The following is a 56250-nucleotide window of genomic DNA, read 5'->3' as shown; positions in this document are numbered from 1 at the left end:
TACCCAGGTCGGCGGTGAGATTTCGCGCCTGCTGCACCGTCCAGTCCCGTTTGGGGCGGGCGGTGACCCCGGTGATGTGCAGTCGCCGGGTGGCGTGCTCGAGGAACACCAGTGCGTACAACCGCCTGCCGAGGGCGGTGTCGATGTGGAAGAAGTCTGCCGCGATGATGCCCTCGGCTTGCGTGGTCAGAAACTCGCGCCAGGCGGGGCCTGAGCGACGTGGCGCGGGATCGATGCCGGCCGCGTTGAGGATCTCCCAGACCGTCGAAGCAGCGATCCGATGCCCAAGTCGGGTCAGCTCCCCTTGGACCCGCCGGTGTCCCCAATTCGGATTCTCCCTGGCCAACCGCAGGACGAGCTTCTTGACCGCTACGGGGGTGGGTGGGCGTCCGGTGCGCCGGCGCGCGGTGTAGTCCCATTTCGCGGCGATGAACCTGCGGTGCCAGGCGAGCAGGGTGCCGGGGGCGACAGGGAAGAACTCGCGCCAGTGGCGTCGGGGTATCAGCCCGGACAGGGCGGCGAACCAAAACCGGTCGGCAGGCTCGTAGCGGACCGGTCCGGTCAACTGGCGGCGCAGGACCGCGTTCTCGTGCCGCAGCACCAGCAGTTCCACGTCCTTTACCGTCCCGCGACGGAGGAGTACCGACGGAACAGTGAGCAGTTTCCGGGTCACCTTGTACAGCAAGGACACGATCACGGAAGGCATCATCCCAGCGAACTGACTGCACCCCGCTCACCTGCGGCGATGACTTTTCGAGCGGCACACCGTCCTTCACGCGCGAGTGGCATGCGCTCGTGGATCAGGTTCTCGAGGGCCTTCGCCCCTGATCAGGGCCCGTTCCATCTCCTCGTCCAACTTCGCCTCGAATTATTACCTTGATGTAACTGATCAGTTGGCATACAGTTCTTGTAACTGACCAGTTGGCATATGGTTCTTTAGTGCTGCGACACCGCGTCGCGCGCCAAGTGATTCGAGGAGGAGTCGATGTCGATGACGATGGATGGCACGCAGCTTCCAGACCTGACCGGCGCGACGTGTCACGTCTTCGTCGATGGGGACTGGACGGAGCGGCTGGAGCCGATGGGCGCGGAGGAGGAATCGCTGCTCGATGTGACCTCGGAGGAGCCGACCGAGGCGAGCCGTCTGTGCTGCCAGATCATCCTCTCCGACGCTCTCGACGGCATCGTCGTCCACGTTCCCGAAACCCAGCGCTGAGTAAGGAGTCGGTCATGTCAGCACGCGCTCTCGACGAACGAGTGGTCGTGGTCGGGGGTGGTCAGGCGGGAGGCGAGCTCGTCGCTCGCCTCCGTGCCGGCGGTCACGCCGGTGAGATCGTACTCATCGGGACCGAGCCGCACCTGCCGTACACCCGTCCCCCTCTGTCGAAGACCTTCCTCCGAGGCGAGGCGCAGGTCGAGGAGCTGTTCCTGCGCTCGGCTCGGTTCTACGAGGAGCAGGACATCACCGTCTTGGCCGGCGCCACCGTACATAGCATCGATCTGCACGCCAAGACGCTCGAGTGCGATGAGGGCACATCCCTCGCCTGGGACAAGCTCGTTCTCGCGACAGGCGGACGCTCGCGCCGCCTTCCCGACGCCACGCTGAACGATGCCTCGAACGTCCACTATGTGCGGACGATCGACGATGCGGCTCGTCTGCGGGCCGGAACACGGCCGGGTACCCGGTTCGCTGTGGTCGGCGGGGGGGGTACGTCGGTCTGGAAGTCACCTCGGTGCTCCGACGGCTCGGAGCGGAGGTCACGGTCATCGAGGCCGCCGATCGACTTCTTGCCCGCGTGACCTCTCCGCCGGTGTCCGATTTCTTCCGGCAGCTGCACGAGGAGGAGGGCGTGGACGTCCGCCTTGCCTCACAGATCGAGAGTTACGAGTACGTGAATGGCGACGTCGCCGCGCTCCGACTTTCCGACGGATCGGTGATCGAGGTGGACCAAGTCCTCATCGGCATCGGGATGATTCCGAATGACGACCTCGCGCGAGCAGCTGGTCTCACGGTGGACAACGGTATCGTCGTCGACGAGTACTGCCGCGCCGGGTCGGACGTCTACGCCATCGGCGACGTCTCACGACACCCCGATCCCCAGAACGGTGGATTCCGGCGCCTCGAATCGATGCCCAACGCGGCTGCGCAAGCGCGCCACGCCGCGGACGACATCCTCGGCACGCCCGCCCCGTATGTCGACGTTCCGTGGTTCTGGAGCGATCAGTACGACGTCAAGCTCCAGTGCGCCGGTCTGAACACGGGCTACGACGAGATCGTGGTCCGCGGCGACATCACCGTCGGTCGCCAATTCACCGTCTTTTACCTGAAAGACGGCCGTGTCTGCGCCGTCGATTCCGTCGGACGTCCCGCCGAGTACGCGGCGGGCAAGGCGCTGATCGCCGGCGCAGCGCCCGCAGACCGGCAGACGTTGGCGGACCCGTCGATCCCGCTGCGCGCCAGTCGCCGCTCGCGCGAGACATCAGGCGGCGATCGCGAGCACTGCTCTCTTCTTGTCACACCCCAACTTTCCCGCTGAGGACATTCCATCGAAAAGGAGCGAGCTTATGAATCGATTTGCCGTTACGCACCTCACCGACCCCGACCAGACCGAGGCCACGCGAAGGATTGTCACCTCCTTCTTCACTGCGCAGATCGCCGGAGATCACGAGGCGGTGTCGAAGGTCGCGTCCCCGGACATGACCGTCTGGGTCCTCGGGGATTTCTGGTGGAGCGGTATGCACGACCTGGCGGACATGGCGGTCATTCGCGATTCGTGGGTGGGCGGCCTCAAAGACGGCGGTGCCGACTTCTCCGTAGAACTCCTGTCGGTGCTGGCGGACGGTAATCGCGCTTCGGTCGAGACCCGGATCACCGCGACGTGGGCGGATGGTCGTCCATACGAAAGCCTGTGCCACATCGCCCTGGATGTCGCGGACGGCAAGGTCGTCGGGTACCGAGAGTACTTCGACACTGCCTATGAGGTGACTTTCCGCCAGGCGGAGCGGCCGACCAACGCCTGACGAGCGGCGCTCAGACGTCACCGCCGATCGTACGCACATCGAGAGAACGGAGAAACATGAGCAAGACCTGGTTCATCACCGGCGCCGGACGGGGCTTTGGTCGAGAGTTCGCCACGAGCGCCCTGGAGCGGGGCGATCGCGTGGCCGCGACGGCTCGAGACGTATCGGCGCTGGGCGATCTCGTCGAGCGGTACGGCGACGCGCTCTTGCCGCTAGAGGTCGACGTGACCGACCGCGAGGGTGTCTTCGATGCGGTCGCTCGCTCCGTGCAGACCTTCGGCCGCCTCGACGTCGTCGTCAACAACGCCGGATACGGCCTGTTCGGCACGGTCGAAGAGATCAGCGTCCAGCAGCTGCGAGACCAGCTCGAGGTTAACCTGTTCGGCGTGCTGAATGTGACGCAGGCGGTTCTCCCCGTCCTGCGGGAGCAGGGCGCCGGGCACATCATCCAGATCTCCACTATCGGGGGCGTTGTCGCCTTCCCGACGTTGGGCGGATACCACGCGTCGAAGTGGGCGCTCGAGGGGCTCTCGGAATCTCTTGCGCAGGAGGTCGCCGGCTTCGGCATCAAGGTCACCCTCGTCGAGCCGAGCGGCTACTCCACCGACTGGGGCGGGAGCAGCGCGACCCATGCCGACCCCCAGCCGCAGTACGACGGTCTGCGCGCAGCGATGGCCGCGCAGCAGGCGGGTGGCAAGATCGCCGACCCCACGGGGGTGGGGCCGGCGATCCTAAAGATCGCGGATGCCGATCAGCCGCCGCTGCGGGTGTTCTTCGGCTCCGTTCCGACCGTCATCGCACCGCAGGTCTACGCGCAGCGGCTGCAGACGTGGGAAGAATGGAAGGACCTCTCGGTCGCGGCCGACGGCGACTGACCGCGGACGGGGGGGTGGGTACCTGCGGTGCTCACCCCGTCTGCCATTGCCCCGCAGTTCGAGGGTGACGAATGAAAGATAACGCGTGACACCGCCGCGTCGACTGGACCAGTCACGGAAACTCCAGAACGTCCTGTACGACCAGAACGTCCTGTACGAGAGCGGCGGGATCTGGGTCCTCTTGGCGAAGGTATGGGGTTCGAAAAACTCACTTGCAAGGTTTGCCTGCGATGCGCTCTTTCGTCAGCCGATGGAAGGAGGCGGCACCCCCCACCGTCCGCGCGATCATCAGTCGGCGCAACGAGGGCTCGGTGAGCCGGGCTCTCACCCCTGGGTGAGCCGTCACCGAGCGTGCTGCACCCGGCGATCGGCACCGTTCTGCGCAGCTGGCCCGCAGACGCAGCGTGGAGACCATCTCGGCCGCGCACCGCTCCCAGTCCATGTAGAGCTCGCGAGCGGCCTCGTTCAGGAACATGAACCGGGCCAGGTTGCGCTCCCGGTGCGGCAGCTTTTCGAAGTCCGTGATCAGTGCCCGGGCCAGCTGGTTCGACGCGAGTACGTCCCCCCGGAGGCCCAGGACGAACGCCGGTGACCGGCCCTCCAGCATCCGCAGCATGCTGTACACCCCGGGACGCACCCGCTGCGGCCGCGCGGGCCGCGCCCGGGCCGCTCGGTGCGGCCTGGGCCGGGCCAGCTCGAACAGGTACGCGCGCTCGACGGTGTCCAGCCGCAGCGCCCTTGCCACGGCGTCCAGGACGGACTCCGACACGTTGAGCTGCCGGCCTTGCTCCAGCCGGGTGTAGTAGTCCGTGCTCACCCCGGCCAGCCGTGCCAGCTCCTCCCGCCGAAGCCCCGGCACCCGGCGGGTGCGGCCTTCGTCGGTCGGAATCCCGGTCTCCTCCGGGCTCAGCCGTGCCCGGCGCGACCGCAGGAATTCTCTGAGCTCGGCGCTTTGGTCCATGACTCAAGTATGGGAGGGCCGTTTGGGCCGTTGGGGGCCAAAAGTAGGTCTGCCAGACCCACGCAGATCGCGCGGCGGGGGCGGTGCGGTCCGCCGGGGCCCACAGGGGGCCTACGGCTCGGTGAGCCGGCTCAGCCGTTCCTGGAACAGGTCGAGGCGGGCCTGCAGCAGTGCCGCCTCCGCCGCGAGTTACGGAAGCACCTGCTCGGGACGCACGACGAGTGGATCGCCTTCCCCGGCCGCTACCTACCCGAAGGCGGCATCCCGGCGGGTGGTCGCCAGGGCGGCCACTTCGCACTCGATGGCGGCCGCTTCGGCGGCGAGCTTGGCCTGCTGCTCGCGCAACTCGCCGAGGGCAGCCGCTGCGGCTGCTTCGCGGGCAGCGATCAGGTCAAGGACGGTGGTGGTGTTCACGCCCGTTCACCGCCAGGACGGTGTGGTGGTGCCGGTCAGCCGGCGCACGAGGTTCGCCGCCGAAGCCCACAGAGTGCGCGACACGCTGGATTCCGGGCGGCTTTCGTACTCGCGGGTCAGGCTGCGGTGCAGCATCAACGTGCCGTTGACCTGCTCGACCACCCGCCGCTTCGCGATCGGCACGAACCCGGGCTTGGTGTCGCTGCGCTTGACGATCTCGACGTCGACGCCGAGCACGGCGCCGTGGATGCCCAGGTCGTGCTTGAACCCGGCGTCCACCCATGCCCGGGTGACGGTCGGCGTGTGCTCGACGACCTTGTCCAACAGGCGCACCCCGATCGCGCTGTCGGTGACGCTCGCGGCGGTCACCACGACCGCGATGATCAGCCCCAGCGCGTCCACGGCGACACCGCGTTTGCGGCCGGGCACTTTCTTCCCGGCATCTTTGCCGGTGGTTGCGGCCGGGACGTGGTTGGCGGCGCGGATCGACTGGGTGTCCAGCACGACCGCGGACGGGTCTTCGCGGCGGCCGGCCTTCTCGCGGGCCTGGCAGCGCAGCAGATCATGCTTGGCGTGGTCGGTGCCGTCGTCCCGCCACAACGCGAAGTAGTAGTAGGTCGCGGACTTCGGTGGCAGGTCATGCGGTAGATACGCCCACTGACAACCGGTCCGGTTCTGATAGAAGATCGAGTTCAGGATCTCCCGCAACGAGTAGCGGCCTTGATGCCCCGACACCGACGGATGCTTCGCCTTCCAGGCCTCCAGGAACGGGCCCACGACCGCCCACTGCTCGTCGGTGAAGTCACTGGGATACGCCTTCCGCTCGCCCATGACCAGCTCAACCCGCGACCCCGCCAACAGGGCATCGGCGCGGCTCGAAGGTCACGACATCGAGCGATGACGAACTACAGAAAGCTCACAAACCGCCCTCTGAGCGTATCCACCGTGGCCCGCACGGCGAACGCTGCGCGGGCCCGTTCGTCCAGACGCTCTTGCGGGTGACGCGTCAGGCGTCGATCAACGGCGACGTGCTGCGGTGAGTGTCGCTTGCCGTGCCGACGCCGCACCCTCGCAACCACGGCGAAATCTGGCAGCCATCTCGTTGACTCAACTGACTAGTTGGCATACGCTCCCCTTAACCCGATGCGAGGACGCATCGAACGGTTCTAGGAGGAATCGTGGTTACGGGTGTGGAGACGAACCAAATCCCCGATCTGACCGACCCCCAGACGTTCGCCACAGGCGTGCCGCACGAAGCTTTCGCACGCCTGCGGGAAACGCCGGGATTCCATTGGCAGCCCACAGAAATAGCGACGGCGAACGGCGGTTTCTGGGCCGTCACCCGGTTCGCCGACATCGTGGAAATCGAGTCCAACCCGGCGCTGTTCGCTTCTCAGCCGGGAGGAGCCTGGCCGTCGACGAATCTGTCGCCCGACCCGGCCGAGAACCCGCTCTACAACAACCTCATGATGATGGATCCGCCGCGGCACAGCTCTGTGCGCCGGGTCGCCGCCGCGGCCTTCGGGCCCCGGATCGTCAAGAACTTCGACCCGTGGGTCCGCGAGATCGTGGTGGAAGTCCTCGAACGGATCGAGCGCCTTGACGAGTTCGACTACATCCTCGAGGTCGCCCAGATCATCCCCTCTTTCGTCATTGCCCGCGTGCAGGGTGTACCTGCCGAAGACCGGCAGTGGATCGTCGACCAGACGCTCGCGTCCTTCGAAGCCATGCAAACCGCCGACGTCAACGCGGTGGGGGAGGTCTTGCATAAGACGCACGTCTATTACCGCGAGAAACTCGTACCGGAGAAGCTGCGCAATCCCCAGTCGGACATGACGAGTGTGCTGATCCATGCGGCAGAACGCGGTGAGATCACCGAAGCTGAGGCTTACGACTTCCTCAATTTGCTCCAGGCGGCGGGCTTCGAGACGACGCACACGCTTATCGGTCAGTCCATGCGCATGATTCTCGAAAGCCCGGAGATCGCCGATAAGACGTTCCGCGGCATCGAGGAACTCGGCCCGGACAAGGTGATCGAGGAATTCCTGCGGTTCATTACGCCGGCGATGTTCATGTCGCGCACGGCGACGCAGGACACCGTGGTCGGTGACCAGCAGGTTCGCGAGAACGATCTGCTGAACCTCTATTTCACGGCGGCGAACCGTGATCCTGCCGTCTTCGCGAACCCGGACGAGTTCGATCCGTGGCGCACCGAGACCGCTTCGCTGGCGTTCGGTAGTGGCCCACACCGTTGCATCGGCAACGCGCTGGCCAAGCTCGAGCTGCGCATCCTCTTCGAGGAGATGGCGAAGCGGGACTTCCGTTTCCGGCTCAACGGTGCACCGCAGCGGGGCTGGTCCACGTTCATCAACCAGATCCGTTCGCTTCCTGTGGCAAGGGTTTCCTGATGGAGAACAAGACAGGGCTCGACGGCGAGGTTGCCGTCGTCACCGGCGGAGCATCCGGCCTCGGCCGAGGGATCGCCCTCGAGCTGGGCGCTCGCGGCGCGCGCGTGGTCGTCAGCGACATCGACGACGAAGGCGGCGAGCAGACCGTGGCCGCGATCACGGAAGCCGGCGGTGCGGCCGCCTACGCTCACGCGGACGTACGGAGCGGGGAAGAACTGCGGCAGGTGGTACGAGCCGCACAGTCGCAGTTCGGTCCGGTGACCACCGCCGTGGTCAGCATCATGGCCGGCAACGGCGGCGGGCGTATCTGGGAACACGACCTGGACGACGTCCGTGCGATGTTCGACGTCTTCGTGTTCGGGACGTTCTCGGCGGTGCACACGTTCGGACCGGCGTTGATCGACACCGCCCGGTCGGGGCGGGCCGCTCGCCTGCTGCTCGTCGGGTCGGAGCACTCGCTCGGCGTTCCCCCGCACGTCTTCGCGGCGAGCGCCTACACGACCGCGAAGTACGCGACGCTGGGCATCACCGACACGGCTCGCCGGGACTTCGAGGGGACGGGTGTCTCGGTCACCCTGCTGGCTCCCAGCTGGGTACGCACCGAAAAGGTCGTCGAGCTCGTCCGCTCCTCTCCGGAACTGGCCCGGGCCATCGAGCCGCACGCGCAGAACACCCGGGACGTGGCGCGGGCCGCGGTCGACGGTCTGCTCCGCGGCGACTACATCACCGCTACGAACCCGGTGATGCGGTCCTTCGTCATCGAGCACGCACGGGACGTGATGACGGCCGTCCAGATGCTGCCGGTGGCCGCTGAAGCCGGCCACGCCCACGACGGGACCGGCGACGCGTCGCGGTGCCCGGTCGTCGACCAGTTCTGAACTCGCGCAGAGACTTGCATGGATCGGAGTACCAGAGGTATGGCACGAGTGACTTATGTGCAGCCCGACGGCAGCAGCACCACGTGCGCAGCAGACGGCCGCAGCTTGATGAAGGTGGCGGTGGAGAACCTCGTGCCGGGGATCATCGGCGAGTGCGGGGGTGACCTTTCCTGCGCGACGTGTCACGTGTTCGTCGACGAAGCCTGGTTCGGGAAGCTCAAACCGCGTAGTGATGACGAGGAGTCCCTACTCGACGTCACGTCGGAGGAGCCCACCGAGACGAGTCGTCTGAGCTGTCAGATAACGCTGACCGACGACCTCGACGGCATCGTCGTCCACGTTCCCTCGACGCAACGCTAGGCCGCGGGGTGCAGAGATGATGGAGCCGACCAGAGACTCGCGTGTGCTAGTCGTCGGGGCGGGACAAGCGGCAGGCGAGCTCGCCGGTGCGCTACGGGCGGGCGGTCACGAGGGCCACGTGACCCTCGTGGGTTCTGAGCCGCACTTCCCCTATACCCGGCCGCCGCTGTCGAAGGCTTATCTGCGGGGTGAGGTGGCGAGTGCGGAGTTGTATCTGCGCCCTGCGGACTTCTACCGCGACCACGACATCACGGTGCACCGGGGCGTGGCGGTCGAGTGGGTCGATCTGCGCGGCCGGAGGGCCGGCTGCGACGACGGTTCCGTGCTCGACTGGGACCGGATCGTCTTCGCCACCGGCGGGCGCCCGCGCCGCGTCGCCGACCCCGGCCTCGAAAGCGCCGGCAACGTCCACTACGTCCGCACCATCGAGGACGTGGAACGTCTCCGGCGGACGACGATCGCCGGCTCCCGCTTCGCCGTCGTGGGGGGCGGGTACGTCGGGCTCGAAGTGGCCGCGGTGCTGCGCCGCCTGGACGCGCGGGTGACCGTCATCGAGGCCGCCGATCGGCTCCTCGCGCGGGTGACCTCGCCGGTGGTCTCCGAGTTCTTCCTCCGTGTCCACACCCAGGAGGGGGTGGACGTCCGGCTCTCGGCCCAAGTCGAGCTCTTTCAGATCGAGGACGGAAACGTCTCCGCGGTGGTGCTGGGCGACGGCTCTCGGATCCCGGTGGATCAGGTGCTGATCGGCATCGGGATGGTGCCCAACGACGAGGTCGCCGCGCGGGCCGGCCTGGACGTGGACAACGGCATCGTCGTCGACGAGTTCTGCCGGACCGGGACCGCCGGCGTCTACGCCATCGGCGATGTCGCCCGGCACCCCGATCCGCTGAACGGAGGGCTGCGCCGGCTCGAGTCGATGCCGAACGCCGCAGCCCAGGCCCGTCTCGTCGCCGAGGACATCCTCGGGCGGGGGCGGCCCTACAACGACCTTCCCTGGTTCTGGTCGGATCAGTACGACGTCAAGCTGCAGGCCGCCGGGTCGAGTGCGGGCTACGACACCGTAGCGGTTCGCGGTGACGCTATGTCGGGGCGCCGCTTCTCGGTCTTCTACCTCCGCGATGGCGTGGTGCGCGCGGTCGACGCCATCTGCAGCCCCGCGGACTTCGCGGCCGGAAAGGCGCTCATCGCTTCGAGCGCCATCGTCCCCCTCAGCGACCTCCAGGACCCGGCCGTCCCCTTGCGCAGGAGGCGATCCTTCACCTCCGAAGCGTCCTAATTCCCGCGACTGATCGGCCGCACAAGCAAGAGAGGAGACACCTTATGCCGGAGACCGACCAGTCGCCGCGCCCGGGTGTCAGCACGGAGCGAGACGGCGCGATCCTGATCGTGCGTCTCGACCGCGAAGACGTCCACAACTCCCTCGACCCCGACTCGATGGTTCTGCTGCGGCACACCCTCGAAGACTTCCGCGACGACGACTCGCTCGCCGTCGGAATCCTCACCGGAGCCGGCACACGGGCGTTCTGCGCCGGATCCGACCTGCGCCGCACGCCGCCGGACGGCAGCCCCTTCGCGAAGGCCCTGCTTGAGCCGTGGGAGCAGGGCGTGAGCAACGGCGGCTACGTCCGGGCCATCACCCTCAACGAGATCGGCGTCGGCAAACCGCTCATCGCCGCTATCAACGGTCACGCCGCGGGCGGGGGCCTGGAGATCGCATTGAACTGTGATCTGCGGATCGCCTCGACCAACGCCACGTTCTCCCTGCCCGAGGCCCGCTGGGCGAGCCTTCCCGCCGTCGGCGGCCTGTCACTCCTGCTGCGCGCCATCCCGCCGGCGGTGGCGATGAAGATGGTGCTGACCGGCGAACGGATCGGCGCCGCCGAGGCGCACCGCGTCGGTCTGGTCAGCGACGTGTACGAGCCGGAGCAACTGCTCGGCGCCGCGTGCGAGCTGGCCCATCGGATCGCGGCGAACGGTCCGCTCTCCGTCCGGGCTATGACCCAGCTCGCCCGGCGCAGCTATGAGCTCCCGCTCAGCCAGGCGATCGCGATGGAGCAGGCCATGTGGGGCCTGCTCCGCGACACCGGCGACCGGGCCGAAGGACGCCGGGCCTTCGGAGAACGACGTTCCCCTAAGTACGGAGGACAGTAAATGCGCAACGAAACGGCCCCGACAGGCGTCGCTACCAGAGTCGTCGCCGCCGAATACTTCACGCACGGCGACGACGGGGTGCACCTGCGCATCACCGAGTGTCGGAACTGCTCCAGCCGCTGGTTCCCGCCCGTCGCGATCTGCTCGCGGTGCGCCGGAACGAACCTGACCGACGTCAACAGCGGCACGACCGGTGTCGCCTACGCCTCCACGGTCGTCCGCGTCGGACCGCCCGGATTCCCCGCCCCCTACGTTCTCAGCTACGTCGACATCGACGGTGTACGGGTGCTCGCCCACACCGAGGGGGACTCCGCGCTGACGCCGGACACTCCCGTCGCGCTGACGCTGGGCGAGGTCGGCAACGAAGACGGAACGCCGCTCGTGTCGTACGTGGCTCGCGCGATCTCCGACGGCGTCGGAATCCAGACCGAAGGTGATCGGTAATGAACAACGTGTACATCGCCGGGGCGGCCGTGCACCCCTTCGGCAAGCACAAGACGCTGTCGGCCGCCAACCTCGGTGTCTCCGCCGCGGCGGCGTTGCTCGCCGACACCGGCGTCACGCCGGACGCGATTCAGGCCGGGTTCGTCGGCTCTGTGTACGGCGGCTCCCTCATCGCGCAGCGCATCTTGCAGCGGGTCGGGGTCTCCGGCCAGCCCGTGTTCACCGTCGAGAACGCCTGCGCCAGCGGCGGATCGGCGGCCAACCTGGCGTGGCAGGGCGTGGCGGCGGGCGTCTACGACTGCGTGCTGGTCGTCGGGGTGGAGAACCTGTCCGCGTTCGGCGGCGGGACCCTGCCGCTCACCACGGCCGACATCGAGATCGACCAGGGCGTCGTGATGCCGGCGACCTACGCGATGCGGGCGCAGCGCTACCTGCACGAGACCGGCGCGACGGTCGCCGACTTGACGAACGTGGCGGTAAAGAACCGCGGTAACGGCGCCTTGAACCCGCGTGCCCACCTCCGCAAGGCGGTCACCGCAGAAGAGGTGGAAGCCTCACGTCCGGTCGCCGATCCGCTCAACCTCTTCCACTGCTGTCCCAACAGCGACGGCGCGGCAGCGGTATTGCTGTGCAGCGAAGCCTTCGCGAAGCAGCTGGGACGGCCCACGGCCAGGATCCGCGCCAGCGTGGTGCGGTCGGGGCAGTTCCACACGTCGTACCGCGACATGACCTGGCCGGACATCACCGACCGCACCGCGTCGGCGGCGTACGAGATGTCGGGGATTGCGCCGGGCGACCTGGACCTGGTCGAGCTGCACGACGCGTTCGCGATCGCGGAGTTCCTGCACGCCGAGGCGCTCGGCCTCACCGAACGCGGCAAGGCGTACCGAGCGGTCGCAGACGGAGAGTTCGCCATCGGAGGCCGCGTCGCGGTGAGCCCGAGCGGCGGACTGCTCTCCCGGGGGCACCCGGTCGGCGCGACCGGGGTGACGCAGCTCGCCGAGGCCTACTGGCAGCTCATAGGAACCGCCGGCGACCTCCAGGTTCCGAACGCCCAAGTCGCGTTGACCCACACGACCGGCGGCGGAATCTTCGGCGTCGACAACGGCGCGTGCTCCATCCACATCCTGACCGCGGAGGACTGACATGCCAGTCGTCATGATCGGATCCGCCCCGACGAACCTGACCGACACCGTTCTCGCGCAGCTGCGGGACGCCGGATGGGACGTCGCGCCGGACGAGAGTGGCCCGCTCGACGCCGTCGTGGTCGATGCGGGACTCGCCGAAGGGACCGTCAACAACACTGCCGTCGCGGAGTTGCTCGCCGGTGCCCGGCGATGGCCGTTCCACAGTGGCGACGCCGGCGGCGGCGCGATCGTCGTCGTCGGTAGCCGGGACCAGCTCGGCAGCGGCAAGCGCGCCGAGGCCGCGGCGGTCGCCGGCGCGCTCGCCTCGGTGGTGCGGAGCCTCGCGCTGGAGCTGGCACCGGCGCAGGTGCGGGTGAACTTGGTCGCGCCTTTCGACCCGTCCGTCGAGGACGTGCGCAGCCTGCTGCCCACACCCGTCGCCGTCGAGGATGTCGCCGCCACCGTCGCGTTCCTCGCCGATCCACGGAGCAGCTACATCACTGGGCAGATTCTGTTCTGCTGCGGGGGCGCCAGCCTGCTGTCGAGCCTGAGCGTCTGAGGGGGCATCGTGAAGCTCAAGGGGAAGACCGCTGTCGTCACCGGCGCGGCGCAGGGCATCGGCCTGGCCATCGCGACCGAGCTGGCTGCGCAGGGCGCGGCCGTCACGATCGCCGATCGGTCCGCCGAGGGCGCCGAACGCGCTGCGGCGGAGCTCACCGCATCGGGGCTGACCGCCTCCGCCGCGGGCGCCGACATCACCTCGGCCGACGCGGCCGACGCGCTGGTGACGGTGAGCGAAGAACGCCACGGGCCGCTGGACATCCTGGTCAACAATGCGGGCATCAGCATCAACAGCGGGATCAGGAAGTTGAGCGACGAGGACTGGAATCGCACCCTCGCCGTCAACCTGACCGGTGTCATGAACTGTTCGCGCGCGGCCGCCCGCGTGATGGCCGACCGGCGGTCGGGCCGGATCGTCAACATCACGTCGCGGGCGTGGCTCGGATGGTTCGGGCAATCGGCGTACTCGGCGTCGAAGGGTGGCGTGGTCTCGCTCAGCCGATCCCTGGCCATCGAACTGGCCCGCTTCGGGATCACCGTGAACGCGGTCGCACCCGGCCTGATCGACACCCCACTCATCCGCAACGAGACGCCGGAAGTGCTGGCGAAACTGCTCGCGGCGCAGCCCACGGGGGTCATCGGACGCCCCGAGGACGTGGCTTGGGCGGTTTCGTACTTCGCCGGGCCGGCCAGTGCTTCGACAACGGGCCAGGTGCTCTATGTCTGTGGTGGCAAGAGTCTCTACACCCGGCCGGCGTGATCAGGACCTGACGTCCTCCACGACGCGGGAAGCGAGGAAGCGGATCGTGTCCACCAGTCCTTCGACGAACGTCGGATCCGACGCCTCCCGCCCTGTGACCATGCGGGTGATCTGGGGCAGCGTGTCCGGCGCCATCGTCATCAGGCTGAACAGCAGAGCCAGGATCCTCGCGTCGACGCTCTCGCGCAGGGTGCCGTCGGCCTGGGCGGATTCGAAGACGCGGACCATCTGCTGCCACGCCTTGGTGCGGACCTGCTCGAGGACGATTTCGGACTCGCCGATCACATGCTCGGCGCCCTCCCAGGCCAGCAGACGTCGCCACTGGCGCTCACCGGCCGCCATGGTCTCCGTGATCACCGTCACGGCGTCCACGAGGCCCAGGCCCTCGAGTTGCTCCCACTGGGGAACGGAGCTGCTCACCATCCGTTCCAGAACCGCGTCTCGGAGGCCGGCCTTGCTCTTGTAGTAGTAGTACAAGAGCTGCTTGTTGCACCCGGCAGCCGCGACGACACGATCTGTTCGCAGGCCTGCGAACCCGTGCTCGGCGAGCTCTTTGATCGCGGCCTGAAGGATGCGCTCGGACGTGGAGTCTGGGGCCTGAACAGCTGCGGACATGCCAGCACCCTACGTCGGCTCAGGCTTGTCGCTCAAACATATGTAACCTATACCCCCGCTCATCCAACCAGTTGGTTGACATTCGTACCGAATCGGATAGGAGCACCGCATGAGCAGGCAGAACGCGGGTGCCGACGGGCAGCCGGCACCCGTTTCCGGGGTGCAGACATGACGCCCGTCCGTCCCCTCACAGGCCTGGTGGTCGCAGAACTCGACTCGTCTCTCGCGCTGGCGTTCTGCGGGAAGTACCTCGCCGGACTCGGCGCGGACGTCACGGTCTACGGACCACGACTCACCGAGTACGACGAGGTGGTCCGCGACTACGTGGACGACGGCAAACACCTCTCGACAGAACCGCGGCCGGCCAGAACCCTGGGCGACTACGACGTGGTCCTGACGTCCGACGTTCCGAGCGGGCTGCCCGACCACGTCGTCACCGTCGTCGTGACCGACCAGGGCCGCACGGGGCCGCACCCCGCGTGGGCGGGCGGCGACTTCCTCGCTCAAGCGCGCTCCGGGCTGATGTCACTGGTGGGCGTCGCGGACCGAGCGCCGCTGGCCATCGGCGGCCACCAGATCGCGTACTCGGCCGGACTGGCGGCCTTCACCGGCACCATGGTCGCCCTGCACCAGCGCGACAAGGACGGTCGCGGCCAGGTGGTCGAGACCTCTCTGCTCGAGGTCGCCGCCTACATCGAGTGGAAGGGCCGGATGTATCACCAGGCGGGCAACGTGCTCACTCGAGGAGACCGCTCCGGTCCGATCGTCACCGAGTGCGGCGACGGCCCGTTCGGCTTCTACTACCGCCCGACCGACTGGCCGGCGATCCTTCACGTGTTCGGCTCCGAGCGTCTCGACGATCCACGGTTCGCCGACCACCGGCAGCGGGTGCGCCATACCCGGGAGCTCGCCGAGGTCATCAGCGAGCTCTCCGCCGGGCTCTCGCGCGACGAGTTGTACCACCGGCTCCAAGCGGTCGGCGTACCAGCCGGACCGATCTACACGCCGACCGACCTGTTGCGTTCCGAGCAGTACCGCGAGCGTGGCTTCCTCGTGCCCATGGACGCCGCAGGGCCCGAGAGCATCCAGCCGGCGCTGCCGGTCACCTTCAACGGCGCCCGGAGCGCCGCACCCCAGCGTGTCGTGACGACAGGAGGAGAACACCGATGAGCGAGGACCACGATCACCCCCTGCCGCTCGCCGGTCTCCGGGTCTTGGACCTCGGGATCATTACGGCTGGCGCGGCCTCGTCGCAGGTGCTGGCGGACTTCGGAGCCGAGGTCATCAAAGTCGAGTCGACGACCTACACCGACCCCTTCCGCAACTGGTCCCAAATAGCGGACGGCGGATCGCCCGACCTCAACGCCAGCCCCGCCTTCAACGCCGTCAACCGGGGCAAGCTCGGTGTCGCGATCGACCTGAAGACCGACGAGGGGCGCACGGCGTTTCTCCAGCTCGTCGCCGAAGCGGACCTGGTGGTGGAGAACTTCCGCCGCGGGGTGCTCGAGCGGCTGGGCGTCGGCTTCGAACAGTTGAAGGCCGCGAACCCGCGGATCGTCCTGCTCTCCCTGAGCAGCCAGGGATCGACCGGGCCCGAGCGGGAATTCATCTCGTTCGGCTCCACGCTGGAAGCCATCGGCGGCCTGATGTCGGTCACCGGGTACGGACCCGGCGACCCGATGTGGACGGGGAACAACGTTAACTACCCCGACCAGCTCGTTTCCATCATCGCGCCGGGCCTGGCACTGGCGGCCCTGCGACTGCGCGACCAGACGAACGAAGCCGTCCACGTCGATCATTCCCAGCGCGAAGCGGTGACCAGTCTCCTGGGCCACGAGATCGTCCGCGCCAGCCGCGGTGACCGCTCATCGGCCAGCGACTCCAACACCCACCCGCGGCACGCGCCGCACGGGGTGTACCGCACGGACGGCGGGGACGACTGGATCGCGCTCTCCGTCCGGTCGGACGACGAATGGGCCGGGCTCTGCGAGGTTCTCGGCCTCGATGCGGTGGCTCGGGACCCACGCTTCATGACCACCGACGCCAGGTGCGGCCACCGTGCGGAGCTGGACGAGATCGTCGGCGCGGCCTGTGCGTCGCGCGAGAAGAGCGGGCTGGCCCATCAGCTGCAGGCGGTGGGCGTGGCAGCGGCCCCCGTACAGCGTCCCGAGGAGGTGCTGGACGACCCGCAACTGGCCGCACTCGGCTTCCACCAAACGGTGCCCGGTGACGCGACGATCCAGCGCGGCTTCGTCGCCAGACTCTCCCGGACTCCGGGGCGCGTCCGCCGCCGCGCGCCTCGGCTGGGTGAGCACACCGATGCCGTGCTCGGCCGGCTACCCGTATTCGAGTCCGCCATCGAGAGCGTCCGTTCACCAGATCAGGTAGGTCAATGATGAGCCCCACCAGATTTCCCGAGTTCAACATCGAGCAGCAGTACGACATGCTGATCGGAGACAGCTGGACGCAGTCCGCCACGGGTGAGACCTTCCGCTGCTTCGATCCGTATGATGACGTCGAGTGGGGGCACGTGCCCCTCGCCGCCAGCGCGGACGTGGCCCGCGCGGTCGACGCGGCGCAGGCGGCGTTCCGCACGTGGAGCCAGACGCCCGCCCATGAGCGAGCGGCGATCCTTACCCGGTGGGCGCGCGCGATCACCGACAACGTCGAGTCGTTGGCGCGGACCCAGGTGCACGAGAACGGCAAGACGATCGCCGAGATGCGCGGGGCGAGCGGCGCGCTCGCGGCGACGGCGGAGTACTTCGCCCAACTCGCGCTCGGGCCGGTCGGGCAAGTGATCGAGCCGGCGATGCCGCACCACGAGGCCTGGACCCTGCGTCAGCCGATCGGTGTCGTCGCGGCGATCACCCCCTGGAACAACCCGCTCGGGCTCCTCGGGTGGAAGCTGTTCCCGGCCCTGGCCGCGGGCAACACGATGGTGATCAAGCCGTCAGAGGTGACGCCGGTCTCGACACTGTTGCTGGTCCGGCTCGGCCTGGAAGCCGGGCTTCCCGCCGGCGTCGTGAACGTGGTCACCGGATTCGGCGCCACGGGTCAGGCACTGATTGACAACCAGGGGATCGACAAGGTCGCCTTCACCGGTTCGACCGCTACCGGCGCGGCCATCGCACAGCGCGTCGCACCGCGTTTCCTGCGCACCACATTCGAGCTGGGGGGCAAGGGCGCGCAGATCGTCTTCGCCGACGCGAACCTGGACCTGGCCGTGGACTCGCTCGTCAAGGGCATCGTCGCGGGTGCCGGGCAGGCATGCAACGCCGGCTCCCGCCTCCTGGTACAGGACTCGATCTACGACGACGTCGTGGCGCTCCTTCGCCAGCGCGTCGCCGGCGTCCGGATCGGCGACCCGCTCAACACCGCGTTCGACATCGGTCCCCTCGCGTCGCGGCCGCAGTACGAGAAGGTGACGCGGTATCTCGACATCGCCGACGACGACGGGGCCGAGCTCCTCGTCGGTGGACGTCGCGGACAGGAGATCGACGGCGTCGGCACGGGGCGCTTCGTGGAGCCGACGCTGTACGCGACGCCGGAATCCGCCTCCCGGATCCGCCGTGAGGAGATCTTCGGCCCGGTCGGCGCGGTCATCCGGTTCAAGGACGCCGATGACGCCGTCGGCATCGCCAACGAGTCACGGTACGGGCTCGTCGCCGGGCTGTGGACGAATGATCTCACGCGGGCGCACCGAGTCTCGCGACGCCTGGAGTCGGGTGTCGTGTGGATCAACACCTGGCGCGCGTTCAGCAACAATGTGCCCTTCGGAGGGGTGAAGAGCAGCGGCATCGGACGTGAGATCGGGCCCGACGCTCTCATGGAGTACACCGAGACCAAGTCCGTCTGGCTGGGGCTCCACTAATGGACCACCCAAGTCTCACGCCGCCCGAAGGAAAGCACGAACTCACTCGGTGGTTCACCCGGCAAATCTGGCAGAGCCTCGGCGAACCGTCGTCCGGCGCCGACTGCCTGCAGGTCAGCGGCGACGGCGATCTGGGAACACCTTTCCCGATCGCGGACCTCGCCGCGGCGTCCTTCGCCGTCAGCGGGCTTTCGGTAGCGTCCCTGCTGAATGCCGCCGGGCTGGACGCGCCGCCGGTCGCCGTCGACCGGCTGGAGTCGGTGGCGTGGTTCGACGTCCCGATGGCACCCACCCGCTACATCGACGAACCCGATCGACACGGGATCCACTCGCGGTGGATGGCCGAGTATCTCACTGCGGACGATCGGTGGATCCGGGTCCAGGCCTCCTTCCCATCGCTGCGGCGCCGCATGTGCGAGGCCCTGGACGTCGCCGAGGATCCTGGAGAGGTCGCACGCGCCTTTCGCGCCCAGACGGCCGAGGCGCTGGAGCATCAGCTGGTGGATGCCGGCGCCGTCGCCGCCATCGGCCGTTCACTCGCGCAATGGCGGGAGTCGGACCAGGGACGCGCTGTCGCGGCCGAACCCATCGCCGACGTTCGGACTACGACATCGCGGAGCGCACGGTGGTCCCCACACCCGTTGCGGCCCCTGCTCGGGGTGCGGGTACTCGACATGACCCGTGTGGTGGCCGCCCCCATGGCCACGAGATTCCTGGCCGCCCTGGGTGCGGAGGTGCTTCGGCTCGATCCTCCGGACGGGGACGAGGTGACGATGATGAAGGCCAACGACATCGTGATTGGCAAGCGGTGGGCGGTGCTGGACGCCAAAACCCCCGAGGGCCGGGCTCGGTACCGCGAACTGCTGGCCTCCGCGGACGTGTTCGTGCACGGGTACCGTCCGGACGCTATCGACGCTCTGGGCTTCGACGTGGACGCGCGCGCCGAGATCAGCCCGGGGCTCGTCGAGGTCACCCTCGACGCCTACGGCTGGACCGGCCCGCTGAGCCACCGCCGAGGTTTCGACACAATCCTCCAGTTCGCCACAGGGCTGGCGCACGAACATGCCCGGTGGGCCAACGAGGACCCCGGCCGTCGGCTTCCGCTGAACTCCCTCGGACACCGGGTGGACGGATCCCGGCCCCGGATCCTTCCCGTCGAGATCCTCGATTTCAGCACCGGGTACCAACTCGCCGCGGCCGCGATCAACGGTCTGCGCCGCCAGCTCATGACAGGGAAGGGCTCCCTCACGACGTTCTCGCTGGCGCGGACGTCGACACTCCTGGCACAGCCCGAGTTCACCGCCAGACCCGAGGTTATCGACCTGCCGTTGCCGCTGCCGACGGGAACGCGGGTCCACGAGATGAACCGACGGCCGTCCCGGCGGCTGGAGTTTCCCGTCCGAGTGGACGGTGTGGACCTGTACTGGGACCGCCCTGCGGAGGACGCGGGGTCGTCGGCCCCGCAGTGGGCGACGACCCGGGCGGGACAGGATCGATAATGCTCATCACAGAGGCAGGCGCGACATGACGGCAAGTATCGGGAAGCCGGTTCCGGTTCCCACCGAAATAGACCGGCCCTATTGGGACGCGCTCCGCGAGCACCGAGTGGTTCTCTCCCGATGTGTGTCCTGCGGCTGGTACAGCCAGCGCCGCAAGATGCTCTGCCAGGAGTGCCACGGCGAGGAATTCACCTGGGCAGAGATCTCCGGCCGGGGAACCATTTACTCCTTCACGCGCGTCCACCAGACCTGGGTCGCCGCCTTCCAGGACGACACACCGTACGTACTCGTTTCCGTCGCCCTCGAAGAACAACCGTCGCTGATCCTCGTGACCAACCTACTCGGCGACTATGACTTCGAGTCCTTGGAGCTCGGCCTCCCCGTGATCGCGGACTTCGAACCGCGCGGCAACGAGGTCATCCTGCAATTCCGCTTGGCCGGAGGCACCGATGTTCAGTAAAGACAACCCAGTCGCCATCGTCGGCGTCGGACACTCGCAGATAGGGCGCCGGCTCACCCGCCCCCTCGGCCTCCTCGCAAAGGACGCCGTGTTGGCCGCCATCGCAGACGCGGGCATCACGATCGACGACGTGGACGGCGCGGCGACGTTCCCGCAGTTCCCCGAGGGACCCCGAGACGGTACACAGTTCGTCAGCGTGGCCTGGCTGGTTAACAGCCTGGGCTTTGAGAACGTCACGTGGTGGGCCGAGACCCAGAGCGGCAACGTGAGCACGGCGATCGAACAAGCCGCCCACGCGCTGGCGCTCAACCGATGCAACTACGCCGTCGTCTGGCGGGCGATGTCGTTCGTGGCGGGCGGTAGCTACCAGGCCACACATTCCGCGCTGGAGGCGCCGGACAGTTCGGCTTTCACCCTTCCGTACGGCAAATCGGCCTCGATCGCGGAGTTCGCGCCCGCCTACATGCGGTACATGAAGCTGTACGGTGCCCGTCGTGAGCACCTCGCGACGCTCGCCGTGGCGCAGCGCAAGGGCGCGAACCTCAATCCGAACGCGTACTTTCGCAACACACCGCTGACGGCCGACGAGTATATGAACGCGCGGATGATCGCCGACCCGATGTGCCTCTACGACTGCGACATTCCGGTCGACGGAGTGGCCGCCATCGTCATGACCCGGGCCGACCGGGCGAAGGATCTGCCACATCCGCCGGCTTACGTCTCCGGCCTCGGTCAAGCGGGCATTCCTAAGGGCATCGAGCCGCGATCGATCAGTGGCCTCGGCAGCGGTATCGGCCCGCGAATGTTCGAGCAGATGCAACACACCGCGAAGACGATCGGGAAAAGCCTCTGGAGTACCTCCGGCCTGCGTCCGAGCGATGTCGACGCGGCCATGCTCTACGACGGGTGGGGACCCGACGTCTACTTCTGGCTTGAAGGACTGGGCTTCTGCGGAGAAGGCGAAGCCTTCGAGTTCATCCAGAAAGGGCGGATCGACATCGACGGTGAGTTCCCCATCAACACCCACGGCGGCAATCTGAGCGAGGGGCGCTTGCACGGGATGGGACATTGGGTCGAGGCCGCCTTGCAGGTGCAAGGACGCGCCGGTAGGCGCCAGATCAAGAAGGCGGACAACGTCACCGTGGTCAGCGGACTGATGAACCTCGGCTCCGGAGCGATCCTCAGCAAGTCACCCCACTGACGCCGCGCAGCGGATATCGTCGGGCAGGCTGACCCGCTTGAGGCACCGGGGCGCTGGCAGTGGAGGATGTGAGGGCAAACGTTCTAGGAGGTGCTTCGATGTCCCAGGCAGGCGACGGCAAGGGTCCACGGGGAGGGGACACGCGCGAGCGGATTCTCACCGCGGCTTCCCGCGAGCTCGCGCTGGCGGGGTTCGCCGGGGCACGCATGGAGTCGATAGCGCAGCTCTCCGGCATCAAGAAGCAGGTAATCTACTACTACTTCGCGAGCAAGAAGGAACTCGCGCTGGCGGTGCTCGAAAGGAATCACGCGCTGACAGCCGACTTCTGGCACTCATTCGCGTCATCCTCGCTCTCCGAGATCTTCCAAGCCTCCCTCGACATGTCCGTCGTCAACCAGGACGGAGTCGCGCACCTGGTTTGGGAGGGCCGGGAGTACCTGAACCCCGACGGCCTCGACATCCCCGTCGGACCCGACCGGAAAGGCGATTTTCAGCGCATCGTCGGCGTCATCGCCGCCGAACAGGCTGCCGGCCGGCTTCGCTCGTCGCTCTCCCCGGAGTACTTCGGGCTTCTCGTCGTCCTTCTGACCACCGCGCCGGCCGCTCTGCCGCAACTCACCACACTCATCACGGACCGTGACTGGCGTGACCCCGCCTTCGCGGAGGAGTGGCTCCGGATGATCAACGAGATCCTCGCGGCGCTGCGGCCGCCCGAGTGACGTCGGGCCCGAGTCGGCGTCGTCGGCCCGCGTCCGGGATGACGCGGGCCGGGGCCGTTCGTACGGTCGTCGTTACTTGCCGCTGTAGACGGGGAAGGCGCTGTGCACGCCGTAGTCCTTGGCCTGCATGCCCCGCAGCACGTCCATGTCGGCGTCGGTCTGATGGGCCGGCTCGCCACCGAAGGCGCCGAAAACATCTCCGAAGATGTCATCGGCCAGGCGGCTGCCTCGTGGCGTTCGAACGGGTCGCGGGCAACAAGGGAGCCCGGACCCCGGGCGTCGACGGTCTCACGGTCGTCAACGTCGAGCGGGAACTCGGTCTCCCGGACTACCTGGAGGACCTGCTACGCGTACTGAAGACGGGTGACTCCGCCCGCTGCCGGTGCGCGAACGCAAGATCCCCAAGCCCCTTAGGTGTCGGCGTACACGTGAACGTGGGCCTGGCAAGACCGTACGCCGACAGGAGGAAGCGGGAAGGTGCGCAAGCTCGGCATCGCGACCGTCTCCGACCGGGTGGTCCAGACAGCCGTCAAGCTGGTGCTGGAGCCGATCTTCGAGGCCGACTGTGCGCCACGAGGCGCTGCTTGACCGGACGCGGTGAAAGACCGCGTTGGCCTGAGAAGCCGTATCTCAACCGATCATGGAACGTGCGGTTCGAACAGGCTTCCCACCTGGGTGATCTTCCCGCTGTACGCGCATGAAGACAGGGCCTCTCGGTAGCTCGGGGATGCGAATCTGACCGAGCAGTGCCGGGAGGCCCTGGTGTCCTTGTTGTACGTGTCCGAGCCGGTCCAGTTCAACTCGGCTGCTCCATCGTGTGATTGCCTCGCGCATGTGTACGGCAACGCGGCCGATCATCCCGATCGGGTGCGCCGGTATCCGTCGGACATGACGGACGCGGAGTGGGCGGCCGTGCGGCCGCTGTTGCCGGTGCCGGCCTGGCTTCGGGGGCGGGGCGGACGGCCCGAGGGCTACTGTCACCGGCAGCTGCTGGACGCGATCCGGTATCTGGTCGCGGGCGGGATCTCGTGGCGGGCGCTGCCCGCGGACTTCCCCGGTTGGGGCCGGGTCTACGCCTTCTTCCGCCGCTGGCGCGAGCACGGGCTGATCACCGAGTTCCACGACCGGCTGCGCGGGAAGGTCCGTGAACGCGAGGGCTGTGAGGCCGGGCCCACGGCGGGGATCATCGACGCGCAGTCGGTGCGGGCCGCCGCGACGGTGCCGGCCGCCTCACGCGGCTACGACGGCGGGAAGAAGGTGCCGGGCCGCAAACGGCACATCGTGACCGACACGCTCGGTCTGCTCCTGGTCGTCGCGGTCACCGCCGCGAACATCGGCGACCGCGACGCCGCGGCGGGCCTGCTGAGGCGGCTGTGCCGCCTGCACCGCGACATCACCCTCGTCTGGGCCGACGGCGGATACACCGGCTCCCTCGTCGGCTGGTGCCGGGACAAACTCGCTCTGACCTTGGAGATCGTCAAACGCACCGACGACATGACAGGGTTCGTGGTGCTGCCGAGGCGGTGGGTGGCGGAGCGCACGTTCGCGTGGCTGATGAACTCCCGTCGCCTGGCCCGGGACTACGAGACCCTGCCCGCCACCAGCGAGGCGATGATCCGGTGGTCGATGGTCACACGGATGAGCCGGCGCCTGGCACGGCCACGGGCCGCCGGCCGGCACTGAATGCCCCCGACGCCTCCAGGAGGAGCCACCCGCGCTCCGCCAGGCGCCGGGCTTTCGACCGCAGCCCCTCGACCTTCGCCGGCGTCGCCCCGAGGCCCAGCTCCACCGCGATCTCCTTGGCTCGAAGCGGCCCCTGCCCCGTGGATCGCTACTGTTCCAGCACGCCTACAATCCGCTGATAGTCCGGCGCCAGAACCGTCACCGGCAGCCCTTCCCGCCAGGGCGGCACCGTCGAGCCAGGCACCGGCGCGAGCGACGGCACCGCTTCCACCTCCGCCTCGGTCGTGGTCACGGCAGTGGACTCGGCCGCAGCAACTGCCAGTGCCTCGAGCAGTTCCTCCCGCGCGATCACCCGCCGGTCCAGCTCGATCTCCGCGGCATCCAACACCTCAGCCAACCGCGCGACTTCCTCCCGCAAGCCCTCTACCCGCACCCGGGCAGCCGCCTCTCGCTCCTCCAGCATTCCCAGCACCGATGCCACCGCGCACTCCTCGACCATGAAGCGGACACAAGACGTCGCGATGCCTCCCTCAACCCGAGCGAAACCATGCCTGACCAGCAGGAATCAAGGGATCACGTTCGGTTGAGATACGGCTTCTCAAGCCAACCCACGGGTCAGATACGCCCAGGCTGTCCGGCCACCCGTGCCACCCAGACCGAATCCATGAACGACAAGAGCACCGCACTCGAGCGACACACAGGCAAGCAGTGCTCGCCCGACCACCACGCCAAGCGCACACAGCGGGGACATCATTCTCGCTCGCTTGGCACACTTTTTCTTCCTGCCAGACCTCCACGAACAGTCTCCCTACGGCACCCCAGAGCCGGATACAGCGCTCACGCCCTGGGAGTGCCCTATCTGCCGGCAGACGCCAAGGGGCTTTGCCGCGCCTTGACGCAGACACTCCACGACGGCCAGGACACCCGCGTGCGAGCTGCCTGCGGAAACCGGCCCGGAGAGATCACCAGTGGCCCACCCACCCCTGTCGCATGGGGAGCACGGCGCCGTGCTCCCACCCGGAAAGAGGGTCGGGAGCCGACAAGGGTTCTTATGCCTCTCGATGCAGAGAGCATCCAGATCGATGGGGTGATCTCAGAGGCCTACGGTTGACGACGGCACGCAGGGACTCAGTACGGCGCCGTAGGTCTACCGGATCGGGTGACGGACGAATCGGACACCGTTGACACGCCTGCGAGTTGGGAGCACGAGGGCTCCCAGAGGGCTCCCCATCGCTCCCTGCCCAGACACGACAAAGGCCGCCTCCGCTACCCGCGGAAACGGCCTCCGACCTGCGAAAACGCTGGTCGGGACGACAGGATTTGAACCTGCGACCCCTTGACCCCCAGTCAAGTGCGCTACCAAACTGCGCCACGTCCCGGTGCTTGTCCGGCTCGGGGTTTCCCCCTTGCCGGGCGCGCATGAAGAACAATACCGCACTTCAGGGGGTGCTCGCTTCCACCCCGGGTGGGGGCGCTGGGGCGACCCCCGGTTACGGGGTGTCCGCGGAGGGTGGCGGGGTGTCGCCGAGGAGGTAGCGGGCGCCGGGGCCGTGGGTGGAGGCGGCGTCGGAGGGGTTGTAGAGGGCGCATTTGCGCAGGGAGAGGCAGCCGCAGCCGATGCAGCCGGTGAGCTTGCGCTTCAGGCGCTCCAGGTCGGCGATGCGCTGGTCGATGCGGTGGGTCCAGGTGCGGGCGACGGCGTTCCACTGGGTGGCGGTGGGGGCGCGGTCGGCGGGGAGGCGGGCGAGGGCCTCGGCGGCCTCGTCGAGGGTGAGGCCGACGTGCTGGGCGGCCCGGATGAAGGCCACGCGGCGGAGGGTGGCGCGGGTGTAGCGGCGCTGGCGGCCGGCGGTGCGTTCGGAGTGGATCAGGCCGAGTTCCTCGTAGTAGCGCAGGGCCGAGGCGGCGAGGCCGCTGCGGGCGGCCAGCTCGCCGATGGTGAGGCGGTCGGAGGACGAGTTCATGGACGGCGATGCTAGCGCTTGACTTCAAGCGGACTTGAAGTTGCAGGCTCTGCTCATGACCTCGACCTACACCGACCTTCCTCGGTTGATGAGCCTGATGACCGGCGACGAGAAGCACGGGCCCGCCGCCACCTCCACGCTCGACGCGCTCTGGGTGCTGTACGACCGGGTGCTGCGGGTCTCGCCGGAGACCGTGGACGATCCCGGCCGGGACCGGTTTCTGCTGTCCAAGGGGCACGGGCCGATGGCGTACTACGCCGTGCTCGCGGCCAAGGGGTTCTTCGCCGACGCGCTGCTGCCGGGGTTCGGTTCGTACGACTCGCCGCTCGGCCACCATCCGGACCGGGTGCTGGTGCCGGGGGCCGAGATCAGCAGTGGTTCGCTCGGGCACGGCCTGCCGCTGGGGGTGGGGACGGCGCTGGGGCTGCGGGCGCAGGGGCGCGACGGGGCCGACGGGCCCGCGGTGTGGGTGCTGATCGGCGACGCCGAGCTGGACGAGGGGAGCAATCACGAGGCGATCGCGTACGCGGGCGCCGCGGGGCTGGAGCGGCTGCACACGCTCGTCGTGGACAACGATTCCGCCACCTACGGCTGGCCCGGCGGCATCGCCTCCCGGTTCGAGGCCGCGGGCTGGTCCGCGGCGACGGTCGACGGGCGGGACCACGACGCGCTGCACGAGGCGTTCACCGCACCGCATCCGGGGCGGCCGCACGCGGTCGTCGCCCGGGTCGAGGCCAAGGGGTGGTGAGATCCCGCGCCGAGTTCCGCGTCGCCCGTCCAGTTCTGCATCGAAGTTTTTGACTTTTAAGGGGAATCCCTCGTGGACACCATGCGTGAGCGCTTCGCCTCCACCGTCTCCCGGCTCCTCGACGACGACCCCCGGCTGGCCGTCGTCCTGGCGGAGATCGGCAAGGACGGCTTCGCCGACGCCCAGCGCGCCCACCCCGACCGGGTGATCAACGTCGGCATCCGGGAGCAGTTGCTCGTCGGTGTCGGCGGCGGGCTGGCACTGACCGGGATGCGACCGATCCTGCACACCTTCGCCAGCTTTCTGGTCGAGCGGCCGTTCGAGCAGCTGAAGCTGGACTTCGGGCATCAGGGGGTGGGCGGGGTGCTGGTGAGCGCGGCCGGTTCGTACGACTGGCCCGCGGGCGGTCTCACCCATATGGCGCCCGGTGACGTCGCCCTGATGGACACGCTCGACGGGTGGACGGTGCACGTGCCCGGCCACCCCGACGAGGCCGAGGCGCTGCTGCGGGACGCGGCCGGGGCCGGGGACGACTCGGTGTACGTACGGCTGTCGGCGCACGCCAACGCGGCGCCGCGGACCATCGCCCCGGGGCGGTTCCTGACCGTGCGGGAGGGGCGCGGCGGGGTGGTGGTCGCGGTCGGGCCGATGCTCGACGGCGTGCTCGCGGCCGTCGAGGGGCTGGACGTGACGGTGCTGTACGCCACGACCGTGCGCCCCTTCGACGGGCGCGCGCTGCGGGCCGCCGCCGGTGCGGCCGCGGCGGACGTCGTGCTCGTCGAGCCGTACCTCGCGGGGACCTCGACGGCGGCCGCGAACGACGCCCTCGCCGACGTGCCGCACCGGGTGCTCGGGCTCGGCATCGCCCGGCGCGAGCTGCGGCGCTACGGGACGATCGAGGAGCACCTGGCGGGGCAGGGGCTGGACGCGGTCTCGCTGCGTGAGCGCATCGGCGGTTTTCTGCGGCTCACGTGACGGCGGCCTGACGACAGGGTGACGGCGTCGGTTCAGAGGTGTTGGTCCAGCCAGCCCAGGAGGTCACGCTGGACCTCCTCGCGGTTGGTCTCGTTGAGGATCTCGTGCCGGGCGCCCTGGTAGCCCTTCCAGCTCAGGTCCCGGGTGCCGCCGTAGCGGAAGTCCTCCAGGAGTTCGTAGACCAGGGTCATCCGCTGGTTGCAGGGGTCCTCGGTGCCCACCGCCAGGTGGACCGGGAGCGCGGCCGGGATCCGGGCCTGGTTGCGCGGGTCGTTGATCTTGCGGACGGCGCGCAGCCAGTCCAGCGAGAGGCCGGTGCTGAAGGGGAAGCCGCAGTGCTCGTCGGCGACGTAGGCGGCGACCTCGGCCCGGTCGCGGGAGAGCCATTCGAAGCCCGTCCCGAACTCGTACGGGTCGTTGAACGAGGCGAAGAGGGTGGGGGTGAAGGTGGACAGGGCGGTACGGCCGCGGTCCGCGATCTCCCGTTCGATGTCCGCCGTCGCGCCCTCGATCTCGGCTCCCGGCAGCGAGCGGAAGGTGCCGGAGAGGATCAGCCCGGCCAGCTCCCCGCCGTACTCCTGGGCGCAGTCGCGGGCCAGCATGGAGCCCATGCTGTGGCCGAGCAGGACCAGCGGCAGCCCGGGGTGGTCGGCGCGGGCCCGGTCGCCGATGGCGCGCAGGTCGGCGACGATGGCCCGCCAGCCGTCGTCCTCGTCGCCGGAGGCGCCCACGACCCCGAGGCCGCCGGTGGACTCGGCGGTCGCCCCGTGGCCGCGGTGGTCCGAGGCGACGACCACGTAGCCGTGTCCGGTCAGGAAGCGGGCGAACCGGTCGTAGCGCCGGGCGTGTTCGGCGGCGCCGTGGGCGATCTGGACGATCGCTCGCGCCGTGCTCGACTCCGGCTGCCAGGTGTACGTCGCGACGCGCACGCCGTCGGGGGCGGTCAGGTGGTCGGTGCGGTGGGTGATGCCGCCAGCTGGCATGCGTATCTCGTCTCCTGGGCCGGTGGGTGAGGGCGGGATCCCACTCTCCCCTCGCCGGGCCGCCAAGCCAAGGCCCGTGGAGGGGCGTTGACGCCGTGCCGACACGGTGCTGACGGGGTGTTGACCGGGAGCACGTGCGGTGTGTAACGATCAAGCGCTTTCCGTACCACCCGCAACTCCTGAACCGTGCAATTCCCTGTACCAGGAGGATCGTTGGCTACATACGAAGCATCGGACGCGCCGTCGGACAGTCCCTCCGCCCTCTCCCGGCGGCGCCTTCTCCAGGCGGCCGCCGCGGGCGCCGCCGTCGCCGCCGGTACCGCGCTGCCGGCCGAGGCGGTGGCCCGGGCGGAGGCGCGGCGGGTCTCGCTCTCCTTCACGGCGGCCACCAACGGCGCCGCGTCCCTCTCCCCGTCGGGCGACCGGCTGATCGCCGAGGTCCAGAACGTGCTGTGGTCCGTCCCCCGTAAGGGTGGCGATGCCGTCGCACTCACCCCGCCCGATCTGGAGCCCACCCGTCCGGTCCACTCCCCCGACGGGAAGCTGCTGGCCGTGTGCGCGTACCGGGGCGGCGGCTTCCACATCTGGACGCTGCGACCCGACGGCTCCGATGTGCGGCAGCGCACGGACGGTCCGTGGGACGACCGCGGCCCGGCATGGTCGCCGGACGGCACCCGGATCGCCTTCGCCTCCGAGCGCGGCGGCGACCCGGTGGCGGGCAGCCCGTACCGGGTGTGGGTGCTGGACGTGGCCAGCGGCGAGCTGACCCGGCTGACCGGGCTGCCCGGCCAGGAGGGGCCGCTCCAGGGCGGTGCCTGGGAGGACTTCGACCCCACCTGGTCCCCGGACGGCGAGCGCGTGCTGTTCGTCCGCGGCGTGCCCGCGGGGACCGTCCTGGACGCCCGTACGGTGGCCTCCGTACGGGCGGACGGCACCGGGCCGGTGACCGTCGAGCACACCGACGCGACCACGGGCGCCCAGGTGATGACGCCGTCCGTGTCGGCGGGCGGCACGCTCGCCTATCTGCGCACCACCGTCGCGCCGGACGCGTCCTGCACGCTGGTCGCGGGCGGCGCGGCGGTCGCGGTCGACGGCGATGTGCAGCCGGTGCCGCCGCGGTGGGTCTCGCGCGAGGAGCTGCTGCTGACGGTGAACGGGCGGTTCCGGCTGGTGCGCCCCGAGGCACCGGCCGAGGGCGAGGTGATCCCGTTCGCCGCCACCCTGCCGGTCGACCGGCCCCGGTACACCGTCAAGCGGTACGACTTCGAGGGCGGCGGGGCGCGTCCGGTGCGCGGGCTGCATCTGCCAGCCCTGTCGCCCGACGGCCGCCAGGTGGCGTTCGCCGCCCTCAACTCCCTGTGGGTGGCGGACGTCTCGGGCGGCCGCGCCCCGCGCCGGGTCGTGCGGGCGGACGCCACCCGGTATCTGCTCGCCCCCTCCTGGACGCGCGACGGGCGCGCCCTGGTGTACGCCGACGACCGCGACGGGCTGCTCGCGGTGCGCCGCCGCGACCTCGCCTCCGGCGAGGAGACGGTGCTCGCCCCGGGGGGCCGGGTGCACCCCGCGCTCTCCCCCGACGGCAAGCGGCTCGCCAGTATCGACATGTCGGGAAACCTGGTGCTGCGGGACCTGGCCGCCGGTACGGACAAGGTGCTGGCCGCGCCGCTCGGGGCGGGCGGGCTGCCCGGGCGGCCGACCTGGTCGCCGGACGGCCGGTATGTCGCCCTGTGCGACCGCAACCGGCTGAACCAGAGATTCCGCGAGGGCTACAACCTCATCCGGGTCGTCGACACCGGCAGCGGCACCGCGAAACTGCACGCCGTCGCGCCGCACACCTCGCTGACCGACCGCTACGACTCAGGACCCGTCTGGTCCCCGGACGGCCGCCATATGGCCGTCGTCGCCGAATCCGTCCTGTGGCTGCTGCCGGTCCGGCCGGACGGCAGCCCGGACGGCGATGCGCGCCGGATGACCGACGAGGCGGCCGACCATCCGTCCTGGTCCGCGGACTCGGGCAGCATCCTGTATCTGTCGGCGGGCAAGCTGCGGCTGCTGGACGTCGCGAGCGGCGACGTCCGTACGGTGCGCATCGCGCTCGACCACCGGCGGCCGCGCCCGGCCGACACCGTGGTGCACGCCGGGAGGTTCTGGGACGGCACCGGCGGCGGGGGCACCGTCCGCGAGGACGTCGACATCGTGGTGCGCGGCGGGCGGATCGCCGCCGTCGAGGCGCACCGCGCCGGGCGGGCCGCGAAGCGCCGTATCGACGCCTCCGCCCAAACCATCGTCCCCGGGCTGTGGGACGCCCACACCCACCCCTGGCAGTACACCTACGGCGGCCGCCAGACCGCGCTGCAGCTCGCGTACGGCATCACCACCGCCGTCTCGTTCGGCGGCTTCGCCTATGAGCAGGCGCGGCTGCGGGAGGCCGTCGCGGCGGGCGATCTGGCCGGGCCGCGGCTGCTGGCCACCGGGGAGCTGCTGGACGGGTCGCGGGTGGCGTACAGCATGGCCCGGGCGCACCGCACCCGGGACGGGCTGCGGCGCTCGCTGGACCGCGCGGCGGCGCTCGACTGGGACTTCGTCAAGACGTACGTCCGCGCGCCCGGCTGGATCATGGAGGAGGCCGCCCGCTTCGCGCACGACAAGCTCGGGGTGCGCTCCGGCAGCCATCTGTGCACGCCCGGCATACAGCTCGGGCAGGACCTGACGACACATCTGCAAGCAACCCAGCGCCTGGAGTTCGGGCATGTGACGACGGCGACCGGGCACGCCGAGCAGGACGTGACGGAGATCTACACCGCCTCCGACTTCCGGCTGATCGGTACGCCGTTCGCCGCCCAGCCGCTGGTCGGCGCCGACCCCTCGCTGGCGGAGGACGAGCGGGTCACCCGGCTGATGCCGCCGTGGGACACCGCCCTGGTGCGGCAGCTCGCCGGAGCGCCGCCGACCGACGCCCAGCTGGCCACCCTGCGCACCGAGATCGACATTTACCGGCGGGTCCTCGCCGGTGGCGGTGTGTTCGCCCTGGGGACCGACCAGCCGCTGACGCCGGTGGGGCTCAACCTGCACATGGGGCTGCGGGCGCTGCACCGGTTCGGGATGTCGCCGGCGGAGGCGCTGCGCACGGTGACCGTCCTGCCGGCGCGGGCGTTCGGCGCCGACCGGGACCTGGGGACCCTGGAGGTCGGCAAGCTGGCGGACCTGACGGTCGTGGACGGCGATCCCTTCACCGACTTCGACTCGCTGGTACGGACGGTCTCGGTGCTGCGGGGCGGGGTGCCGTTCGAGCAGCGGCAGCTGGTCGAGGCGTTCCCGGCGCCCGCCGGGGCGCGTGCGGCGCACGGGCGGTCGGAGAAGCACTGGCTGGAGGTGGGGCGGCAGTTGCGGCGCGACGGGTGCTGCGACCTGCACATCTGACGCGTGTCGGGGCGGCCGCGAGCCGGCTCACACGGTGGGAGCCGGGCCCGGCCTGGTCAGGCCGAGCAGGTCGCGGGCCGGGCCGGTGGGGTGGGGGCCGGAGCGCCAGACGGCGCGCAGGTCGCGGCGCAGCGGGATGTCCGGGACGGCGATCTCGACCAGTCGGCGGGCGGCCAGCTCCTCGCCGACGGCCAGGCGGCTGAGCACCGCGGGGCCCGCGCCGCTCACCGCCGCCGCCTTCACGGCGGTCGTGGAGGCCAGCTCCAGCAGCGGCGCGGCCAGGCCGCCGTGGGCGGCGAGGGCGGCGTCCAGGACCTGCCGGGTGCCGGAGCCGCGCTCCCGGAGGATGAGCGGGGTGGCGGCCAGCTCCGCGGCGGTCGGCGGGGTGCGGCGTCCGGCCCAGGGGTGGCCGGGGGCGGTGACCACGACGAGGCGGTCGTGGCCGATGACCGCGCCGTCCAGCCCGCCCGGAGTGTCCAGGCCCTCGACGAAGCCGATGTCCGCCTCGCCGTCCAGCAGCCGCCCGGCGACGGCCGCCGTGTTCCCGGCAAGGAGCGAGACGGCGGTGTCGGGGTACAGGCCGCGCAGCGCGATCAGCCAGCCGGGCAGCAGATACTCGGCGATCGTCATGCTGGCGGCGACCCGCAGCCGGGAGTCGCGGCGGTCGCGCAGCGCGTGGACGCCCGCGTCGAACGCCTCGGCCGCCTCCACCACGCGCCGCGCCCAGTCCGTGACGAGCGCCCCGGGTTCGGTGAGCCGGGAGCCGCGCGGCGAGCGGTCCACGAGCGCGACACCGAGCCGCCGTTCCATCGCCCGGATCCGGCTGCTCGCTGCGGGCTGGGTGATGCCCAGTTCCCGGGCGGCGCGGCCGAGGCTGCCGAGCCGGGCGACGGCGATCAGCAGCTCCAGCGCGCCGAGGTCGGGGACGCGGTGGGCGAGCGGGGCGGGCGGCGTCAGTCCGTCGCCGCCGGGGGCGGGGCTCTTCCGGCTCTGCTCGCTCATGAAGCCGTCGCTCGTCAAGCCGTCACCCGCCAGGCCGTCGCTCATAAAGCCAGCTTATGTCCTCATAGGGGAAAAGGGCCTGGTGGGAGGCGCCGTATCGGGCGAGGGTGCGTGCATGGTCACTGCCGCGCCCGCCCCGCCCCTGCCCGCCGTCCCCCGCGACCGCCCCCGGCCGTCCGTACGCCTCCTCGGCCCGAACTGGTACGCCACGGTGATGGGCACCGCGATCGTGGCGACCGCCGGCGCCGGGCTGCCGGTGCGCGTCCCGGGGCTGGGCGGGCTCTGCCGGGTGGTGTGGGCGGTGTCGGTGCTGATGCTCGGCGCCGTGCTGGCCGCCCGCGCGGCGCACTGGGCGCGCCATCGTGACCGGGCCCGCGCCGGTCTCCTGGACCCGACGGTCGCCCCCTTCCACGGCTGCCTCCCCATGGCGCTGCAGGCGGTCGGCGCGGCGACGCTGTCGGTGGGGGCGGAGGTGATCGGCGTACGGGCGGCGGTGGCCGTGGACGCGGCCCTGTGGACGGCCGGAACGCTCACCGCCCTGCTGACGGCGGCCGGGATCCCGGTGCTGATGGTCGCGACGCACCGGATCGGGCCCGGGGACGCGTCCCCGGTGTGGCTGCTGCCGGTCGTGGCACCGATGGTGTCGGCGGCGACCGGTCCGGCGCTGGTGCCGCATCTGCCGCCCGGGCAGGGGCGGGAGGCGCTGCTGCTGGGGTGCGCGGCGCTGGCCGGGGCGAGCCTGCTGGGGACGTTCCTGATGCTGCCGCTGATCTTCGGCCGGCTGGTGCGCCACGGTCCGCTCCCGGCGGCGCTGACGCCCGCGCTGTTCCTGGTGCTGGGCCCGCTCGGGCAGTCCACGACGGCCGCGGGCGGGCTGGCCGACGCCGCGGCGTACACGGCGGGGGTGCCGGAGGCCGTAGCCCGGTTCGCCTCGGTGGTGTACGGGGTGCCGGTGATGGGGTTCGCGCTGCTGTGGCTGGCGTCGGCGGGGGCGCTGGTGGTGCGGGCGGCGCGGCGCGGGATGCCGTTCGCGATGACCTGGTGGGGGTTCACCTTCCCGGTGGGCACCTGTGTCACGGGGGCGGCGGCGCTGTCCCGGCACACCGGTCTGGACGCTTATCGCTGGCTGGCGGTGGGGCTGTACGGCGCCCTGGTGGCGGCGTGGGGGCTGGTCGCGGCGCGCACGGCGCTCGGCCTGGCGCGCGGCACGCTGCTCACGCCGTAGCAGGCCGCCGTCAGCGCGCCGCCCGTAGAAGCGCCCGCCGTCAGCGCGCCGCCGCGAGCGCCGCGCCGAGGGCGGCGGGCGCCTCCGCCAGCGAGGGGCCGTACCAGGTCAGATGGCGGCCGCTGACGAGCGCGGCGGGCAACCCGGGGAACGCCTCGGGCCCGTCGTCGGCCGTGAAGCGGTACGGCTCGTCCGGCAGCACCACCAGCTCCGCGCCGCACCCGGTCAGCTCGTCGATCGGGACCCGGGGGTAGCGCTCGGCGTGCCCGGCGTACAGATGCCGTACGCCGAGCCGGGCCAGCAGGTCCCCGGCGAAGGTGTCCCGGCCCAGCACCATCCACGGCCGCCGCCATACCGGCACCACGGCCCGCCGGGGCGCCGCGGTGGGCCGTACGTCCGCCCAGGCGGCCTCGGCCTCGTCCAGCCAGCCGGGGCGCGGCAGGCCGCAGCCGCGCACCAGGACCCGTTCCAGCTCGGCGAACGCCTGCTCCAGCGTTCGTACCTCGGTCACCAGCACATCGAGCCCGGCGGCGCGCAGCGCGCCGATGTCGGGGGCGCGGTTCTCCTCCTCGTTGGCGAGGACGAGGTCCGGGGCGAGGGCCGTGATCCGGGCGATGTCGGGGTTCTTGGTGCCGCCGACGCGCTCCGCGCGCAGCCCGGGCGGATGGCTGCACCAGTCGGTCACCCCGGTCAGCAGGCCGGGCGCGGTGGCGGCGACGGACTCGGTGAGCGAGGGCACCAGGGACACCACACCGCGTACGCGGGCACGAGGGTTCATCGCCCCACCGTACGGCCGCTCACCGCGGGCAAAGGACCGCCGCCGCGGTCCGGGGCGGTGAGGCTCCGGACCGCGGCGGCGGGTGTCACCACGGTGGGACGGGGGTCGGGGTCAGGGGGTGACCGGCGCCATCTTGTCGACGATGCCGGGGTGGGCGTCGATCCACTTCTGGACGCCCTTCTCCTCGTTGCCCTTACCCGCGTCCTGCACGGCCTGCTCGAGCGTCGCGAGCTCCTTCTCCGTCATGTGCCACTTCTTCAGCCACCCGTTGAACTCCGGGAACTTCTTCGGGAAGGACTTGTTGGCGAGCGTGTGGAGCTGGTTGTTCGCCCCGAAGGCCTTCTTCGGGTCCGCGAGCTTGGTGAGCTTGTACTTGCTGTACGCCCAGTGCGGGGTCCACAGGACGACGGCCACCGGCTCCTTCTTGGCGTAACTACGCTCCAGCTGCGCCAGCATCGCCGGGGAGGAACCGTCGGAGACCGTGTACTCCTTGTCCAGGCCGTACTCCTTCAGGACCTTGCCCTTGAGGAGCTTCATCTCACCGGTACCCGGTTCGATGCCGACGATCTTCCCCTTGAAGAGATCGGCCTTCCCCTTGAGGTCCGCCAGGGACTTCACGTCCTTGACGTAGGACGGCACGGCGACCTCCAGCGAGGTCTTGTCGTACCACGACCCGACGTCGACCAGGTTCTTCTTGTATCTGTCCCAATACTGTTTCTGCGCGACCGGCAACCAGCCGTCGAATTCCACGTCGACCTGACCGGTGCTCATCCCGGTGAACATGGAACCGACGTCGTACTGCTTGATTTCCGGCTTGTAGCCGCGCTTCTCCAGGACGTTCTTCCACAGGTACGTGGTCGCGATGTCCTCGTCCCACGGGAAGTAGCCGATCTGCGGGGCGGCGCCCGCGTCCTTGCCCTTCTGTTCGGCACCGCCGGGCACCGGGGCGAGCTTGTTCGCCACCCCCGGGTTGTCCTTCAGCCAGGCGCGCACGCCCTGCTGCTCCTTGCCCTTACCGGCGTCCTGGATGGCCGACTCCAGGCTGGTGAGCTGCTTCTCGCTCAGCTTGAAGTTCTTCATCCACTTGGCGATCTGCGGGTTCTTCTTCGAGAAACCCTTGCGCGCGATCGTGTCGATGTGGTCGCCCTTGCCGAAGGCGCCCTTGGGGTCCTTCAGCTTGGTGAGCTTGTACTTGTCGTACGCCCAGTGCGGGGACCACAGGGTGACCGCGATCGGCTCCTTCTTCTGGTACGAGCGGTCCAGCTGGGACAGCATCGCCGCGGTGGAGCCCTTGACCAGGGTGTAGTCCTTGTTCAGGCCGTAGCCCGGCATGACCTTGTCCTGCATCAGCTTCATCTCACCGGCGCCGGGCTCGATGCCGATGATCTGCTTCTTGAAGAGGCCGGACTTGGTCTTCAGGTCGTCCAGGGACTTCACGCCCTTGACGTACGACGGGACCGCGACCTCCAGCGAGGTCTTGTCGTACCAGGAGCCGAGGTCTTCCAGCTTGTCCTTGTACTTCGCCCAGTACGTAGCGTGGGTGGCCGGGAGCCAGGCGTCGGTCTGCAGGTCGATGTTGCCCGCGGCCATACCGGTCCACAGGGCACCGACGTCGTACGACTGCACCTTGGGCTTGAAGCCGCGCTCCTCCAGCAGCTCCTTCCACAGGAAGGTGGAGGCGACGCCCTCGTCCCAGTTGATGTAGCCGAGGTTGACCGACTGGCCCTTGCCGACGTTGGCGGAGACGGTGGGGCCGCTCTCGTTGCCGCCGAACATCTTCATGCCGCCGGCGACCAGGGCCAGGACGACCACGCCGACCATGGCGACCGAGGTCGCGGGCCGCCAGTGGAGCACCTTGGCGCCGCTGAGCGCCTTGGCCCGCTCCTTGGCCAGCGCGCGGCGGGCGAGCGGGGAGACACGCTGATTGAGCGCGCTGGTCATCCGGTCCAGGTACATGGCCAGGATGACGACCGCGATACCGCCCTCGAAGCCCATGGCCACGTCGACGGAGCTGATCGCCTGGAAGACGGTGGAGCCCAGGCCCTCGGCGCCGACCATGCCGGCGATGACGACCATGGACAGCGCCAGCATGATCACCTGGTTGACGCCCGCCATGATGGTGGGCAGGGCCAGCGGCAGCTGGACGCGCATCAGGGTGCGGCGCGGATGGGTGCCGAAGGCGTCGGCCGCCTCCACCAGCTCGGCGTCGACCTGGCGGATGCCCAGCTCCGTCATGCGGACGCCCGGGGGCATCGAGAAGATGACGGTCGCGACGACACCGGGGACCACTCCGAGGCCGAAGAAGAAGATGCCGGGGATCAGATAGACGAAGGCGGGCATCGTCTGCATGAAGTCCAGCACCGGGCGGATCGACGCGCTCACCCCGCGGTTACGGGACGCCCAGATGCCCAGCGGCACCGCGAACACGATGGTGATCACACCGGCGACCAGCACCAGCGCGAGGGTGTTCATCGCCTCGCCCCACAGCTCGATCGAATCGATGAGCGCGAAGCCGAGGAAGGCGAGGACGGCGGGCAGCAGACCGCGCAGCCACCAGGCGAGCACCGCGAGGATGCCCGCGAACAGCAGCGGCTCGGGCGCGCTGAGCACCGAGTTCACCCCGTCGTACATGCCCTGCACGACGGAGGAGATGAAGTCGAAGAGCCAGCTCAGGTTGTCACGGAGCCAGTTGACGCCGGAGTTGATCCAGTCGCCGAGTTCGAGCCTAGGCACCGGAGATCACCTTCTTCGCGGACTCGGGCGCGTCCGGGTTGCCCGGGGCCGGTGGCGTCGCGCCGTCACCCCCGGTGTCGCCGTCACCGAGGACGGCGAGCAGCCGGGCGCGGGGGACGACGCCGACGAGGGTGCCGTCGCCGTCGGTCACCGCGACCGCGGTACCGCTGCGCGAGCAAGGGGTGAACAGCTCGACGATCGGGGTGTCGGTGCCGACGGTGGCGGGGGCGGCGTCCAGCACGTCCTGCGCGGTGCGCAGCGGCGTGCCGTCGTCGGCGGTGGTGCCCAGCACATCGGCGGGGTCGGACATGATCGCCCCGGCGGTGAGCACCCGGCTGCGGTCGACGTCCTTGGTGAAGGAGGCGACGTAGTCGTTGGCCGGGGTGACCAGGATGTCCTCGGCGGAGCCGATCTGGACGATCCGGCCGTCGCGCATGACGGCGATGCGGTCACCGAGCCGCATGGCCTCGTTGAGGTCGTGGGTGATGAAGACGATGGTCTTCTTGAGCCGCTTCTGCAGCTGGACCAGCTGGTCCTGCATATCGCGGCGGATCAGCGGGTCGAGCGCGCTGAAGGACTCGTCCATCAGCAGCACGTCGGCGTCGGTGGCCAGGGCGCGGGCGAGGCCGACGCGCTGCTGCATACCGCCGGACAGCTCGTCGGGCCAGGACTTCTCCCAGCCGGCCAGGCCGACCATCTCCAGGGCCTCGGTGGCGCGCTTGTCGCGCTCCTCACGCGGTATGCCCTGGACCTCCAGACCGTACGCGGCGTTCTCCAGGACGCTGCGATGCGGGAAGAGGGCGAAGTGCTGGAAGACCATGCTGATCTTGTGGGAGCGCACCTGGCGCAGATCGCGCGGGCTGAGCGCGGTGAGGTCGTCGTCGTCGAAGAGGACGCGTCCGGCGGTCGGCTCCAGCAGCCCGTTCAGCATGCGCAGCAGCGTGGACTTCCCGGACCCGGACAGACCCATGACGACGAATGTCTGACCCGCCTCGACCGCGAAGGTGGCGTCGACGACCGCGGCCGTCGTGCCCTCCGCTCGCAGTTGTTCGCGGTCCGCACCGCCCTCGAGATCGGCTACCGCCTCATCGGGTCTTCTGCCGAACACCTTGTAGAGGTGTTCGGCTCGCAGTTTGGACACATATACCTCTCAGATCGCACCAAAAAACGACCCGCCACCCCCGCCGGCGGGTCGTGGAACAGCACGGCACCGGACCGCATGCCCTACGCAATAGTTGAATCACTCAAGGGCTTCGCTCCGGGGGCGCACCTGCCCCTGTCCTTATGGCGTAAACCATACGGTGACCCAGCTCACAATCCCAGTCCGAGGCTGTCACCGGCATACGGCATCATCGAGTCGTGACCCGACGCCTGATGCTTCTCGATACCGCTTCTCTGTACTTCCGTGCCTATTTCGGGGTGCCCGATTCGGTCAGGGCCCCCGACGGCACTCCGGTGAATGCCGTACGCGGACTGCTCGACTTCATCGCCCGGCTCGTCCAGGACCACCGGCCGGACGATCTGGTGGCGTGCATGGACTTCGACTGGCGGCCCGCCTGGCGGGTCGAGCTGATCCCCACCTACAAGGCGCACCGGGTCGCCGAGGAGGCCCCGGAGGGGGCCGGGGTCGACCAGGAGGAGGTTCCGGACACCCTCTCGCCCCAGGTCCCGGTGATCGACGCGGTACTGGACGCGATCGGCATCGCCCGGGTGGGCTCCGCGGGCTACGAGGCGGACGACGTGATCGGCACGCTGGCCGGGCGCGCCGCCGGGCCGGTCGACATCGTCACCGGCGACCGCGACCTCTTCCAGCTGGTCAGCGACGAGCGCCGGGCGCGGGTGCTCTACCCGGTCAAGGGGGTCGGCACGCTGCAGGTGGTGGACGAGGCCGTGCTGCGCGAGAAGTACGGGGTGGACGGCGGGGGGTACGCGGATCTGGCGCTGCTGCGCGGCGATCCGAGCGACGGCCTGCCGGGCGTTCCCGGGGTCGGCGAGAAGACCGCCGCCAAGCTGCTGGCCGCCCATGGCGATCTGGCCGGGATCATGGCCGCGGTCGACGATCCGGGGTCGAAGCTGACCCCCGCGCAGCGCAAGCGGCTGGACGAGGCGCGGCCGTATCTCGCGGTCGCCCCGAAGGTCGTCCGGGTCGCCTCGGACGTTCCGCTGCCCCCGTTCGACGCCGCCGTGCCGCGAGCGCCGCGCGACCCGCGCGCGGTGGACGCGCTCGCGGAGCGCTGGGGTCTGGGTGGATCGCTCCGGCGACTGCTCTCCACACTTGAGGGATAAAGTGTTAGGTTAGCTTAACCTAACTGTTGTCGATCAAGGAGGCCGCCATGGCAGACCGTCCGGCTCGTACACGTCCGCGGCCCCACCGTGCCCAGGTGGTGCGCACCGACCGGCTGACCCCCCATATGGTGCGGGTGGTGCTCGGTGGCGACGGTCTCGCCGATTTCAGCGCCGGTGAATGGACCGATCACTACGTCAAGCTGCTCTTCCCCATCGAGGGCGTGACCTATCCCGAGCCGTTCGACCCGGAGCGGATCCGGGAGGAGTTCCCGCGCGAGCAGTGGCCGGTCACCCGTACGTACACGGTGCGCGCCTGGGACCCGGCGGCCCGCGAGCTGACGCTCGATTTCGTGGTCCACGGCGACGAGGGCCTGGCCGGGCCGTGGGCGGCGCGGGTGCGGCCCGGCGAGGAGATCTACTTCCGGGGCCCGGGCGGCGCCTACGCCCCGCGCGAGGACGCCGACTGGCATTTGCTCGCCGGTGACGAGAGCGCGCTGCCCGCGATCGCCGCCGCGCTGGAGCGGCTGGCCCACCGGCCGCGGGGCGCGGACACGCCTCCGGTGCGCGCCTTCATCGAGGTCGCGGGCCCCGAGGAGGAGCACAAACTGGCCGTTCCGGACGGGGCCGAGGTGGTGTGGCTGCACCGGGGCGCCGCGCCGGTCGGCGAGGCGCTGGTGGCGGCCGTCCGCGGGCTGGACTTCCCGGCCGGTCAGGTGCAGGCGTTCGTGCACGGCGAGGCGGGCTTCGTGAAGGAGATACGCCGCCATCTGCGGATGGAGCGCGAGGTGCCGCGCGAGTGGCTGTCCATCTCCGGCTACTGGCGGCGCGGTCATAACGAGGACGGCTGGCAGGCGTCGAAGCGGGAGTGGAACCAGCAGGTGGAGGCCGAGCAGGAGGGCCTGAGGCCCGGGGCCGCGGCGTAGGGCAACGCGGGCGCGCGCGGACGGCGGGCGGGTGGGCGGCTGAGGCCGCGCACCCGCCCCCTTAGCTTTTCGAGGACCCGCGAGCGCCCGCGGGGCACCCATGAGACCTGCGGACGAGGGACCTGCGGGGTCTGCGGGCCCGGGGCCGCGAGGGGCGCACGACGGCAGAGAAAACCTGTTAACAGGCTTTTACCCTACTGACACATAAATTCCCGGTTGCTCCAGTTCCACCTTCCGGGCCCCTCCCCCGCTGGCTTAAATCGGAAGCAGCGAGCTCGAGGCGCCCTTCGCTGACGGTGCCGGGCCGCTTCCCTTTCGAAGATCCGCCCCCAGGCGCCGGCCCCGAGGCCACGGGTCTTCCACCCGCCCTTCCCGCCCACCGGGACGCCCTGCCGCGGCCACGGAGCGCGTCAGCCGTCGGCCTGCTCTCCGCACCCCCGGCGAAGCGGCACGTTCGAAGGAGAAGGATCATGGCAACCATCACCTCGCTGGTGGACACGACGACCACCACCAACCAAGGCAAACCCGGGGACACCGTCCAGATCAACGGCACCGCGCTGGCCACCACCACCCGCGTGAACTTCGGGTCGACGGCCGTCACTCCGACCGGCGTCACCGCCACCCAGGTCACCTTCGTCGTGCCCAACACGGCGCCGTGCTCCGGTCAGGTCTCCGTCAGCGTGACCAGCAACACCGGCGCCACCAGCAACGCACTGCCGTTCTTCGTCATCGCCGCACCGACGACCACCGGACTGAGCGTCACCTGCCTGCCGGCCGCCACGGGCGGCGCGGCGACGCTGTTCGGCACCAACTTCCTGACGGGGACGCAGGTCGGTGTGGGCACCGTCGGCAACGTCGCGGTCACCCCCACGCAGACCAACCAGGTCACCTTCACCGCGCCGGCCAACCCGGGGCAGGTCGCCGACGTGTCGACCCAGGCGGTGACCATCAGCACGGCCGGCGGCACCAGCGCGTCGGGCACCACTCTGGTCGACTACTACCTCACCCCGGCCATCACCTCCGTGGTGCCCGCGACGGGCACCGCCGGGGACGACGTCACCATCAACGGAACCTCCTTCGTCGGCGTCGACACCGTGACCTTCACCGACAGCACCGCCGCCACCGCCACCGCGGTCTTCACGCCCTTCAGCAGCACCCAGCTGGTGGCCACCGTGCCCGCGGGGCTCACCCCCGGCGCCGGGACCGTCACGGTCCACACCTGCGGCGGGACCTCCAACGCGCAAGCCTTCACCATCACCTGACGGCCCGGGACGACCGAGCGCCGGCGGTGCCACCGCACCGTCGCCCCCGCGCCCTGGCCGACGACCGCCGGCCAGGGCGCCGCCGTCGAGGTACGAGAAGGAGAACAGCGTCATGGCCCCCATCGTGACCAGCGTCAGCCCCGCCCAAGGCACCCCCGCGGGAGGAACCGCCGTCACCATCACCGGCTCGGGCTTCACCGGCGCCACGGCGGTCAGGTTCGGCCCCGGCCTGGCCACGAACGTGGTCGTCGTGAACGGCACGCAGATCACGGCCAGGACGCCCGCGGGGACCGGCACGGTCAAGGTCACGGTCACCGGGCCGTCGGGAACCAGCACCCAGAACGTGTTCTTCACCTACACCACCGTCGCGGCCCCCGTCCTCACCACGCTCAGCCCGGCCTCGGGTCCCCCTTCCGGCGGCACCACGGTCACGCTCACCGGCACCGGACTCGGCGGCGCCACCCAGGTGCTGTTCGGCCCCAACCCCGCCACCATCCTCACCGACACCCCCACCCAGATCACCGTCACCGCCCCGGCGGGCACCGGCAGCGTGGGCGTCGTCGTCATCACCCCCGGCGGCACCAGCAACGCGCTCGGCTACACCTACGCCGCCGCCCCCGCACCGTCCCTCAGCAGCCTCAACCCGGCCTCGGGGCCGACCTCGGGCGGCAACACGGTCACCATCAACGGCACCAACCTCTCCGGGGCGACCTCGGTCATGTTCGGGATCAACGCGGCGGCCATCCTCACCACCACCGCCACCCAGATCACCGTGACCGCGCCCGCCGGGCCGCCGTCCGCGGTCAACGTCATCGTCACCACACCCGGCGGCACCAGCAATCCGCTGCCGTACTTCTACATCACCGCGCCGACCGTCACCGAGCTGTCCACCCACCTCGGCCCGGACACCGGCGGCAACACCGTCACCGTCTACGGCAGCAATCTGACCCTCACCAGCGCCGTGAACTTCGGGGGAAACCCCGCCACCGCCATCAACGTCGTCTCCGACAGCCAGCTGACCGTCACCGCCCCGGCCGGGTCCGGCACGGTCCAGGTCACCGTCACCACACCCGGCGGCACCAGCTCGACGGGGACCGGGAACCCGCACTACACCTATCTCGCCGCCCCGGTCCTCACCAGCCTCAACCCGCCCGACGGCCTGGACACCGGGGGCGAGTCGGTCCTGCTCGCCGGCGGCAACCTCACCTACACCGACTCGGTGACCTTCGGCGGCGTCCCGGCCTCGTTCGCCGCGATCTCGGACACGCAGGTCATCGCCACCACCCCGGGCGGGCCGCCCGGAGTGGTGAGCGTCGTGGCCCACACCCCGGCCGGAAACAGCAACGCCCTGCCGTTCACCTACGACCCGTCGTGACTCCCGCCCCTCGTGATCCGGCCCTCGCGCTCCGCCTCAGCCGACGGAGGAGTACGCCACGACCCCGCGCAGCAGCCCGTCGACCGCCTTGCGGGCGCTGCGCGCCACCGTGCCGTCCGGGGCCGCCGCCGCGATCTGGCCCAGCACGTCGATCAGCTGCTTGCACCAGCGCACGAAGTCACCGGCGGGCATGTCCACTTCCCGCAGCAGCTCGTCGAGACCGTGGCCGGACGCCCAGCGGTAGGCGGCCCAGGCGAAGCCCAGGTCCGGCTCGCGCTGGCCGACCCCCTCCGCCTGGTTGATCCTGTGGTCCTCCTCCAGGGCGTCCAACCGGCCCCAGATACGGACCATCTCGCCCAGCGCCTCCTTGGCGGGGCCGGTGGGGAGCTTGGGCGGCAACGCGTCGTCCGCCGCCCGGGACTCGTACACCAGCGCCGAGGCGCACGCCGCCAGCTCGGCGGGCTTCAGCCCCTCCCACACGCCTTCCCGGAGGCATTCGCTGGCCAGCAGGTCCAGCTCACCGTAGAGCCGGGCCAGCCGCCTGCCGACGTCCGTGACCTCGTCACCGCGCAGATAGTCCAGCTCCGACAGCAGGGCGCAGATCCGGTCGAAGGTGCGGGCGATGGTGTTCGTACGCCCCTCGATGCGCCGCTCCAGCTGGCGGGTGTCGCGCAGCAGGCGGTGGTAGCGCTCGCCCCAGCGGGCGTGGTCCTCGCGGTCGGAGCAGCCGTGACAGGGGTGGGCGCGGATCGCGGCGCGCAGCCGGGCAATCTCGGTGTCGTCGGCCGCGCGCGAGCGCTCCTTGCGGTGCCGCCGCGCATCGTGGTGACCGGCCTTGGTGCGCAGCGCGGAGGCCAGGTCCCGGCGGGACTGCGGGCTGCGCGGGTTGAACGACTTGGGGATCCGCATCCGGTCCAGCGGCTCGACCGGCACCGGGAAGTCGATCGAGGCCAGCCGCTTGACCTGGCGCTCGGCGGTGAGCACCAGCGGGCGCGGCCCGTCGTGGTGCTCGAAACCGCGGTGGCGGTCCGCCCGCCCGGCGGCCAGCCCCGGGTCCAGCACCAGGGCGAGCCCGGCGAACTTGCCGGTGGGCACGTGGATGACATCGCCAGGGCGGAGCTTCTCCAGCGCCACCGCGGCGGCCGCGCGCCGCTGCGCGGCGCCCTGCCGGGCCAGCTCGGTCTCACGGTCCTTCAGCTCGCGGCGCAGCCGCGCGTACTCGTCGAAGTCGCCGAGGTGGCAGGTCATGGAGGCGCGGTAGCCCTCGAGGCCCTCCTCGTTGCGCTGCACCTGACGGGAGATCCCGACGACCGCCTTGTCGGCCTGGAACTGGGCGAAGGAGGTCTCCAGCAGCTCCCGCGAGCGGTGCCGGCCGAACTGGGAGACCAGGTTGACCGCCATGTTGTACGAGGGCTTGAAGGACGAGCGCAGCGGATACGTGCGCGTGCCGGCCAGGCCCGCGAGGGCGGCCGGGTCCATGGCGCGCTGCCACAGCACCACCGCGTGGCCCTCGACGTCGATGCCGCGCCGCCCGGCCCGCCCGGTCAACTGGGTGTATTCGCCGGGGGTGATGTCGGCGTGCTGCTCGCCGTTCCACTTGACGAGCTTCTCCAACACCACCGAGCGGGCGGGCATGTTGATGCCCAGCGCCAGGGTCTCGGTGGCGAAGACCGCCTTGACCAGGCCGCGGACGAACAGCTCCTCGACGACCTCCTTGAAGGTGGGGAGCATTCCGGCGTGATGGGCCGCGATGCCCCGCTCCAGGCCCTCCAGCCACTCGAAATACCCCAGGACGTGGAGGTCTTCGTCGGGGATGCCCGCGGTGCGCTCCTCGACTATCGCCCGCACCTGGGCGCGCGCCGCGTCGTCGTTGAGCCGCAGGCCCGCGTACAGACACTGCTGGACGGCCGATTCGCAGCCCGCCCGGCTGAAGATGAAGGTGATGGCGGGCAACAGCCCCTCGGCGTCGAGCCGGTCGATGACCTCGGCCCTGCCCGGGGTCCAGATACGGCTGCGCTGACGGCGCTCGCGCTCCCGGTCGGCTTCCCGCATATTGTTCCGCCCCCGGCGCTTGTCGCGGCCGAAGCCGGGGCGGCTGTTCTCCATCCGGGCCAGCCGGACGAGGTCGGGATTGACCTCGCGGCGGCCGGACTGGTCACCGTCCTGCCCGCTCTTCTCCTCGAAGAGGTCGTACATCCGGCGCCCGGCCAGCACGTGCTGCCACAGCGGCACCGGGCGGTGCTCGGAGACGATCACCTCGGTGTCGCCGCGGACGGTGTCCAGCCAGTCGCCGAACTCCTCGGCGTTGGAGACCGTCGCGGACAGTGAGACGAGCGTCACCGACGCGGGGAGGTGGATGATGACCTCTTCCCAGACGGCGCCGCGGAAGCGGTCGGAGAGGTAGTGCACCTCGTCCATCACCACATAGCCGAGGCCGACCAGCGACTGGGAGCCCGCATAGAGCATGTTGCGCAGCACCTCGGTGGTCATGACGACCACCGGGGCATCGGAATTGACGCTGTTGTCGCCGGTGAGCAGGCCGACCTTGTCGGCGCCGTAGCGCTTGACGAGGTCGGCGTACTTCTGGTTCGACAGCGCCTTGATGGGCGTGGTGTAGAAGCATTTGCGGCCCTGGGTCAGCGCCAGGTGGACGGCGAACTCGCCCACGATGGTCTTGCCCGAGCCGGTGGGGGCGGCGACCAGCACGCCCTTGCCGGCCTCGAGGGCCTGGCACGCCTCGATCTGGAACGGGTCCAGGGCGAAGGCGTACATCTCGCGGAAGGGGGCCAGCGCGGTGGCCTGCTCGGCGGCCCGGACGCGGGCCGCCGCATAGCGCTCGGCGGGAGTCAGCTCGTCGGTCATCGTATGTACGAGACTACCGGCCACCTCCGACAACGCACGCGATCTTTACGGCGGGATGGGGATCCGGGGCCCGGGAGGGCGGCCCCGGTCATCCGCCGGACAGGGCCTACGTGACGTCGTCGTACCCGTTGCGCCGCGCGGGCTCGTCACCGGCCGTCAGCTCGCCCGCGCCGACGCGCTCGGTCTCCTCGATGGCCTCCGGCACCAGATCCAGGCTCGACGCCTCGTCGTCGCTCAGGCCGAAGTCGGGGTCGGCGGCCCGGCGGCGCGCCCGGCGACGGTCGTTGACGAGGGCGACGGCGACCGCGCCGAAGTAGAGCACGGTGACCGGTCCGGCGAGGGCGAACATGCCGATCGGGTCGGTGCTGGGGGTGGCAACGGCGCCGAAGACCGTGATGCCCATGATCATGGCCCGCCACCAGCCGAGCATCCGGCGGCCGCTGAGGATGCCGGTGAAGTTCAGCAGGATCAGCAGCAGCGGGAGCTCGAACGCCAGACCGAAGACGACGATCATGCGGGCGAGCAGATCGAGGAAGTCGTCCAGCGGGAGCAGGTTGTTGGCCCCGCCGGGCGTGAAGTCGAGCAGGACCTTGGCGCTGGTCGGCAGGATCTTGTAGGCGAAGAAGGCGCCGCCGACGAAAAGCGGCACTCCGAGGCCCACGAAGAAGAGTCCGTACTTCTTCTCGTTGCGGTGCAGACCGGGCGCGAGGAACGCCCACAGCTGGTACAGCCAGACCGGGGTGGCGAGGACCAGACCGGTGGTGAAGGAGACCTTCAGCATGATCGTGAACGGCGACAGCAGACCGTTCACGGTGAAGTAGGCGCACTGCTTCTTGGCGTCGTTGTTGGCCAGCTGGGACAGCCGGGCGCCGCCCGGGCAGCCGACGGAATCCAGGACCGGTTTCATCAGGAAGTCGACGATGTCCTTGTAGAAGAACATCGCGACGATCGTGATCACGCAGATCGCCAGGACCGATTTCATCAATCGGTTGCGCAACTCGCGCAAGTGGTCCGCGAGGGGCATCCGCCCCTCAGGGTCCTTCTCCTTCTTGTTGCGGGCAGACTTGAGCAACCCACGTCCTCATCTCGTGCGTCGGACGGCGGCCGTCGGCGCCGCCTGCAAGTGGCCCTGGGTCAGCGCTTGGTGGTGTCGCTCGGTTCGGCTACCGGACGGGAGCTGGAGACATCGCCCGGGGCGGCCTGGATGGTGCGGTGCGCGCCCTGGTCCTGGCCGGGGTGCGGCGGGTCCGCCGGGGCGTCCTGGTCCTGCTTGCCTTCCGACTTCATCGCCTTGGCCTCGCTCTTGAGGATGCGGGCCGACTTACCCAGCGAGCGCGCCATGTCGGGGAGCTTCTTCGCACCGAACAGCAGCAGAACAATGATCAGGATGAGGATGATCTCGGTAGCGCCGAGCCTTCCGAACATATTCGTCTACCTTCTCACCGAGGCGGCTGGGGGGTGGGGCTGCCGACCGTTCGGACAAAAGTCCGGCAGCCGTGCTGTCAGCGATCGTAGCGCGCAGGGGTAAATGCAGGGCAATCCCCATGCAGACGCCTGGTTGCGGCCCTCCGCCTCGATTCCAGGGCCACGACCAGCCAGCGTACCCCGCTTGCCTGTGATGCAGCAGGGCGCCGTCGATCAGTGGCCGCGCACACCGCCACCGTCCCGGCGCACCGCTCCCACCTGCGCACTCAGCGGTTCCGTGGCCCGCTCCAGGTCCTCGGCGGCCCGGGTGATCCGGGCGGAGCTGTCCGACACCTGCCGGGCCAGTCTGCGCACCTCGGCGTAGACCCGCAACGAGAGCACGGCGAGGACGGCGATTCCGCAGGAGGCGAGGGCGAGGGCGAGCATCGGCCAGAGCATGGAACGACCCTATCGGGGCCGTAAGCGGCGCACGGCCGGCGGTCGGCCCGCCGTCAGACGGTCGAGTGCAGCCGCAGGGTGCGCACCCCGCCGCCGGTGAGCAGCTCCACGATCCGCTCCCCCGCGGGCTTGCGCACCGCGCTGCCGCAGTCGGGACAGGTGAAGGAGTAGAAGGTGGTGCGGTCACTGGCCCCGATCGCCAGCCGCAGCGCCCCGGCGGCCAGCTCGAACCGGCCCCGGCACTCCGGGCAGGCTGCCTTGAAGATCACCGAGGTGGGATTCCCCCCAGCGGTCACTGTGTGCGTCCCTTCACTCACCGCGAGCCGTCACTCACCGAAGCCGTCACTCACCGTAGGCCGCAAGCGCTTGCCGCGCCGCGTCCCGGGCGCTGTCCGCGAGCTCCTGCGGCGCGACGATCCGGCCGTCCCTGCCGAGCCGCAGCGCCAGCCGGCGCAAGCTGCCGGGGTCGGGGGCGCGCAGCGTGATCCGCAGGGCCCCGTCGGGCAGCTCCTCCGCGCTGTCGTGCGGGTAGTACTCGGCGACCCAGCGCCCGCCCGGGCCGACCTCGACGACCACCTCCGGGTCCTCGGCACCGGTCTGCACCAGCCCGGTGGACGGATCGGAGAGGTCGCGCAGCTCGATGGGGGGCGGGTCGGACGCCTCGTCCAGCAGCTTGATCTCCACGACCCGGTCGAGCCGGAAGGTGCGCCGGGCCTCCGACAGCCGGCACCAGGCCTCCATATAGGTGTGGCCGACGGCGAACAGCCGGATCGGGTCGACCTCGCGCTCGGTGACCTCGTCGCGCGCGGGCGAGTAGTAGCGCAGCCACAGCCTGCGGCGCTCGGAGATGGCCCGGTCGACGTCGGCGAAGACGCCGCCCTCGGACTCGAAGGTGACCGAGAGCCGGGAGCTGGCGCCCGCCACCTCGCCCGCCGCGGCCTCCAGCTTGGCGGTGGCCCGCAGCAGCGCCTCCCGGTCGCTCTCGCGCAGCCCGGGCAGGGTGGCGACCGCGCGGGCGGCGACGAGCAGCGCGGTGGCCTCGTCGGCGGCCAGCCGCAGCGGCTCGGCGACGTCGTCGGGGTTGTGCCACCAGATGCGCTCGCCGTCGGTGTCGATGTCCAGCAGGTCGCCGCCGCGGAAGCTGGTGCCGCACAGCGGCAGCACATCGAGGTCGGCGATCAGCTCGTCCTCGCTGATGCCGAAGGCGCGGGCGACCTCGGCGACACGGGCCCCGGGGCGCTCCCGCAGATACGTCACCAAGGACAGCATCCGGCGGGTCTGGTCAATGGCGTTTCCGGCCATGATGAAGTCGTTCCGTCCCCTCAGCCCTTGGCCACGGCGCGCAGCCGCTCGACGACATCCGCCCGCAACTCGTCGGGCGCCAGTACGACCACGTCCGGGCCGAATTCCACGAGCCAGGCGTCCAGCCCGTGTCCGTACGGGATCTCCAGCTCGTCCCAGCCGTCGTCCCCGGCGCGGGTGGTGAGCGCCTTCGCGCGCAGCGGATAGCCGTGCCCGGCCCGCACCCTGATCCGGGCGGTGCCGGTGGCGGTCTCCCCCGCCCAGCTCTCCACGGTCTCCCGCACGGTGGAGTGGTCGGGCACCTCGGCGGTGTACGCGCCGGAGCGCAGCCGCACCCGGCCGGTGATCCGGGAGAGCCGGAAGACGCGCTCGGCGGACCGCCCGCGGTCCCATCCGGCGAGGTACCAGTGGCCGCGCCAGCACTCCAGCGTCCAGGGCTCGACCTGGCGCTGCTCGGGGCGCGCGGCGTTGGACTTGCGGTAGTCGAAGACGACCGGGCGGCGGTCGCGGCAGGCGAGCATCAGCGGCTCGAACGCGGCCTCGTGGACCGGGATGTGCGGCTGCAGCGCGCTCTGCGGCTGGGTGTCGTACGGGTCCTCGGCGACCGGCATCCCGGCGGCGCGCAGCTTCTGCAGCGCGCCGCTCGCGGCGCCCGCGAGCCGGGCCTGCTGCCAGACCTTGGCCGCCAGGCCGAGGGCGGCGGCCTCCTCGGCGTCCAGGGTGATCGGGGGGAGGCGGTTGCTGTCCCGGCGGGCGAGGTAGCCGACTTCGCCGTCCAGGCCCTCCACCGTCTCGATGACCAGGCCGAGTTCGCGCAGATCGTCCTTGTCGCGCTCGAACATGCGGTTGAACGCCTCGTCCCCCGCGGCGGTGGGCCCGCTCGTCCCCTCCAGGTACGCCTCTATGGAGCCCCGCAACTCCCGTTTGGTCAGCGGACGCCGGGTTCCCAGCAGGCACAGCGCCAGATTCATCAGCCGCTCGGCCTTGGCAATCGCCATCGACGCCCTTTCTTCTTGACCTTACGACCGTGACCGTACCGCTCCGGACACGCACCGCAAAAGCTGGGGGTCCCCGCCCACAGGCGGGGACCCCCAGCTTTGACCCAGTACGTGGGGTCTCAGACGGAGACCAGGTCACACACGAAGATCAGCGACTCGCCCGGCTTGATCCGGCCGCCGCCGGCGCCACGGTCGCCGTAGGCCAGGTGCGGCGGGATGATCAGCTGGCGGCGACCGCCGACCTTCATGCCCTGCAGGCCCTGGTCCCAGCCGGAGATGACCTGGCCGACACCGAGCTGGATGCGCAGCGGGGTGCCGCGGTTGTAGCTCGCGTCGAACTCCTCACCGGTGGAGAAGGCCACGCCCACGTAGTGGACGGCGATGTTGTCGCCGGCCTTGGCGGCGGGCCCGTCGCCCTCCCAGATGTCCTTGATCTCCAGGTCCGCCGGCGGCTCGCCGCCCGGGAAGTCGACCTCGGGCTTGTCGATGCTCACGAAATTGCTCCTCGTTACGTTGTGGGCAACCCGCACACCCTACAGAACGGCCAGGATGTCGACGGTGAAGACCAGGGTGGAGTTGGCCGGGATGCCCTTCTGGGCCTTCTTCCCGTAGCCCAGGTCCGGGGGTACGACGATCAGCACCCGGCTGCCGGCCTTCTTGCCCGTGAGCCCCTGCGACCAGCCCTTGACGACCTGCTGCAGGGAGAACTGGGCCAGCTCGCCCCGCTTGTAGGTGGAGTCGAACTCCTTGCCGCCGTCCCACAGCACGCCCTTGTACTGCACCAGCAGCGCGTCCTTGGCCGTGACCTCGGGGCCGTCGCCCTCGATGACGTACTCGGAGACGAGCTTCTTCGGCGCGTCCTTCTTGGGGACGGTGATGGTGGGCGCCTTGCCGTCGGTGTTGTCGGTCACCTTGGGCAGGTCGATGTTGCTCTGCGCCACCTTCTTGCCCTTGGCGGAGCTCTTGGCGTCGAAGGCGCCCTTGAGGTCGATGACGAAGACCAGGGTGTCCGTGCCCTTGATGCCCGCCTGCGGCTGGCCCTGCTTGCCGTACGCGTACGCGGGCGGGACGGCCAGTTCCAGCCGGCTGCCGACGGTGCGGCCCACCAGCCCCTGGTCCCAGCCCGGGAGCACCTGGCCCTTGCCGATCGGGAACGCGGCCGTCTGCTTCTTGTCGTAGGTGTTGTCCACGACCTTGCCGCTGTTCCAGATCTGGGCGAGGTAGTGCACCTGGACGTAGTCGCCCTTGGCCGTCTTCCGCCCATCTCCCTTGATCACGGTCTTGACGGCGAGATCGGAGGACGGCTTCCCGCTGCCCTTGGCGACCTTCGGCTTCTCGCCGAACTCCTTGCCGCCGGTGATCTCCGGAACCGGCCCGCTCACGATCTTCCCGCTGGGTGCCGGTGAGGGCCCGGTCGGCTCCTGGGAAGGCTTGGCCTTGTCGGATCCTGACTTGTCGTCACCGCAACCCGCGAGCGTGAGCAGGCCCGCGGGCACGGCAAGGAGTACGGAGCGTCGGCGCACGGAGTCCTCGTTAGGTAGATCTTGCGATGGCCAATGCGCGCCACTTTACGGCGTGACGCGGGCCCCGTCCGAGAAACGCACGGGGCCCGCGTCATACATAAGCCGTACGCCGACTCAGGCGACCGTCTACATACCGGCGATGAGCTTCTCCACCCGGTCGTCGACCGAACGGAACGGGTCCTTGCACAGCACGGTGCGCTGTGCCTGGTCATTGAGCTTGAGGTGCACCCAGTCCACGGTGAAGTCCCGGCGCTGCTCCTGGGCGCGGCGGATGAAGTCACCGCGCAGTCGGGCGCGGGTGGTCTGCGGGGGCACCGACTTGCCCTCGAAGATCTTCAGGTCGTTGCACACCCGGGCCGCCTGACCGCGCTTCTCCAGCAGGTAGTACAGCCCCCGGCGGCGGTGGATGTCGTGGTAGGCGAGGTCCATCTGGGCGATCCGCGGATGGGACATGGTGATGTTGTTCTTCGCCCGGTACCGCTCGATGAGCTGGTACTTCATCACCCAGTCGATCTCGGTGGAGATCCGGTCCAGCTCCTCGGTGCGGATCGCCTCCAGGGTGCGGCCCCACAGCTCCAGCACCCGCTCGACGGTGCCGGTGCGGATGCCCCGGCGCTCGCAGAAGTCGACGGCCTTCTCGTAGTACTCCTGCTGCACCTCCAGGGCGGACGCCTCGCGCCCGCTGGCGAGCCGCACCTTGCGCTGCCCGGTGATGTCGTGGCTGACCTCGCGGATCGCCCGGATCGGGTTCTCCAGGGTCAGGTCGCGCATCACGGTGCCCGCCTCGATCATGCGGAGCACCAGGTCGGTGGCGCCGACCTTGAGCAGCATCGTGGTCTCGGACATGTTGGAGTCGCCCACGATGACGTGCAGCCGCCGGTAGCGCTCGGCGTCGGCGTGCGGCTCGTCGCGGGTGTTGATGATCGGCCGGGAGCGGGTCGTCGCCGAGCTGACGCCCTCCCAGATGTGCTCGGCGCGCTGGCTGACGCAGTAGACCGCGCCACGCGGGGTCTGCAGCACCTTGCCCGCCCCGCACAGCAGCTGCCGCGTCACCAGGAACGGGATGAGAATGTCGGCGAGCCGGGAGAACTCCCCGTGCCGGGCCACCAGATAGTTCTCGTGGCAGCCGTAGGAGTTGCCCGCCGAGTCGGTGTTGTTCTTGAAGAGATAGACGTCGCCCGCGATTCCCTCCTCGTGCAGGCGGCGCTCGGCGTCGACGAGCAGCCCTTCGAGAATGCGCTCGCCGGCCTTGTCGTGGGTGACCAGCTCGGTCACGTTGTCGCACTCGGGTGTGGCGTATTCCGGGTGCGAACCCACGTCGAGATAGAGGCGGGCACCGTTGCGCAAAAAGACATTGCTGCTACGGCCCCACGAGACGACACGGCGGAAGAGGTACCGCGCCACTTCGTCAGGAGACAACCGGCGCTGTCCCCTGAATGTGCACGTGACGCCGTACTCGTTCTCCAGCCCGAAAATGCGGCGGTCCATGCCTGAACATTACGCCTGATGGCCTGCTCTGAAACCGGGTTCGGCGGCATGGCTCCGATCATTTTCCGGACGAAGGTCATCCGGCGTTCGCCCCGGCGCCTCCTTCAGGTGCCTCCGGGCGGCCAGCAGGACGGCCAGGGCGGCCGCTCCGGCGGCCCCCGGGACGACGAACCCGAGGCCCGCGCCGCCCAGCTGCACGGCGGGGCCGGCGGCCGCCGTGCCGACCGAACTGCCCACCACGAAGGTGGTCACGAGCCAGGAGAACGCCTCGGTGACCGTCCCCGCCGGGGCGTGCCGGTCGATGACGACGAAGGCACACGCGAGCGCCGGGGCCAGGAACACCCCCGCCACGCCCGCGAGGGCCGTCATCGCGGGGACGCCCGGCACCAGGACGAGCGGCACATAGCCGAGCGCCAGGGCGGCCACCAGCAGCCGCAGCCGCCGCTCGGGCGGGCCGGCCCACGGGCGGGCCCCGTAGACCACGCCGCCGACCAGCGCGCCCGCGCCGAGCGCGGAGAGCAGATAGCTGGAGACCATGCCGCCGCCGTGCTCGTCGGCGTACGCGACGGCGGCCACCGCGATCGCGCCGAGCGCGGTCCCGACGAAGAAGAACGAGCCGAGCAGCACCAGCATCCCGGAGGAGCGCAGCGCGCCCAGCCAGTGCGCCTCGCGCGGCGCGGAGCGCCACCGCCGGGACGGCGGGGACACCACGACGGACAGCGCGCCCAGGACCCCGGCCGCGTTGATGACCAGCAGCGCGGCCGCCTCGGACCAACCGGCGACCAGGAGGGTGACCAGCAGCGGGCCGACGGCGAACATCACCTCCTGGGCCACGGCGTCCAGCGCGTACGCCGCGTGCACCTGGTCCCCGCGGCGCAGGACGTCCGGCCACAGGGCCCGCAGCCCGCCCTCCAGCGGGGGCGTGAACAGGCCCGCGAGCAGCATGGCGACGTACGCCACCGGCAGCGGATCGAGGCCCACGACGGCGAACAGCGTCATCCCGAGCGCGGACACCACGGCGGCCGGGAGCATCACGACCGGCTGGCCCCAGCGGTCCACCGCCCGCCCCAGCAGGGGCTGCCCGATGGCGTTGGCCACGCCGTAGACGGCCGAGAGCGCCCCGGCGAGCGCGTAGCTCCCGCCCTCGGAGCGGGCGAAGAGCACCACGGCGAGCGCGGCGGTGGCGTTCGGGAGCCGGCCGATCAGCGTGCCGGTGAGCAGCCGTGCCGCGTGGCGGGTGCGCAGCAGTTCCCCGTAACCGGCGGCCATGACTGCCCCTCCTGGTGGGTGATGGATCGAGTTTTACGTATAACGACGCGACGTTATACGTACCATGGCGGCCTGCCCCGGGTCCACCCGTGGCGGGCGGACAGCGGGGACGGACGGAGCGGAGGCGAAGGGTGGCACACGGGACCGCACAGGGGACCGGACCGTCCGCGGCGCGGGTCACCAGCCGGGACGTGGCGCGGCGCGCCGGGGTGTCCCAGGCGACCGTCTCCCTCGTGCTCGGCGACAAGTGGCGCGGACGGGTCTCGGAGCGCACCGCGGACGCCGTGCGGGCCGCGGCGCGCGAGCTGGGCTACCGGCCCAACCTCGCGGCGCGCAGCCTGCGGCTGGGCCGCACCCGGACCGTGCTGCTCGTCGTCCCGGCCCTGACCAACGAGTTCTTCGCGCACGTGTACACCGGCGCCGCCCGGGTCGCCGCCGACCACGGCTTCGGCGTGGTCCTCTACCCGTCCCCCGAGGGCGTCGGCCCGGCCCGGGACCCCTTCGACTCCGCGCGGGCCTCGCTGGACGGCGTGATCGCCTCCTCGATGGCCGCCGACGCGCTGGCCGCGGTGCGCGGGGGCGGGCTGCCGCTGGTGATGCTCGACAGCGACCCCGACGACCCGGCCGCCGCCGCCACCGTCAACCTGGACATCGGCGACGGCATGCGGCGGGCGGCGGAGCATCTGCTGGGACTCGGACACCGCCGGATCGTCCATGTGGCGGCGGCGGTGGGCTCCTGGACCTTCCGGGTGCGCGCCCGGGCCCTGGCCGGGGCGGTGCGCGCGGTGCCCGGCACCGTGCTGCACACCGAGCGCGCGGCGCTGGGCGTGGAGGAGGGGCGGCAGGCGGCGCTGCGGGCGCTCACCGGCCCGGGGCCCCGGCCCACGGCGCTGATGTGCGACGACGACATCCTCGCGGCGGGCGCGTGCAAGGCCGCCCGGCGGCTGGGGCTGCGGGTGCCGGAGGACGTGTCGGTGACCGGCGTCGACGACCTGGCGCTGGCCACGGCGGTCGAGCCGGAGCTGACCACCGTGACGCTGCCCGCGCAGGCGGTCGGGGCGGAGGGGATGCGGGCGCTGATGGCGGTCCTGGACGGGGAACCGGCCGGGGACACGACGCTGCCCGTGGAGCTGGTCGTACGGGACTCCAGCGCCCCTCCCCCGCCGGGCGGATGAGGCGCTGACACCCGTCGTGGGGGGGGGGGGCCCCCCCCCCCCCCCCCCCCCCGGCGGAGAAAAAAACCAACCGCACGGACCGAACCAG

At 70.2% G+C, this 56250-nt stretch carries 53 protein-coding genes, 1 tRNA gene and 2 pseudogenes (1 of these 56 running past the window's edge); 32 read left to right on the top strand and 24 right to left on the bottom strand.

Annotated features, from left to right (window positions below; translation table 11 throughout):
• Positions 1–697, bottom strand: partial view of an integrase core domain-containing protein gene (locus tag ABZ562_RS17310; RefSeq protein WP_361479643.1) — the 5' portion only. Its footprint begins 386 nt before the window's first position; the window shows 697 of its 1083 coding nt (coding positions 1–697); it begins with the start codon at positions 695–697; the stop codon falls past the left edge of the window.
• 288 nt (positions 698–985) lie between these two features.
• Here ABZ562_RS17310 and ABZ562_RS17305 point away from each other — a divergent pair, with 288 nt between their 5' ends.
• From ABZ562_RS17305 to ABZ562_RS17285, 5 genes are read left to right on the top strand one after another with little or no spacing between them, the layout of a single operon-like run.
• The gene (locus ABZ562_RS17305) at positions 986–1216 is read left to right on the top strand and encodes a hypothetical protein (protein WP_361479640.1); all 231 of its coding nucleotides are present in this window, start codon (positions 986–988) and stop codon (positions 1214–1216) included.
• 14 nt (positions 1217–1230) lie between these two features.
• Positions 1231–1800 (top strand): FAD-dependent oxidoreductase, encoded by a 570-nt coding sequence (locus tag ABZ562_RS17300; RefSeq protein WP_361479638.1) that lies wholly within the window; start codon positions 1231–1233, stop codon positions 1798–1800.
• Entirely contained in the window at positions 1734–2537 is an 804-nt protein-coding gene (locus tag ABZ562_RS17295; RefSeq protein WP_361479635.1) for an oxidoreductase C-terminal domain-containing protein, read from the top strand. The genes ABZ562_RS17300 and ABZ562_RS17295 overlap by 67 nt, the downstream gene beginning before the upstream one ends.
• A gap of 28 nt (positions 2538–2565) precedes the next feature.
• Positions 2566–3021 carry a nuclear transport factor 2 family protein gene (locus ABZ562_RS17290; protein ID WP_361479632.1) on the top strand — a complete coding sequence of 152 codons (456 nt, stop codon included), beginning with the start codon at positions 2566–2568 and terminating at the stop codon, positions 3019–3021.
• A gap of 56 nt (positions 3022–3077) precedes the next feature.
• A complete protein-coding gene (locus ABZ562_RS17285) occupies positions 3078–3896 on the top strand; it encodes an SDR family oxidoreductase (RefSeq protein ID WP_361479630.1) in 819 nt (272 codons plus the stop codon).
• A gap of 208 nt (positions 3897–4104) precedes the next feature.
• Here ABZ562_RS17285 and ABZ562_RS17280 read toward each other — a convergent pair whose 3' ends face one another.
• The 3 genes from ABZ562_RS17280 to ABZ562_RS17270 all read right to left on the bottom strand — a co-directional run bounded on the left by ABZ562_RS17280 (position 4105) and on the right by ABZ562_RS17270 (position 6102).
• The gene (locus ABZ562_RS17280; protein ID WP_361479627.1) at positions 4105–4857 is read right to left on the bottom strand and encodes a helix-turn-helix transcriptional regulator; all 753 of its coding nucleotides are present in this window, start codon (positions 4855–4857) and stop codon (positions 4105–4107) included.
• A 246-nt stretch (positions 4858–5103) separates the two neighbouring features.
• Positions 5104–5271, bottom strand: a complete 168-nt coding sequence (locus tag ABZ562_RS17275) for a hypothetical protein (RefSeq protein WP_361479624.1) — start codon at positions 5269–5271, stop codon at positions 5104–5106.
• Positions 5272–5277: 6 nt separating this feature from the next.
• A complete protein-coding gene (locus ABZ562_RS17270) occupies positions 5278–6102 on the bottom strand; it encodes an IS5 family transposase (RefSeq protein WP_361479621.1) in 825 nt (274 codons plus the stop codon).
• A gap of 359 nt (positions 6103–6461) precedes the next feature.
• Here ABZ562_RS17270 and ABZ562_RS17265 point away from each other — a divergent pair, with 359 nt between their 5' ends.
• The 9 genes from ABZ562_RS17265 to ABZ562_RS17225 are packed head-to-tail and all read left to right on the top strand — an operon-like array spanning position 6462 to position 13960.
• Positions 6462–7679 carry a cytochrome P450 gene (locus ABZ562_RS17265; protein ID WP_361479618.1) on the top strand — a complete coding sequence of 406 codons (1218 nt, stop codon included), beginning with the start codon at positions 6462–6464 and terminating at the stop codon, positions 7677–7679.
• Positions 7679–8557, top strand: coding sequence for an SDR family oxidoreductase (locus ABZ562_RS17260; protein ID WP_059211965.1), 879 nt, complete (start codon positions 7679–7681; stop codon positions 8555–8557). Before ABZ562_RS17265 ends, ABZ562_RS17260 begins: the two co-directional genes overlap by 1 nt.
• 39 nt (positions 8558–8596) lie before the next feature.
• The gene (locus ABZ562_RS17255; protein WP_361479614.1) at positions 8597–8917 is read left to right on the top strand and encodes a 2Fe-2S iron-sulfur cluster-binding protein; all 321 of its coding nucleotides are present in this window, start codon (positions 8597–8599) and stop codon (positions 8915–8917) included.
• A 16-nt stretch (positions 8918–8933) separates the two neighbouring features.
• Entirely contained in the window at positions 8934–10193 is a 1260-nt protein-coding gene (locus ABZ562_RS17250; protein ID WP_361479611.1) for an FAD-dependent oxidoreductase, read from the top strand.
• Between the two features lie 44 nt (positions 10194–10237).
• Positions 10238–11068 (top strand): enoyl-CoA hydratase-related protein, encoded by an 831-nt coding sequence (locus ABZ562_RS17245; protein WP_361479608.1) that lies wholly within the window; start codon positions 10238–10240, stop codon positions 11066–11068.
• Complete coding sequence (locus ABZ562_RS17240; protein ID WP_361479605.1) at positions 11069–11512, top strand: OB-fold domain-containing protein; 444 nt, start codon at positions 11069–11071, stop codon at positions 11510–11512. It begins immediately after the preceding gene.
• Positions 11512–12657, top strand: a complete 1146-nt coding sequence (locus ABZ562_RS17235) for a thiolase family protein (protein WP_361479602.1) — start codon at positions 11512–11514, stop codon at positions 12655–12657. Before ABZ562_RS17240 ends, ABZ562_RS17235 begins: the two co-directional genes overlap by 1 nt.
• Position 12658: 1 nt before the next feature.
• Positions 12659–13198, top strand: coding sequence for an SDR family oxidoreductase (locus tag ABZ562_RS17230; protein ID WP_361479599.1), 540 nt, complete (start codon positions 12659–12661; stop codon positions 13196–13198).
• A 9-nt stretch (positions 13199–13207) separates the two neighbouring features.
• Positions 13208–13960, top strand: a complete 753-nt coding sequence (locus ABZ562_RS17225; protein ID WP_361479596.1) for an SDR family NAD(P)-dependent oxidoreductase — start codon at positions 13208–13210, stop codon at positions 13958–13960.
• On the opposite strand, the gene ABZ562_RS17220 is transcribed toward ABZ562_RS17225, so the two are convergent.
• Complete coding sequence (locus ABZ562_RS17220; RefSeq protein ID WP_361479593.1) at positions 13961–14575, bottom strand: TetR/AcrR family transcriptional regulator; 615 nt, start codon at positions 14573–14575, stop codon at positions 13961–13963.
• Positions 14576–14743: 168 nt separating this feature from the next.
• Here ABZ562_RS17220 and ABZ562_RS17215 point away from each other — a divergent pair, with 168 nt between their 5' ends.
• From ABZ562_RS17215 to ABZ562_RS17175, 9 genes and pseudogenes are all read left to right on the top strand, one after another.
• On the top strand, positions 14744–15745 hold the full coding sequence (locus tag ABZ562_RS17215; protein WP_361479590.1) for a CoA transferase: 1002 nt from the start codon (positions 14744–14746) through the stop codon (positions 15743–15745).
• Positions 15742–16971, top strand: coding sequence for a CoA transferase (locus ABZ562_RS17210; RefSeq protein WP_361479587.1), 1230 nt, complete (start codon positions 15742–15744; stop codon positions 16969–16971). Before ABZ562_RS17215 ends, ABZ562_RS17210 begins: the two co-directional genes overlap by 4 nt.
• Positions 16971–18446, top strand: coding sequence for an aldehyde dehydrogenase family protein (locus ABZ562_RS17205; protein ID WP_361479584.1), 1476 nt, complete (start codon positions 16971–16973; stop codon positions 18444–18446). The genes ABZ562_RS17210 and ABZ562_RS17205 overlap by 1 nt, the downstream gene beginning before the upstream one ends.
• Positions 18446–19945 (top strand): CoA transferase, encoded by a 1500-nt coding sequence (locus tag ABZ562_RS17200; protein ID WP_361479581.1) that lies wholly within the window; start codon positions 18446–18448, stop codon positions 19943–19945. The genes ABZ562_RS17205 and ABZ562_RS17200 overlap by 1 nt, the downstream gene beginning before the upstream one ends.
• A gap of 25 nt (positions 19946–19970) precedes the next feature.
• A complete protein-coding gene (locus ABZ562_RS17195; RefSeq protein ID WP_361479578.1) occupies positions 19971–20405 on the top strand; it encodes an OB-fold domain-containing protein in 435 nt (144 codons plus the stop codon).
• Complete coding sequence (locus ABZ562_RS17190) at positions 20395–21606, top strand: hypothetical protein (RefSeq protein ID WP_361479575.1); 1212 nt, start codon at positions 20395–20397, stop codon at positions 21604–21606. The genes ABZ562_RS17195 and ABZ562_RS17190 overlap by 11 nt, the downstream gene beginning before the upstream one ends.
• Positions 21607–21704: 98 nt before the next feature.
• Positions 21705–22325 (top strand): TetR/AcrR family transcriptional regulator, encoded by a 621-nt coding sequence (locus ABZ562_RS17185; protein ID WP_361479573.1) that lies wholly within the window; start codon positions 21705–21707, stop codon positions 22323–22325.
• 227 nt (positions 22326–22552) lie between these two features.
• Positions 22553–22889: pseudogene (locus tag ABZ562_RS17180) on the top strand (hypothetical protein); the annotation flags it as partial.
• 324 nt (positions 22890–23213) lie between these two features.
• Entirely contained in the window at positions 23214–24008 is a 795-nt protein-coding gene (locus ABZ562_RS17175; RefSeq protein ID WP_361479570.1) for an IS5 family transposase, read from the top strand.
• On the opposite strand, the pseudogene ABZ562_RS17170 reads toward ABZ562_RS17175, so the two are convergent.
• The 3 genes and pseudogenes from ABZ562_RS17170 to soxR all read right to left on the bottom strand — a co-directional run bounded on the left by ABZ562_RS17170 (position 23956) and on the right by soxR (position 25972).
• Positions 23956–24507: pseudogene (locus ABZ562_RS17170) on the bottom strand (hypothetical protein). The gene ABZ562_RS17175 and the pseudogene ABZ562_RS17170 overlap by 53 nt on opposite strands.
• Before the next feature lie 803 nt (positions 24508–25310).
• Positions 25311–25387: transfer RNA gene (locus ABZ562_RS17165), tRNA-Pro, on the bottom strand.
• 111 nt (positions 25388–25498) lie between these two features.
• Positions 25499–25972 carry a redox-sensitive transcriptional activator SoxR gene (gene soxR, locus ABZ562_RS17160; RefSeq protein WP_361479567.1) on the bottom strand — a complete coding sequence of 158 codons (474 nt, stop codon included), beginning with the start codon at positions 25970–25972 and terminating at the stop codon, positions 25499–25501.
• Between the two features lie 55 nt (positions 25973–26027).
• Here soxR and ABZ562_RS17155 point away from each other — a divergent pair, with 55 nt between their 5' ends.
• Complete coding sequence (locus ABZ562_RS17155; RefSeq protein ID WP_361479564.1) at positions 26028–26720, top strand: transketolase; 693 nt, start codon at positions 26028–26030, stop codon at positions 26718–26720.
• Positions 26721–26792: 72 nt separating this feature from the next.
• On the top strand, positions 26793–27695 hold the full coding sequence (locus ABZ562_RS17150; RefSeq protein ID WP_361479561.1) for a transketolase: 903 nt from the start codon (positions 26793–26795) through the stop codon (positions 27693–27695).
• A 32-nt stretch (positions 27696–27727) separates the two neighbouring features.
• Here ABZ562_RS17150 and ABZ562_RS17145 read toward each other — a convergent pair whose 3' ends face one another.
• On the bottom strand, positions 27728–28678 hold the full coding sequence (locus ABZ562_RS17145; protein WP_361479558.1) for an alpha/beta hydrolase: 951 nt from the start codon (positions 28676–28678) through the stop codon (positions 27728–27730).
• Positions 28679–28891: 213 nt separating this feature from the next.
• On the opposite strand from ABZ562_RS17145, the gene ABZ562_RS17140 reads away from it, so the two are divergent.
• Positions 28892–32098: an amidohydrolase family protein gene (locus ABZ562_RS17140; protein WP_361479555.1), complete on the top strand. Its 3207-nt coding sequence runs from the start codon at positions 28892–28894 to the stop codon at positions 32096–32098.
• 27 nt (positions 32099–32125) lie between these two features.
• Here the strand turns inward: ABZ562_RS17140 and ABZ562_RS17135 are convergent, their stop codons facing one another.
• A complete protein-coding gene (locus tag ABZ562_RS17135) occupies positions 32126–33100 on the bottom strand; it encodes a LysR family transcriptional regulator (RefSeq protein WP_361479863.1) in 975 nt (324 codons plus the stop codon).
• A gap of 115 nt (positions 33101–33215) precedes the next feature.
• Here ABZ562_RS17135 and ABZ562_RS17130 point away from each other — a divergent pair, with 115 nt between their 5' ends.
• Positions 33216–34325 (top strand): TDT family transporter, encoded by a 1110-nt coding sequence (locus ABZ562_RS17130; protein WP_361479552.1) that lies wholly within the window; start codon positions 33216–33218, stop codon positions 34323–34325.
• A 40-nt stretch (positions 34326–34365) separates the two neighbouring features.
• Here the strand turns inward: ABZ562_RS17130 and ABZ562_RS17125 are convergent, their stop codons facing one another.
• The 3 genes from ABZ562_RS17125 to ABZ562_RS17115 form a co-directional block, all read right to left on the bottom strand.
• Complete coding sequence (locus tag ABZ562_RS17125; RefSeq protein WP_361479549.1) at positions 34366–35103, bottom strand: helical backbone metal receptor; 738 nt, start codon at positions 35101–35103, stop codon at positions 34366–34368.
• A gap of 111 nt (positions 35104–35214) precedes the next feature.
• Positions 35215–37836, bottom strand: coding sequence for an ABC transporter permease/substrate binding protein (locus tag ABZ562_RS17120; RefSeq protein ID WP_361479546.1), 2622 nt, complete (start codon positions 37834–37836; stop codon positions 35215–35217).
• Positions 37829–38977, bottom strand: a complete 1149-nt coding sequence (locus ABZ562_RS17115) for a glycine betaine/L-proline ABC transporter ATP-binding protein (RefSeq protein WP_361479543.1) — start codon at positions 38975–38977, stop codon at positions 37829–37831. Before ABZ562_RS17115 ends, ABZ562_RS17120 begins: the two co-directional genes overlap by 8 nt.
• A 233-nt stretch (positions 38978–39210) precedes the next feature.
• Here ABZ562_RS17115 and ABZ562_RS17110 point away from each other — a divergent pair, with 233 nt between their 5' ends.
• From ABZ562_RS17110 to ABZ562_RS17095, 4 genes are all read left to right on the top strand, one after another.
• Positions 39211–40122 carry a 5'-3' exonuclease gene (locus tag ABZ562_RS17110; protein WP_361479860.1) on the top strand — a complete coding sequence of 304 codons (912 nt, stop codon included), beginning with the start codon at positions 39211–39213 and terminating at the stop codon, positions 40120–40122.
• Positions 40123–40169: 47 nt separating this feature from the next.
• On the top strand, positions 40170–41045 hold the full coding sequence (locus ABZ562_RS17105; RefSeq protein WP_361479540.1) for a siderophore-interacting protein: 876 nt from the start codon (positions 40170–40172) through the stop codon (positions 41043–41045).
• A 470-nt stretch (positions 41046–41515) separates the two neighbouring features.
• A complete protein-coding gene (locus ABZ562_RS17100) occupies positions 41516–42307 on the top strand; it encodes an IPT/TIG domain-containing protein (RefSeq protein ID WP_361479537.1) in 792 nt (263 codons plus the stop codon).
• A 112-nt stretch (positions 42308–42419) separates the two neighbouring features.
• Positions 42420–43682: an IPT/TIG domain-containing protein gene (locus ABZ562_RS17095; protein ID WP_361479534.1), complete on the top strand. Its 1263-nt coding sequence runs from the start codon at positions 42420–42422 to the stop codon at positions 43680–43682.
• 36 nt (positions 43683–43718) lie between these two features.
• On the opposite strand, the gene ABZ562_RS17090 is transcribed toward ABZ562_RS17095, so the two are convergent.
• From ABZ562_RS17090 to ABZ562_RS17040, 11 genes are all read right to left on the bottom strand, one after another.
• Positions 43719–46544, bottom strand: coding sequence for a DEAD/DEAH box helicase (locus ABZ562_RS17090; RefSeq protein WP_361479531.1), 2826 nt, complete (start codon positions 46542–46544; stop codon positions 43719–43721).
• 106 nt (positions 46545–46650) lie between these two features.
• The gene (gene tatC, locus ABZ562_RS17085; RefSeq protein ID WP_361479529.1) at positions 46651–47616 is read right to left on the bottom strand and encodes a twin-arginine translocase subunit TatC; all 966 of its coding nucleotides are present in this window, start codon (positions 47614–47616) and stop codon (positions 46651–46653) included.
• Positions 47617–47678: 62 nt separating this feature from the next.
• Positions 47679–47969, bottom strand: a complete 291-nt coding sequence (gene tatA / locus ABZ562_RS17080) for a Sec-independent protein translocase subunit TatA (protein ID WP_361479526.1) — start codon at positions 47967–47969, stop codon at positions 47679–47681.
• 213 nt (positions 47970–48182) lie between these two features.
• A complete protein-coding gene (locus tag ABZ562_RS17075; protein ID WP_361479523.1) occupies positions 48183–48407 on the bottom strand; it encodes a hypothetical protein in 225 nt (74 codons plus the stop codon).
• A 53-nt stretch (positions 48408–48460) separates the two neighbouring features.
• On the bottom strand, positions 48461–48724 hold the full coding sequence (locus ABZ562_RS17070) for a hypothetical protein (RefSeq protein WP_055553417.1): 264 nt from the start codon (positions 48722–48724) through the stop codon (positions 48461–48463).
• A gap of 25 nt (positions 48725–48749) precedes the next feature.
• Positions 48750–49709: a WYL domain-containing protein gene (locus ABZ562_RS17065; protein ID WP_361479520.1), complete on the bottom strand. Its 960-nt coding sequence runs from the start codon at positions 49707–49709 to the stop codon at positions 48750–48752.
• 20 nt (positions 49710–49729) lie between these two features.
• Positions 49730–50707 carry a WYL domain-containing protein gene (locus ABZ562_RS17060; protein WP_361479517.1) on the bottom strand — a complete coding sequence of 326 codons (978 nt, stop codon included), beginning with the start codon at positions 50705–50707 and terminating at the stop codon, positions 49730–49732.
• A gap of 119 nt (positions 50708–50826) precedes the next feature.
• On the bottom strand, positions 50827–51201 hold the full coding sequence (locus tag ABZ562_RS17055; RefSeq protein WP_055553411.1) for an FKBP-type peptidyl-prolyl cis-trans isomerase: 375 nt from the start codon (positions 51199–51201) through the stop codon (positions 50827–50829).
• 39 nt (positions 51202–51240) lie between these two features.
• Positions 51241–52230, bottom strand: coding sequence for an FKBP-type peptidyl-prolyl cis-trans isomerase (locus ABZ562_RS17050; protein ID WP_361479514.1), 990 nt, complete (start codon positions 52228–52230; stop codon positions 51241–51243).
• Positions 52231–52356: 126 nt separating this feature from the next.
• Entirely contained in the window at positions 52357–53718 is a 1362-nt protein-coding gene (gene pafA, locus ABZ562_RS17045) for a Pup--protein ligase (protein ID WP_361479511.1), read from the bottom strand.
• 9 nt (positions 53719–53727) lie between these two features.
• On the bottom strand, positions 53728–54987 hold the full coding sequence (locus ABZ562_RS17040) for an MFS transporter (RefSeq protein WP_361479508.1): 1260 nt from the start codon (positions 54985–54987) through the stop codon (positions 53728–53730).
• Positions 54988–55118: 131 nt separating this feature from the next.
• On the opposite strand from ABZ562_RS17040, the gene ABZ562_RS17035 reads away from it, so the two are divergent.
• A complete protein-coding gene (locus ABZ562_RS17035; RefSeq protein ID WP_361479505.1) occupies positions 55119–56162 on the top strand; it encodes a LacI family DNA-binding transcriptional regulator in 1044 nt (347 codons plus the stop codon).
• Positions 56163–56250 lie beyond the last annotated feature (88 nt).

It is taken from the genome of Streptomyces sp. NPDC019937, assembly GCF_040631655.1.
In the GTDB taxonomy this organism is placed as follows: Bacteria; Actinomycetota; Actinomycetes; order Streptomycetales; family Streptomycetaceae; genus Streptomyces.
The sequence above is the reverse complement of the archived record's forward strand: the minus strand, read 5'-3'. Positions and strand labels throughout refer to the sequence as shown.

What these genes read in the sequence shown, in the direction of transcription:
- ABZ562_RS17305 (WP_361479640.1), top strand. Translation starts at nt 986, where the DNA reads ATGTCGATGACGATGGATGGCACGCAGCTTCCAGACCTGACCGGCGCG.
- ABZ562_RS17300 (WP_361479638.1), top strand. Translation starts at nt 1,231, where the DNA reads ATGTCAGCACGCGCTCTCGACGAACGAGTGGTCGTGGTCGGGGGTGGT.
- ABZ562_RS17290 (WP_361479632.1), top strand. Translation starts at nt 2,566, where the DNA reads ATGAATCGATTTGCCGTTACGCACCTCACCGACCCCGACCAGACCGAG.
- ABZ562_RS17285 (WP_361479630.1), top strand. Translation starts at nt 3,078, where the DNA reads ATGAGCAAGACCTGGTTCATCACCGGCGCCGGACGGGGCTTTGGTCGA.
- ABZ562_RS17280 (WP_361479627.1), bottom strand. Translation starts at nt 4,857, where the DNA reads ATGGACCAAAGCGCCGAGCTCAGAGAATTCCTGCGGTCGCGCCGGGCA.
- ABZ562_RS17270 (WP_361479621.1), bottom strand. Translation starts at nt 6,102, where the DNA reads ATGGGCGAGCGGAAGGCGTATCCCAGTGACTTCACCGACGAGCAGTGG.
- ABZ562_RS17260 (WP_059211965.1), top strand. Translation starts at nt 7,679, where the DNA reads ATGGAGAACAAGACAGGGCTCGACGGCGAGGTTGCCGTCGTCACCGGC.
- ABZ562_RS17255 (WP_361479614.1), top strand. Translation starts at nt 8,597, where the DNA reads ATGGCACGAGTGACTTATGTGCAGCCCGACGGCAGCAGCACCACGTGC.
- ABZ562_RS17250 (WP_361479611.1), top strand. Translation starts at nt 8,934, where the DNA reads ATGATGGAGCCGACCAGAGACTCGCGTGTGCTAGTCGTCGGGGCGGGA.
- ABZ562_RS17245 (WP_361479608.1), top strand. Translation starts at nt 10,238, where the DNA reads ATGCCGGAGACCGACCAGTCGCCGCGCCCGGGTGTCAGCACGGAGCGA.
- ABZ562_RS17240 (WP_361479605.1), top strand. Translation starts at nt 11,069, where the DNA reads ATGCGCAACGAAACGGCCCCGACAGGCGTCGCTACCAGAGTCGTCGCC.
- ABZ562_RS17235 (WP_361479602.1), top strand. Translation starts at nt 11,512, where the DNA reads ATGAACAACGTGTACATCGCCGGGGCGGCCGTGCACCCCTTCGGCAAG.
- ABZ562_RS17230 (WP_361479599.1), top strand. Translation starts at nt 12,659, where the DNA reads ATGCCAGTCGTCATGATCGGATCCGCCCCGACGAACCTGACCGACACC.
- ABZ562_RS17220 (WP_361479593.1), bottom strand. Translation starts at nt 14,575, where the DNA reads ATGTCCGCAGCTGTTCAGGCCCCAGACTCCACGTCCGAGCGCATCCTT.
- ABZ562_RS17215 (WP_361479590.1), top strand. Translation starts at nt 14,744, where the DNA reads ATGACGCCCGTCCGTCCCCTCACAGGCCTGGTGGTCGCAGAACTCGAC.
- ABZ562_RS17210 (WP_361479587.1), top strand. Translation starts at nt 15,742, where the DNA reads ATGAGCGAGGACCACGATCACCCCCTGCCGCTCGCCGGTCTCCGGGTC.
- ABZ562_RS17205 (WP_361479584.1), top strand. Translation starts at nt 16,971, where the DNA reads ATGAGCCCCACCAGATTTCCCGAGTTCAACATCGAGCAGCAGTACGAC.
- ABZ562_RS17200 (WP_361479581.1), top strand. Translation starts at nt 18,446, where the DNA reads ATGGACCACCCAAGTCTCACGCCGCCCGAAGGAAAGCACGAACTCACT.
- ABZ562_RS17195 (WP_361479578.1), top strand. Translation starts at nt 19,971, where the DNA reads ATGACGGCAAGTATCGGGAAGCCGGTTCCGGTTCCCACCGAAATAGAC.
- ABZ562_RS17190 (WP_361479575.1), top strand. Translation starts at nt 20,395, where the DNA reads ATGTTCAGTAAAGACAACCCAGTCGCCATCGTCGGCGTCGGACACTCG.
- ABZ562_RS17185 (WP_361479573.1), top strand. Translation starts at nt 21,705, where the DNA reads ATGTCCCAGGCAGGCGACGGCAAGGGTCCACGGGGAGGGGACACGCGC.
- ABZ562_RS17175 (WP_361479570.1), top strand. Translation starts at nt 23,214, where the DNA reads ATGACGGACGCGGAGTGGGCGGCCGTGCGGCCGCTGTTGCCGGTGCCG.
- soxR (WP_361479567.1), bottom strand. Translation starts at nt 25,972, where the DNA reads ATGAACTCGTCCTCCGACCGCCTCACCATCGGCGAGCTGGCCGCCCGC.
- ABZ562_RS17155 (WP_361479564.1), top strand. Translation starts at nt 26,028, where the DNA reads ATGACCTCGACCTACACCGACCTTCCTCGGTTGATGAGCCTGATGACC.
- ABZ562_RS17145 (WP_361479558.1), bottom strand. Translation starts at nt 28,678, where the DNA reads ATGCCAGCTGGCGGCATCACCCACCGCACCGACCACCTGACCGCCCCC.
- ABZ562_RS17135 (WP_361479863.1), bottom strand. Translation starts at nt 33,100, where the DNA reads ATGAGCGAGCAGAGCCGGAAGAGCCCCGCCCCCGGCGGCGACGGACTG.
- ABZ562_RS17130 (WP_361479552.1), top strand. Translation starts at nt 33,216, where the DNA reads ATGGTCACTGCCGCGCCCGCCCCGCCCCTGCCCGCCGTCCCCCGCGAC.
- ABZ562_RS17125 (WP_361479549.1), bottom strand. Translation starts at nt 35,103, where the DNA reads ATGAACCCTCGTGCCCGCGTACGCGGTGTGGTGTCCCTGGTGCCCTCG.
- ABZ562_RS17110 (WP_361479860.1), top strand. Translation starts at nt 39,211, where the DNA reads ATGCTTCTCGATACCGCTTCTCTGTACTTCCGTGCCTATTTCGGGGTG.
- ABZ562_RS17105 (WP_361479540.1), top strand. Translation starts at nt 40,170, where the DNA reads ATGGCAGACCGTCCGGCTCGTACACGTCCGCGGCCCCACCGTGCCCAG.
- ABZ562_RS17100 (WP_361479537.1), top strand. Translation starts at nt 41,516, where the DNA reads ATGGCAACCATCACCTCGCTGGTGGACACGACGACCACCACCAACCAA.
- ABZ562_RS17095 (WP_361479534.1), top strand. Translation starts at nt 42,420, where the DNA reads ATGGCCCCCATCGTGACCAGCGTCAGCCCCGCCCAAGGCACCCCCGCG.
- ABZ562_RS17090 (WP_361479531.1), bottom strand. Translation starts at nt 46,544, where the DNA reads ATGACCGACGAGCTGACTCCCGCCGAGCGCTATGCGGCGGCCCGCGTC.
- tatA (WP_361479526.1), bottom strand. Translation starts at nt 47,969, where the DNA reads ATGTTCGGAAGGCTCGGCGCTACCGAGATCATCCTCATCCTGATCATT.
- ABZ562_RS17075 (WP_361479523.1), bottom strand. Translation starts at nt 48,407, where the DNA reads ATGCTCTGGCCGATGCTCGCCCTCGCCCTCGCCTCCTGCGGAATCGCC.
- ABZ562_RS17065 (WP_361479520.1), bottom strand. Translation starts at nt 49,709, where the DNA reads ATGGCCGGAAACGCCATTGACCAGACCCGCCGGATGCTGTCCTTGGTG.
- ABZ562_RS17060 (WP_361479517.1), bottom strand. Translation starts at nt 50,707, where the DNA reads ATGGCGATTGCCAAGGCCGAGCGGCTGATGAATCTGGCGCTGTGCCTG.
- pafA (WP_361479511.1), bottom strand. Translation starts at nt 53,718, where the DNA reads ATGGACCGCCGCATTTTCGGGCTGGAGAACGAGTACGGCGTCACGTGC.
- ABZ562_RS17040 (WP_361479508.1), bottom strand. Translation starts at nt 54,987, where the DNA reads ATGGCCGCCGGTTACGGGGAACTGCTGCGCACCCGCCACGCGGCACGG.